This is a genomic window from Metabacillus mangrovi (assembly GCF_009711125.1).
Lineage (GTDB): Bacteria > Bacillota > Bacilli > Bacillales > Bacillaceae > Metabacillus_B > Metabacillus_B mangrovi.
The window spans coordinates 114341-163846 of record NZ_WMIB01000006.1 but is presented as its reverse complement, the minus strand read 5'-3'; the positions used below and the strand labels follow the sequence as shown (position 1 = coordinate 163846).

The 49506-nt window shown below is 44.3% G+C and carries 41 protein-coding genes, 15 tRNA genes, 2 rRNA genes and 1 pseudogene; 52 read left to right on the top strand and 7 right to left on the bottom strand.

What is annotated here, in order from left to right:
- The 24 genes from GKZ89_RS08980 to GKZ89_RS08865 form a co-directional block, all read left to right on the top strand.
- Positions 1-1958: ribosomal RNA gene (locus GKZ89_RS08980) — 23S ribosomal RNA — on the top strand; the annotation flags it as partial.
- 126 nt (positions 1959-2084) lie between these two features.
- Positions 2085-2200 (top strand): 5S ribosomal RNA (gene rrf / locus GKZ89_RS08975).
- 6 nt (positions 2201-2206) lie between these two features.
- Positions 2207-2281: transfer RNA gene (locus tag GKZ89_RS08970), tRNA-Asn, on the top strand.
- Between the two features lie 6 nt (positions 2282-2287).
- Positions 2288-2378, top strand: a tRNA-Ser gene (locus GKZ89_RS08965).
- 11 nt (positions 2379-2389) lie between these two features.
- Positions 2390-2464 (top strand) — tRNA-Glu (locus GKZ89_RS08960).
- Between the two features lie 366 nt (positions 2465-2830).
- Positions 2831-2906 (top strand) — tRNA-Val (locus GKZ89_RS08955).
- Between the two features lie 24 nt (positions 2907-2930).
- Positions 2931-3007, top strand: a tRNA-Met gene (locus GKZ89_RS08950).
- 4 nt (positions 3008-3011) lie between these two features.
- Positions 3012-3088: transfer RNA gene (locus tag GKZ89_RS08945), tRNA-Asp, on the top strand.
- A 161-nt stretch (positions 3089-3249) separates the two neighbouring features.
- Positions 3250-3325, top strand: a tRNA-Phe gene (locus GKZ89_RS08940).
- Positions 3326-3494: 169 nt separating this feature from the next.
- Positions 3495-3567 (top strand) — tRNA-Thr (locus GKZ89_RS08935).
- A gap of 17 nt (positions 3568-3584) precedes the next feature.
- A tRNA-Tyr gene (locus GKZ89_RS08930) sits at positions 3585-3668 on the top strand.
- Between the two features lie 6 nt (positions 3669-3674).
- A tRNA-Trp gene (locus GKZ89_RS08925) sits at positions 3675-3748 on the top strand.
- An 18-nt stretch (positions 3749-3766) separates the two neighbouring features.
- Positions 3767-3842, top strand: a tRNA-His gene (locus tag GKZ89_RS08920).
- A gap of 62 nt (positions 3843-3904) precedes the next feature.
- A tRNA-Gln gene (locus tag GKZ89_RS08915) sits at positions 3905-3979 on the top strand.
- 60 nt (positions 3980-4039) lie between these two features.
- A tRNA-Gly gene (locus GKZ89_RS08910) sits at positions 4040-4114 on the top strand.
- A gap of 7 nt (positions 4115-4121) precedes the next feature.
- Positions 4122-4195 (top strand) — tRNA-Cys (locus tag GKZ89_RS08905).
- 5 nt (positions 4196-4200) lie between these two features.
- Positions 4201-4281: transfer RNA gene (locus GKZ89_RS08900), tRNA-Leu, on the top strand.
- 185 nt (positions 4282-4466) lie between these two features.
- The gene (locus GKZ89_RS08895) at positions 4467-5471 is read left to right on the top strand and encodes a tyrosine-type recombinase/integrase (protein WP_155112054.1); all 1005 of its coding nucleotides are present in this window, start codon (positions 4467-4469) and stop codon (positions 5469-5471) included.
- A gap of 1 nt (position 5472) precedes the next feature.
- Positions 5473-5667 (top strand): hypothetical protein, encoded by a 195-nt coding sequence (locus GKZ89_RS08890; RefSeq protein ID WP_155112053.1) that lies wholly within the window; start codon positions 5473-5475, stop codon positions 5665-5667.
- A 659-nt stretch (positions 5668-6326) separates the two neighbouring features.
- Entirely contained in the window at positions 6327-7586 is a 1260-nt protein-coding gene (locus tag GKZ89_RS08885) for a DEAD/DEAH box helicase family protein (RefSeq protein WP_155112052.1), read from the top strand.
- Between the two features lie 279 nt (positions 7587-7865).
- The gene (locus tag GKZ89_RS08880) at positions 7866-8141 is read left to right on the top strand and encodes a hypothetical protein (protein ID WP_155112051.1); all 276 of its coding nucleotides are present in this window, start codon (positions 7866-7868) and stop codon (positions 8139-8141) included.
- A gap of 267 nt (positions 8142-8408) precedes the next feature.
- The gene (locus GKZ89_RS08875; protein WP_155112050.1) at positions 8409-10718 is read left to right on the top strand and encodes a site-specific DNA-methyltransferase; all 2310 of its coding nucleotides are present in this window, start codon (positions 8409-8411) and stop codon (positions 10716-10718) included.
- A gap of 6 nt (positions 10719-10724) precedes the next feature.
- Complete coding sequence (locus tag GKZ89_RS08870) at positions 10725-13241, top strand: DEAD/DEAH box helicase (RefSeq protein ID WP_155112049.1); 2517 nt, start codon at positions 10725-10727, stop codon at positions 13239-13241.
- 829 nt (positions 13242-14070) lie between these two features.
- A complete protein-coding gene (locus GKZ89_RS08865) occupies positions 14071-14739 on the top strand; it encodes a hypothetical protein (RefSeq protein ID WP_155112048.1) in 669 nt (222 codons plus the stop codon).
- Between the two features lie 252 nt (positions 14740-14991).
- Here the strand turns inward: GKZ89_RS08865 and GKZ89_RS08860 are convergent, their stop codons facing one another.
- The 4 genes from GKZ89_RS08860 to GKZ89_RS08845 all read right to left on the bottom strand — a co-directional run bounded on the left by GKZ89_RS08860 (position 14992) and on the right by GKZ89_RS08845 (position 18075).
- Complete coding sequence (locus GKZ89_RS08860; RefSeq protein ID WP_155112047.1) at positions 14992-15558, bottom strand: recombinase family protein; 567 nt, start codon at positions 15556-15558, stop codon at positions 14992-14994.
- Positions 15559-16392: 834 nt separating this feature from the next.
- On the bottom strand, positions 16393-16872 hold the full coding sequence (locus GKZ89_RS08855; RefSeq protein ID WP_155112046.1) for a hypothetical protein: 480 nt from the start codon (positions 16870-16872) through the stop codon (positions 16393-16395).
- 106 nt (positions 16873-16978) lie between these two features.
- On the bottom strand, positions 16979-17365 hold the full coding sequence (locus tag GKZ89_RS08850; RefSeq protein WP_155112045.1) for a cysteine-rich VLP protein: 387 nt from the start codon (positions 17363-17365) through the stop codon (positions 16979-16981).
- Positions 17366-17445: 80 nt separating this feature from the next.
- Positions 17446-18075, bottom strand: a complete 630-nt coding sequence (locus tag GKZ89_RS08845; protein ID WP_155112044.1) for a hypothetical protein — start codon at positions 18073-18075, stop codon at positions 17446-17448.
- Positions 18076-19772: 1697 nt separating this feature from the next.
- Here GKZ89_RS08845 and GKZ89_RS08840 point away from each other — a divergent pair.
- The 6 genes from GKZ89_RS08840 to GKZ89_RS08815 all read left to right on the top strand — a co-directional run bounded on the left by GKZ89_RS08840 (position 19773) and on the right by GKZ89_RS08815 (position 24496).
- A complete protein-coding gene (locus GKZ89_RS08840; RefSeq protein WP_155112043.1) occupies positions 19773-20576 on the top strand; it encodes a class I SAM-dependent methyltransferase in 804 nt (267 codons plus the stop codon).
- Positions 20577-20657: 81 nt separating this feature from the next.
- Complete coding sequence (locus GKZ89_RS08835; RefSeq protein ID WP_155112042.1) at positions 20658-21233, top strand: MEDS domain-containing protein; 576 nt, start codon at positions 20658-20660, stop codon at positions 21231-21233.
- An 88-nt stretch (positions 21234-21321) separates the two neighbouring features.
- A complete protein-coding gene (locus GKZ89_RS08830; RefSeq protein ID WP_241680179.1) occupies positions 21322-21762 on the top strand; it encodes a MerR family transcriptional regulator in 441 nt (146 codons plus the stop codon).
- Positions 21763-21782: 20 nt separating this feature from the next.
- Positions 21783-22469, top strand: a complete 687-nt coding sequence (locus GKZ89_RS08825) for a zinc metallopeptidase (RefSeq protein WP_155112041.1) — start codon at positions 21783-21785, stop codon at positions 22467-22469.
- 43 nt (positions 22470-22512) lie between these two features.
- A complete protein-coding gene (locus tag GKZ89_RS08820) occupies positions 22513-23805 on the top strand; it encodes a hemolysin family protein (protein ID WP_155112040.1) in 1293 nt (430 codons plus the stop codon).
- 100 nt (positions 23806-23905) lie between these two features.
- Entirely contained in the window at positions 23906-24496 is a 591-nt protein-coding gene (locus GKZ89_RS08815) for a peptidoglycan-binding domain-containing protein (protein WP_155112039.1), read from the top strand.
- Between the two features lie 33 nt (positions 24497-24529).
- Here GKZ89_RS08815 and GKZ89_RS08810 read toward each other — a convergent pair whose 3' ends face one another.
- Positions 24530-25378, bottom strand: a complete 849-nt coding sequence (locus tag GKZ89_RS08810) for a DUF1206 domain-containing protein (RefSeq protein ID WP_155112038.1) — start codon at positions 25376-25378, stop codon at positions 24530-24532.
- 179 nt (positions 25379-25557) lie between these two features.
- Between GKZ89_RS08810 and GKZ89_RS08805 the strand changes: the two genes are divergently transcribed.
- From GKZ89_RS08805 to GKZ89_RS08735, 15 genes are all read left to right on the top strand, one after another.
- On the top strand, positions 25558-26409 hold the full coding sequence (locus GKZ89_RS08805) for a PHP domain-containing protein (protein ID WP_155112037.1): 852 nt from the start codon (positions 25558-25560) through the stop codon (positions 26407-26409).
- Positions 26406-27035, top strand: coding sequence for a DapH/DapD/GlmU-related protein (locus GKZ89_RS08800; protein WP_155112036.1), 630 nt, complete (start codon positions 26406-26408; stop codon positions 27033-27035). Before GKZ89_RS08805 ends, GKZ89_RS08800 begins: the two co-directional genes overlap by 4 nt.
- Positions 27036-27560: 525 nt before the next feature.
- Positions 27561-28262, top strand: a complete 702-nt coding sequence (locus tag GKZ89_RS08795) for a GntR family transcriptional regulator (protein WP_155112035.1) — start codon at positions 27561-27563, stop codon at positions 28260-28262.
- Between the two features lie 107 nt (positions 28263-28369).
- Complete coding sequence (gene phnG, locus GKZ89_RS08790; protein ID WP_155112034.1) at positions 28370-28795, top strand: phosphonate C-P lyase system protein PhnG; 426 nt, start codon at positions 28370-28372, stop codon at positions 28793-28795.
- 14 nt (positions 28796-28809) lie between these two features.
- Entirely contained in the window at positions 28810-29403 is a 594-nt protein-coding gene (gene phnH, locus GKZ89_RS08785; RefSeq protein WP_155112033.1) for a phosphonate C-P lyase system protein PhnH, read from the top strand.
- Positions 29404-30507 carry a carbon-phosphorus lyase complex subunit PhnI gene (locus GKZ89_RS08780; RefSeq protein ID WP_155112032.1) on the top strand — a complete coding sequence of 368 codons (1104 nt, stop codon included), beginning with the start codon at positions 29404-29406 and terminating at the stop codon, positions 30505-30507.
- Positions 30504-31358: an alpha-D-ribose 1-methylphosphonate 5-phosphate C-P-lyase PhnJ gene (locus GKZ89_RS08775; protein ID WP_155112031.1), complete on the top strand. Its 855-nt coding sequence runs from the start codon at positions 30504-30506 to the stop codon at positions 31356-31358. The genes GKZ89_RS08780 and GKZ89_RS08775 overlap by 4 nt, the downstream gene beginning before the upstream one ends.
- Complete coding sequence (locus GKZ89_RS08770) at positions 31355-32197, top strand: ATP-binding cassette domain-containing protein (protein ID WP_155112030.1); 843 nt, start codon at positions 31355-31357, stop codon at positions 32195-32197. The genes GKZ89_RS08775 and GKZ89_RS08770 overlap by 4 nt, the downstream gene beginning before the upstream one ends.
- 26 nt (positions 32198-32223) lie before the next feature.
- The gene (gene phnM / locus GKZ89_RS08765; RefSeq protein ID WP_155112029.1) at positions 32224-33396 is read left to right on the top strand and encodes a phosphonate metabolism protein PhnM; all 1173 of its coding nucleotides are present in this window, start codon (positions 32224-32226) and stop codon (positions 33394-33396) included.
- Between the two features lie 5 nt (positions 33397-33401).
- Positions 33402-34109 carry a phosphonate C-P lyase system protein PhnL gene (gene phnL, locus GKZ89_RS08760; RefSeq protein WP_155112028.1) on the top strand — a complete coding sequence of 236 codons (708 nt, stop codon included), beginning with the start codon at positions 33402-33404 and terminating at the stop codon, positions 34107-34109.
- Positions 34110-34128: 19 nt separating this feature from the next.
- Positions 34129-35160, top strand: a complete 1032-nt coding sequence (phnD, locus tag GKZ89_RS08755; protein WP_155112027.1) for a phosphate/phosphite/phosphonate ABC transporter substrate-binding protein — start codon at positions 34129-34131, stop codon at positions 35158-35160.
- 56 nt (positions 35161-35216) lie between these two features.
- Positions 35217-36005, top strand: coding sequence for a phosphonate ABC transporter ATP-binding protein (gene phnC, locus GKZ89_RS08750; RefSeq protein ID WP_155112026.1), 789 nt, complete (start codon positions 35217-35219; stop codon positions 36003-36005).
- Entirely contained in the window at positions 35995-36780 is a 786-nt protein-coding gene (locus GKZ89_RS08745) for a PhnE/PtxC family ABC transporter permease (RefSeq protein WP_155112025.1), read from the top strand. Before phnC ends, GKZ89_RS08745 begins: the two co-directional genes overlap by 11 nt.
- Positions 36780-37613, top strand: coding sequence for a PhnE/PtxC family ABC transporter permease (locus GKZ89_RS08740; protein WP_155112024.1), 834 nt, complete (start codon positions 36780-36782; stop codon positions 37611-37613). The genes GKZ89_RS08745 and GKZ89_RS08740 overlap by 1 nt, the downstream gene beginning before the upstream one ends.
- Before the next feature lie 416 nt (positions 37614-38029).
- Positions 38030-38407 (top strand): FAS1-like dehydratase domain-containing protein, encoded by a 378-nt coding sequence (locus GKZ89_RS08735; protein ID WP_155112023.1) that lies wholly within the window; start codon positions 38030-38032, stop codon positions 38405-38407.
- An 85-nt stretch (positions 38408-38492) separates the two neighbouring features.
- On the opposite strand, the gene GKZ89_RS08730 is transcribed toward GKZ89_RS08735, so the two are convergent.
- Entirely contained in the window at positions 38493-39254 is a 762-nt protein-coding gene (locus tag GKZ89_RS08730) for a DeoR/GlpR family DNA-binding transcription regulator (protein WP_155112022.1), read from the bottom strand.
- A gap of 247 nt (positions 39255-39501) precedes the next feature.
- On the opposite strand from GKZ89_RS08730, the gene GKZ89_RS08725 reads away from it, so the two are divergent.
- From GKZ89_RS08725 to GKZ89_RS21195, 5 genes and pseudogenes are all read left to right on the top strand, one after another.
- On the top strand, positions 39502-40485 hold the full coding sequence (locus tag GKZ89_RS08725) for an ABC transporter substrate-binding protein (RefSeq protein WP_155112021.1): 984 nt from the start codon (positions 39502-39504) through the stop codon (positions 40483-40485).
- Between the two features lie 63 nt (positions 40486-40548).
- A complete protein-coding gene (locus tag GKZ89_RS08720; protein WP_338324908.1) occupies positions 40549-42093 on the top strand; it encodes a sugar ABC transporter ATP-binding protein in 1545 nt (514 codons plus the stop codon).
- Positions 42090-43076 carry an ABC transporter permease gene (locus GKZ89_RS08715; RefSeq protein WP_155112020.1) on the top strand — a complete coding sequence of 329 codons (987 nt, stop codon included), beginning with the start codon at positions 42090-42092 and terminating at the stop codon, positions 43074-43076. The genes GKZ89_RS08720 and GKZ89_RS08715 overlap by 4 nt, the downstream gene beginning before the upstream one ends.
- Before the next feature lie 20 nt (positions 43077-43096).
- Positions 43097-43744: pseudogene (locus GKZ89_RS21200) on the top strand (glycoside hydrolase family 32 protein); the annotation flags it as partial.
- A 258-nt stretch (positions 43745-44002) separates the two neighbouring features.
- The gene (locus GKZ89_RS21195) at positions 44003-46618 is read left to right on the top strand and encodes a glycoside hydrolase family 32 protein (RefSeq protein ID WP_338324911.1); all 2616 of its coding nucleotides are present in this window, start codon (positions 44003-44005) and stop codon (positions 46616-46618) included.
- A 90-nt stretch (positions 46619-46708) separates the two neighbouring features.
- On the opposite strand, the gene GKZ89_RS08705 is transcribed toward GKZ89_RS21195, so the two are convergent.
- Positions 46709-47530 carry a hypothetical protein gene (locus GKZ89_RS08705; protein ID WP_155112018.1) on the bottom strand — a complete coding sequence of 274 codons (822 nt, stop codon included), beginning with the start codon at positions 47528-47530 and terminating at the stop codon, positions 46709-46711.
- A 120-nt stretch (positions 47531-47650) separates the two neighbouring features.
- On the opposite strand from GKZ89_RS08705, the gene GKZ89_RS08700 reads away from it, so the two are divergent.
- Both GKZ89_RS08700 and GKZ89_RS08695 read left to right on the top strand, forming a co-directional pair.
- Positions 47651-48502 carry an ABC transporter permease subunit gene (locus GKZ89_RS08700; RefSeq protein WP_155112017.1) on the top strand — a complete coding sequence of 284 codons (852 nt, stop codon included), beginning with the start codon at positions 47651-47653 and terminating at the stop codon, positions 48500-48502.
- Positions 48499-49470: a peptide ABC transporter permease gene (locus tag GKZ89_RS08695; RefSeq protein ID WP_155112016.1), complete on the top strand. Its 972-nt coding sequence runs from the start codon at positions 48499-48501 to the stop codon at positions 49468-49470. Before GKZ89_RS08700 ends, GKZ89_RS08695 begins: the two co-directional genes overlap by 4 nt.
- The last annotated feature ends 36 nt before the right edge of the window (positions 49471-49506 follow it).

Here is a 49506-nt window from a genome sequence, read left to right as displayed (position 1 = left end):
CCAAAGACTTATCCATGGGAGTCAGACTGCGAGTGATAAGATCCGTAGTCGAAAGGGAAACAGCCCAGACCACCAGCTAAGGTCCCCAAGTATCCGTTAAGTGGAAAAGGATGTGGGGTTGCTTAGACAACCAGGATGTTGGCTTAGAAGCAGCCACCATTTAAAGAGTGCGTAATAGCTCACTGGTCGAGTGACCCTGCGCCGAAAATGTACCGGGGCTAAACGGATCACCGAAGCTGTGGACTGTCCTTCGGACAGTGGTAGGAGAGCGTTCTAAGGGCTGAGAAGCCAGACCGGAAGGACTGGTGGAGCGCTTAGAAGTGAGAATGCCGGTATGAGTAGCGAAAGAGGGGTGAGAATCCCCTCCACCGTATGCCTAAGGTTTCCTGAGGAAGGCTCGTCCGCTCAGGGTTAGTCGGGACCTAAGCCGAGGCCGAAAGGCGTAGGCGATGGACAACAGGTTGAGATTCCTGTACCACCTCTTTTCCGTTTGAGCAATGGAGGGACGCAGGAGGATAGGGTAAGCGCGCTGTTGGATATGCGCGTCCAAGCAGGTAGGCTGGCAAGCAGGCAAATCCGCTTGTCATAAGGCTGAGCTGTGATGGCGAGGGAAATTAAGTACCGAAGTTCCTGATTCCACACTGCCTAGAAAAGCTTCTAGCGAGGAAAATGGTGCCCGTACCGCAAACCGACACAGGTAGGCGAGGAGAGAATCCTAAGGTGATCGAGAGAACTCTCGTTAAGGAACTCGGCAAAATGACCCCGTAACTTCGGGAGAAGGGGTGCTCTGGTAGGGTGCAAGCCCGAGAGAGCCGCAGTGAATAGGCCCAGGCGACTGTTTAGCAAAAACACAGGTCTCTGCGAAGCCGCAAGGCGAAGTATAGGGGCTGACGCCTGCCCGGTGCTGGAAGGTTAAGAGGAGAGGTTAGCGCAAGCGAAGCTTTGAATTGAAGCCCCAGTAAACGGCGGCCGTAACTATAACGGTCCTAAGGTAGCGAAATTCCTTGTCGGGTAAGTTCCGACCCGCACGAAAGGCGTAACGATCTGGGCACTGTCTCAACGAGAGACTCGGTGAAATTATAGTACCTGTGAAGATGCAGGTTACCCGCGACAGGACGGAAAGACCCCGTGGAGCTTTACTGCAGCCTGATATTGAATTTTGGCACAGCTTGTACAGGATAGGTAGGAGCCTTGGAAACCGGAGCGCCAGCTTCGGTGGAGGCATCGGTGGGATACTACCCTGGCTGTGTTGAACTTCTAACCCGCGGCCCTGATCGGGCCGGGAGACAGTGTCAGGCGGGCAGTTTGACTGGGGCGGTCGCCTCCTAAAATGTAACGGAGGCGCCCAAAGGTTCCCTCAGAATGGTTGGAAATCATTCGCAGAGTGTAAAGGCACAAGGGAGCTTGACTGCGAGACCTACAAGTCGAGCAGGGACGAAAGTCGGGCTTAGTGATCCGGTGGTTCCGCATGGAAGGGCCATCGCTCAACGGATAAAAGCTACCCCGGGGATAACAGGCTTATCTCCCCCAAGAGTCCACATCGACGGGGAGGTTTGGCACCTCGATGTCGGCTCATCGCATCCTGGGGCTGTAGTCGGTCCCAAGGGTTGGGCTGTTCGCCCATTAAAGCGGTACGCGAGCTGGGTTCAGAACGTCGTGAGACAGTTCGGTCCCTATCCGTCGCGGGCGCAGGAAATTTGAGAGGAGCTGTCCTTAGTACGAGAGGACCGGGATGGACGCACCGCTGGTGTACCAGTTGTCTTGCCAAAGGCATCGCTGGGTAGCTATGTGCGGACGGGATAAGTGCTGAAAGCATCTAAGCATGAAGCCCCCCTCAAGATGAGATTTCCCATTCTTTGAAGTAAGACCCCTGAAAGATGATCAGGTTGATAGGTTCGAGGTGGAAGCGTGGCGACACGTGCAGCTGACGAATACTAATCGGTCGAGGACTTAACCTAATGACAACGTAAGGCATGACACTCGTGAACATTCGTTATCCAGTTTTGAAAGAACAAAAAAAGATCAAAAAAGGTCTTGATTTTTTCTCTCCACATTATATAATAAGTCTTGTCACTTTTAATTTGTCTGGCAGCTATGGCGAAGAGGCCACACCCGTTCCCATACCGAACACGGAAGTTAAGCTCTTCAGCGCCGATGGTAGTTGGGGGTTTCCCCCTGTGAGAGTAGGACGCCGCCAGGCAAGCATTCCGCAGTAGCTCAGTGGTAGAGCTATCGGCTGTTAACCGATCGGTCGCAGGTTCGAGTCCTGCCTGCGGAGCCATATTATGGAGAGCTGTCCGAGTGGCCGAAGGAGCACGATTGGAAATCGTGTATACGTCATAAGCGTATCGGGGGTTCGAATCCCCCGCTCTCCGCCATAATTTTAACTGGCCCGTTGGTCAAGCGGTTAAGACACCGCCCTTTCACGGCGGTAACACGGGTTCGAATCCCGTACGGGTCACCATCTCAACTCGACACATGAACAGGTAAGCGAAGCAGCATTTAGAGCGCCGCTATCGCAAGCCAAAACCAACACCCAACAAAGTAAACCCAAGAGGGTTGGGAGGAGCAAACAGTGCTGGGAACCGAAGGAGAGAGCACCGGAGCGCACATGTGTGCGTGAGGATGCGAACGACTGAAGGTGACAACGCAATGCGCCGCTCATCGCAAGCCGAAACTTTCACCCAATAAAGTAAACGTAAGAGGGTTGGGAGGAGCAAGCAGTGCTAGGAGCCGAGTGAGCGAACACCGGAGTGCACATAAGTGCATGAGGATGTGAGTGAATGAAAGCGACAACGCAATGCGCCGCTCATCACAAGCCGAAACCAATGGAGGATTAGCTCAGCTGGGAGAGCATCTGCCTTACAAGCAGAGGGTCGGCGGTTCGATCCCGTCATCCTCCACCATAAAAATTTAATCACTTTTATTGTCGCGGGGTGGAGCAGTCTGGTAGCTCGTCGGGCTCATAACCCGAAGGTCGCAGGTTCAAATCCTGTCCCCGCAACCAAAATGGTCCGGTAGTTCAGTTGGTTAGAATGCCTGCCTGTCACGCAGGAGGTCGCGGGTTCGAGTCCCGTCCGGACCGCCATTGATTTTTATCAATGTACTCAGTAAAATGTAAGAGGGTTTCAATAAGCAAGAAGGTCGAGGAAGCGACTGAATGAGCACCGGAGCGTATATGCATACGCGAGGATGTGAATGAGGGAGCTGAGGAAGAGATTCGAAGCTTAGTGGAAGCCGAAACATAATGGCTTGGTAGCTCAGTCGGTAGAGCAATGGACTGAAAATCCATGTGTCGGCGGTTCGATTCCGTCCCAAGCCACCATTTATTATTTTTAAATTAGATATGCCGGTGCAGCTCAATTGGTAGAGCACGATCGAATAAGCTTCCTGAAATTACTTCAGCGCACAGATCGAACTGCTGCTTGACTAAACATCCTGAGATCTGGGCGACCTTATCGAGCAGGAACGGCTTACTATCACAAACATTATTTGCCGGTGTAGCTCAATTGGTAGAGCAACTGACTTGTAATCAGTAGGTTGGGGGTTCAAGTCCTCTTGCCGGCACTGTCTTCACTTAATATGGAGGGGTAGCGAAGTGGCTAAACGCGGCGGACTGTAAATCCGCTCCTTAGGGTTCGGCAGTTCGAATCTGCCCCCCTCCACCATCTTACAGGGGCATAGTTTAACGGTAGAACAGAGGTCTCCAAAACCTCCGGTGTGGGTTCGATTCCTACTGCCCCTGCCAATATAAATTCATAAAGTGGCGGTTGTGGCGAAGTGGTTAACGCATCGGATTGTGGTTCCGACATTCGTGGGTTCGATTCCCATCAGTCGCCCCATTTTTGTTTTATAAAATCAGCTGCAGTATAATGGATCCATACATAATAGAAATCTACATAGATGGGCTATAGCCAAGCGGTAAGGCAACGGACTTTGACTCCGTCATGCGTTGGTTCGAATCCAGCTAGCCCAGCCATTTTTACTTTACAGGAAACATTTCCTTTTCCTTGCATAGAATGACTTACAGGCAAAATAGGCGGAAGTAGTTCAGTGGTAGAACACCACCTTGCCAAGGTGGGGGTCGCGGGTTCGAATCCCGTCTTCCGCTCCAGATGTTTGGCGGCATAGCCAAGAGGAAAGGCAGAGGACTGCAACTCCTTTACCCCCGGTTCGAATCCGGGTGCCGCCTCCAAACATGCCGGTGTGGCGGAATTGGCAGACGCGCACGACTCAAAATCGTGTTCCTCTGGAGTGCCGGTTCGACCCCGGCCACCGGTATCATTTTGTTGTTTATTTAAAAAACGTTAATTACAAGTGAATTAAGTAATATCAACGTTTTTAACGTCTCTACAGGAATTGTAGAGGCGTTTTTTTGTGTTCTTTTTTAGTTGTTTTTTTCCACGACTTTAATACATCTAATCGTGCGTAACAATCGTGTTCATTATGTAAGGGGTGAAGTTGATTTGGCTAGACGGAAGAACACTTTAGATCAAAGTGAACTAGCTATTATGACAAAGGACACTAAATCGTATGTAAGTACTTTCGAAGAGGCAATTGAATTGTTCGTAAAGGACTGTGAATTAAGAAACCTTAGGCCATTCACAATTCAGTATTATTTGAATGAGTTTAAAGCATTTTTAAACTTACTTTCAAGTCAGGGTATAGACATATCTAATTTAAAGCCCTTCAATGTAACAGAAGAACATATTAAAGAAAATGTGATACTTTTTATGAAAAACTACAAAGGTAACAGAGTGGTTTCAATAAATACCCGATTACGGGCTTTACGTTCACTTTTTAATTTTTTGTACAAGCACAAACACATATCACAGAATCCAATGCAAAATACAAAGCTTCTAAAAGATAGGAAAAGGATTATTCCCACATTCAATAAGGAACAGTTGAACAAGCTATTCCGCCAGCCTGATCTGACTACCTTTACTGGAGTTAGGGATTATACAATTATGTTACTAATGCTAGAGACGGGGATAAGAGTAAATGAACTTGCAGGACTTTCTTTAAACGATATTCGTTGGGAAGATCATTTAGTTTGTATTAGAAATGCAAAAAGCTACCGTGAAAGGTTAGTTCCAATTCAGAACGAAATGAAGAAGCAATTAAAAAAATACATTGCTATTCGTGGTTATGTTGAAAGTGAGGCATTATTTGTAACTGTAGATGGCACAAGGCTTACGAGGAGAGGCATTCAACAGAGAATAATTAAATATGGGCGAATGTCTCAGATAGAGGGTGTTCGCTGCAGTTGCCATACATTCAGGCATACCTTTGCAAAGTTGAGTGTGCAGCAAGGGGCAAACATCTTTGAACTTCAAGCTATTCTTGGCCATACCAGTATGGAAATCGTAAAAACATACGTAAATCTTTTTGGAACAGACGTAAGGGAAAGCCATAAGAAATTCTCACCACTAAAGGTACTGGATCAACATACTAAGAAAAGGATGTTTTAACATGGATCTTGATTTCCCCAACATAAATAAAGTAACAACCATAGAAGCAATCAGTTGGTATACCGGTAAGGTTGCTGAAGTAACACAAAAAAAGCATAGAATTGCAGGAACCTTTTCTGAAGGCTATATAAATGCCCTATTGGCTTGGAAACAGGGTTTGAATTCCAAGATAGCAGAAGCAAGAAGAAGCCTTTAAAACATAGAAAAAGCCACCTATTCGCAGTAGGTGACCAAGTAATTCAAACAAATAAAACTGAATACTGAACAGCACCAGCTTTAATTCATCTTATCGAAAAAAATAAGAGGATGCAAGGTCTATTAAATTATGCCTTTTTAGCTGCTGGTCTGTTCACTTGCTGGAATGCCTAGTAACAGCAAGTAAATCAAACCTTGACCGGTTAGCGAAGCCAACGCACAAAATTTAGCGTTTCCACTCATAACAGTTCCTAATTTCTGTTGTGGAAAGTCTATGTGGAGAACGCACATAATCGGTTCGGCAGGCTGCTTGGCGTATACGGTACGGGTAGCAATGGACAAACACCAGCATACAGGACAAGCTTTGTATGGAAAGTCTATTGATGAAGGAATTCATACGTTCAAATTAGGTGACACATGGATACCTCATACAACTCAGTTCAATTCAGTGATTGGAACGGCTGCTTTTTCAGCAATTATATTGCTGTTAAGGTAGCCATTCTTATGTCCAACGTTTCCTAAAACAATCTAGTTAATTCAGTTGAAGGGCAAAATAAAAATCAAGAAAAAAAAGTCTGCATGTCCTATCTCATTCCATATCTGCAAGTAATCCTTTGTAAAAGAAATCTTGCAAAATGAAATGAGAGAGGAAGATAGAAAATGTTGTGCGAGAAATCGAAACAAACGAAGATAAACATAATTGATTCTATTATGGGAAGTGGTAAGACAAGCTGGGCTATCCAGTATATGAATGAGGCACCGATATCCAAAAGGTTCATATATATTACTCCGTTTATGAGTGAAATTGCAAGAGTAATAGACTCTATTGAACGTGAATTTGCCCAACCTGAAGCTTTAAAAGGAGAGACAAAGTTAGAGTCTTTGCAAAAACTAATTGGTGAAGGTAAAGACATAGTGTCAACCCATGCACTTTTCAAAAGGATAAACAAAGAGTTAATTGAGTTGATAGAGATTCAAGGATATACCTTAATAATTGATGAAGTGATAGATATATTAGAGGATCAAAAAATACCACAGGACGATCTTAAAGTTTTGTTATCGGCTAGAAATAGCAACGGTGATCCAATCATATCCGTTGATTCAAAAGGATTCGTTAAATGGAATGATGATGAGTATGAAGAAGGTAATTTTAAGAAAATACGTAATCTTGCTAATGCTGGGAATTTAATCATGTATAACAATACTGCATTGTATTGGTTATTTCCAGTGGCAGCTTTTAAGGGTTTTGAGGAAGTTTTTGTAATGACATATTTGTTTCAAGGACAACTTCAAAGATACTATTTTGATATGTTTGACTTGCAGTATAGTTATCATTCTGTGGCCTATTCTAATGGCAGATATGATCTAGTGAATTACATTCCATTGGGGGAAGAAAATAGAGATCATTTAAAAAATCTGATCCGAATTCATTACTCTAAAGTTTCTGACAAGAGAGATTTGAACAAGATAGGATCGAAACGCAATTCATTTAGTAACTCAGATCTAAGAAGAAAAATGGGGGTTAAAGAGTATAGGAAGATGATCAAAGATAATGCATATAATTTTTACAGACATAAGATAGGAGTATCTACTGAATATGTCATGTGGACGACTTTTAAAGATTTTAAACAGAAGATTCAACCTACAGGATTAAGGGATCAATTTGTGGAAGTCACTGCAAGGGCAACTAATAATTACGCAGATAAATCTGTGTGTATCTATTTAGCTAATCGTTACATGAATCCTGTTACAAAACAATTTTTTATATCACATGATGTAAGTGTGGATGAGGATATATTTGCATTATCTGATTTACTGCAATGGATATTCAGAAGCAGGATAAGAAAAGGTCAGCCAATTGACATTTATATCCCCTCTATAAGAATGAGGAATTTGCTTGAATTATATTTAAATGATTGAATCCCTTGCTAACTTAAACTTAGCAAAGAATGCTTGAAAGCCTTGATAATAAAGGGATTATGGGTTTTTTTCTTAAAAAGAAATAAATATAAATTAAAGAGATCTCCCAACTACATTTCAAGGGATAGCCAAAAAGCGGCTACCCCTATCCATGTAGTTTGGTTTTCGGGATTGTAAATATTCTATTGAATGCAGGGTGAGGGTGGGTTGTTACCCGAACACGAGGCCTAAGCCGAGTTAAGCAGTTTAAGTTCATACTAATTAAAGGAGGTAAGGAAATTGAAAAGGAAACAAAATGTAACTATAGGATTGGATGAACAGGAATTAAATATTTTAATAGAACTAAACAACGAATTATCTCGGAGGTCTTTTAAGAAGCCCAATAGAACAGAGACAGTGAAATTTGCTATTGAATTCACAAGATATAACTTGGATGTAAAAGATTTATTTGAAGAGTTAAAACATGAATTTGAGATGATTAGTGAACAAAATGGATTATTAAAAAAGGCGTTTATAGAATACCATAATAAGATCAATATGATCCATAATCCGTAACTTTTTAATAAAAATAGATTATTACTTATTTTAGCCCAATGAATTGATGGGCTTTTTATTATGTTCTTTAGTCAGCAAGGAAATTGAAGGCGGTTGGTCAAATTTACAAGAGAAACTTACGGATATATTGACCTAATTAAAAAAAGTATATAAACATAAAAAATTCAAAAAAAAACCTTTTTCGACATGAAATTACAAAAAAATAACTTTAAATAGCCGATAATAGAAATAACGTAATTATTTCCAAATGAAATCGGAGAGAAAAATATGGCACTCTTAGAAGATAAGATTGATCAAATACCAATACCAGAACTTAGAAATATAATTAAAAATGAGGTTAAGAATCTAAAAAGAAGGAAACGGTTTGGAGTAGTATTTGAACAACATATACCGGAAGTTGTTCCAATTTTCAGTGCACCAATTACGATTAGATCAACTGTAGCAAAAAAAAATGATAACTTAAGTGAAACTTACAGAGTTAAAGAAATTTCAGACAATACTGCCGTAATAGTTAAAGATTCAGATGGTAGTATTGAAGTAGCTTCTATAGAAAGCATAGTTATTATAAAACAGTTCGGAGATCCTATTTATCCTGCTTTAGTGAAAGTTGATGAAGTTAGAAATGTTTATGGAAGTTCATTAAATCATGTACTAATTGAAGCAGACAATTATCATGCACTTCAATTATTAGAATATATGTACCCAAATAAAGTGGATTGTATATACATAGATCCTCCCTATAATACGGGTGCAAAAGATTGGAAGTACAATAACCATTATATAGACGTCAATGATACTTATAGGCATAGCAAATGGCTATCTATGATGCAAAAACGATTAGTGCTTGCTAAGCACCTATTAAAGAGTGATGGTGTACTGATTCTAACAATTGATGACTATGAACTATATCATATTGGAATTCTTCTTGAGGAGATTTTCTCTGAATACGACGATTATATCGTAACAATAGAACATAACAAAAGAGGAAGAAGAGGGAAGAACTTTGCAAAAACAAATGAATTTGCAATATTCCTAGTACCTAAAGGAAAAGAAGTTATTCAAGAAGAAATACTCGAAGAAATTATCGGTGGAGAAACTAGGAATTTAAGACGAACAGGAAGTGGTTCTCTTAGAACTCAACGGTGGAGAAAGTTCTTCCCGATTTATGTAAATAAACACACTTTAGAAATTGTTGGTGTAGGTGATCCGATCCCCTTAGGTCAACCCATGAGAGACAGTGATGATGAAAATATTATAACAGTCTGGCCGCTGGATGAAGAAGGTGTCGAGAAAAACTGGCATTATGGATTTGAAAGAACAAGAGATGCCGTTAATGAAGGTAAGCTACAAGCTAGAGAACAATCTTACGGAGTGCAAATTTATTACACTCTAAGAGAAAAGCAGTCAAAGAAGCATAAAACTGTTTGGAGTAAGTCAACTCTTGATGCGAGTACGTACGGAACTGAGTTACTTTCAAAAATTATGGGGGGTTCTTCTAATTTTGATTTCCCAAAATCCGTATATGCAGTTGCTAATTGTATCAATGCGGTTGTTAGTAATCGTGAGAATGCTTTAATTCTTGATTTCTTTGCGGGTAGTGGAACTACCCTTCATTCTGTAATGATGCTTAATCAAGCCTACAATAAGAATCATCAATGCATTTTAGTCACTAATAATGAAGTTTCTGGTGATGTAGCTGAAAAATTAGAAGAACAAGGGTATTACCCTGGGCAAGAAAACTGGGAGAAACATGGAGTGTGTAGATCAGTTACTTTTCCAAGGCTAAAATACACTATTAGTGGAAAACGGGAAGATAATTCAATTATAGAAGGAGAATACCTTACTGGTCGACTAATAGATAAGGAAAAATTAAGGAACATTAAACAAATTAGTTTTGTAGACGGGAAAACCCTAAACACCTCAATGAAGAAGCAGCTAGTTTCCTTGATAGAAGGGATTCCACAATCAAAAGTTAGAGGGGATATGCCATTCTTCTTAAATGAAGAATATTCAGCCAGTATTTTGTTTGATGATACTGAGATAGAAACATATATAGAGAGTTTGCAAGAAAGTTTGCATATTACAGATATATATATAATGACACCTAGGCTGAGTCAATTTAATAAATATAAAGAAGAGATCATTAGGAAAATGGGCAATCTTATTGTTAAAGAGGAAGAAAAGCGTGCTTATTCTGATGGCTTTTCTGCGAACCTAGATTATTTCAAACTGGATTTTTTAGAACCTGATGAAGTTGCACTAGGAATACAATTTAAATCTATCCTACCAGTGCTATGGATGATAGCTGGATCAAAGGGAAATATTCCTATTGTTGATGATTCTTTAAGATATTTAATACCTGAAGATAGTACCTACGCTATATTGCTTAAGGAACAATATTTTAATGAATTTCAAAAAAAAGTTGTTGAAAGGGAAGAGATTACTCACATATTTATAGTGACTAATTCAGAAGACTCTTACTTTGATATGAAAGCTGAACTTAATGTTCCTAATGTAGTAATGCTTTACAAAAACTACTTAAAGAATTTTGAATTAAAAAGACAATGGAAGGAATAATGATAAATGAAAATTGCCCTAAAAAGCTTTCAGGAAGATTCTGTTGAAGAATTATTAAAAGAATTATCAAATGCCAAACGTGAAGTAAGGGAGGAGGGTTTGCAGGCAGTGGTACTTTCCTCCCCAACGGGATCTGGAAAAACAGTTATTACAGCCTCTCTATTGGAATCTATTTTGGAAGGAACGGACGAAATTCCTGCAGAAAGAGATGCAGTTTTTCTTTGGTTCTCTGATCAACCAGAGTTGAATGAACAATCTCGGATGAAAATAATGGATTGTTCAGATAGGTTACGTGAGAATGATATTGTAATGATTGGTCCTGATTTTGATCAAGAAACTTTTGACGGTGGAAAATTATATTTTATAAATGCCCAAAAGTTGGGTAGAGATAAATTGTTAACCACTAAAGGAGACCATAGAAATTATACAATTTGGGAAACGATTCAAAACTCTTCAGAATTCTTTAAAGATAAACTTTATCTTATTATTGACGAGGCACATAGAGGAATGAATCGAACCTCTCATGATGAGAATTTCTCAAGAACTATAGTTCAAAAATTGATCCTCGGAGATCAAGAATTAGGGGTAAAGCCAATTGGTATGGTAATTGGTGTTTCAGCTACACCTGATAGATTTTTAAGATTATTACATGGAACGCAGCAGAGGCCAAATCGTCGTATTCCTAGGGTTGTTGAGATTGATCCTGAATATGTACGAACTTCTGGTCTTTTGAAAGACAAAATAGTATTATTTCATCCAGAGAATGATCAGTATTCTGATTGGACATTATTGTCTGCTGCAACAAGGCAATTGGTTATGATGCGTAATGAATGGAACAAGTATACTTCAACACAGGGATTTAATGAAATTCATCCAGCAATGGTAATTCAGGTTGAGGATAGGAGTGATTCAAGTATAACTAAAACAAATTTAGAATTGGTTATAAGTACAATTGAAAGTGAGTACGGCACTATTCAAGAAGAAGAAATTGCACACTGTTTTGAAGAGGATGTAGATGTAATTGTTTCAAATAAAAGAATAAGAAAGATTGAACCTTCAAAAATTCAAGAACAAAAAAATATAAAATTTATACTTTTTAAAATGAGTCTAACAACTGGTTGGGACTGCCCTCGTGCAGAAGTAATGATGTCCTTCCGAAAAGCACAAGATCATACATTGATAGCACAATTGATTGGTAGAATGGTAAGAACACCGTTAGCCAGAAGGATTGAAGCCCATGAACTTCTTAATTCCGTATCGTTATATTTACCTTATTATGATACTGATGGATTAAGGAAGGTAATAGAATATCTAAAAAATGATCCTGATTTTGTACCTCCAACAAATGTGGAAAATGGAAATTATCAAGTTATCTTGCATCGTCGTAATGAATTAGAACATGTATTTAAGGTTCTTGAAGAATTACCAAATTATACAATTGAAAAAAATAGAAAAACTTCAAATGTTAGACGGTTAATAAAATTATCTCGTTTATTAACATCGTTTCATCAAATAGATATAGAAGCATTAGACGAGTCTAAGAAATTGATAATCAATACACTATTTAATGAGAAAGAAAAATTAAAAGCAACTGACAAAGAATTTGCTGTAAAAGTAAGTGAAGCTGATGAAATAGTAATTAACCCCATTACCGTAGAACAAGGAATATGGAGAGAATTACCTGGTGAACCACTTAGAATAAAACTTAGTGAACCTAATATTGGTGAATTATTTAATAGGTGCGGTAAAAGACTTGGAGAAGGGCTGCATTTAGACTATTGGGCAACTTATTATGATAAGCAAAATCCCAATGTATCAAAACTAGAGTTGTTTTTAACCTTGCAACAAAAAGAAGTATATGAAGTATTAGAAAATGTTTGTAAAGTAAGAATAGATCATTTATTCGACACTCATAAACTGGCTATAAAAGGTCTACCTACATCGGAGTTAGAAAAGTATAATGCAATACGAGGACAATCAAAGTTACCAGAACAGGAAGCATTTATAGCACCAACTCAAATACTGTTCTTTGGTGACATTAAACAGTCTGAATTTGAGTCCTTTGATAAGCATCTATATATAACAGAGAGTGGCGACTTCCCAGCTAAATTAAACGGATGGGAGAAGCCTACAATAGAAACAGAAATTTCTCGAGAAGAAGTTGTCGGATGGCTACGGAACTTTGATAGAAAGACATGGTCATTTTCTATTCCTTACGAAGACTCAGGCCAAATTAAACCGATGTATCCTGACTTTTTAGTAATTAGGCAATTAGGAGAAGAATTTATAGTAGATATTCTGGAACCTCATAGAGACGATTTGGACGATAATTGGAGAAAAGCAGCAGGTCTGGCAAAATTCGCAGACAAACATTGGAATAGCTTTGGCAGAATTGAGTTAATAAGAAAAACTGGAACTAGGTTGAAAAGATTAAATTTTAACGATGATAATACAAGAGATAGGGTTGCCGGGGTAACAAGTAACGACCAATTAGATACATTATTTGATATTTTATCGACTTAATTTTTGAAATCATAATTAAGCTGTTGGGACATTGATTCCTGACAGTTTTTTTATAAAAAGAAAAACCCCCTAACAGCTACAGGAAGCCATTAGGGGAGGGGGAATCAGAAATATTATCAACAGAACTTTTATGTGAATAAGTGCTTAATTAAGTTGACTGAAGACTTGCTTACGCCACTCATTCAGCTTACGTTTCATTAGTGATCTACAAACGCTATCTATCTTGTCACTAGAATAGCTGTTCTTGTGAAGTTAATTAGCTGGTTTCAGTTTACGGCGGAAGTGGTCTTCTTTCGCAATCTCTTGAACTTATGTTTGTTACTGTTATGTTATGTGTAGTTATCTTTAAGGTTCTTCTCTTACTAGTTTGCCAAACAGCACCCAATTACAGGGGTTTTTAAAAATAAATTTATCTGCTTTTGATGAATCGTCGAAACCCTTGTGGCTGTAAGGTTCAATACGTTCACATTTTGGACGCATTTAAAAATAAGTTTGCCGAAAGAACCTGAGTTTGTGCAGGGTGCTTTAATATCCTTGTTTGTTAATCCCTCTAATAGGGACTTTGTTGTGATTATTAAGTTACAAGAAGCCCATGAAATAAGGCTTTTCACAGAGGGTTAATCACAAGGCACAAGGTGACGGGATTTATAAAAAGCTTCATCGCTGCTATGACTGGGTCTCTGCAATTTGTTAATCACACCGTATTGTGACTAACCTTTAGTAGGAAACGTATTAAATACAAATTGTCAACTTGTAGGAAAAATTTCACAGATAAGCAGGGAAATGACTTTTATGGTCGAAAAATAACTTAAAAAGGAGAGGTGTTAAAATGAGGTTTAACTTAAAAGCAAATGGTGCTGATTCTTTAAAATCTGCTTTCGAGAATATAGAAAAGTTAAATGATATAATGGAGGGGGGAGAACACAGACTAAAAGACGCAGTAATATTCTTAAATCATGGGGTTGAACTCCTTTTGAAGTACATATTGAGATTACGTAGTAATGCTTTAATTTTTGAAAATATTGATCAATACTTAAAAGCTAAAGAAGCCTTAAAAAAGCGAAATGATAGCAGTAAAACAGTTTTTGATATGGATCAAAAATTAAGGACAGTGGGCTTACTGGAAGCCATAAAGAGAATAGAATATCTATGTGATATTGACATACCTAAGGAATTTAATGATACTATTTTGTATGTCAACAAAATAAGGAACAATATCATGCATTATCAAGTGGATTTAACTGACGAGGAAACAATACTCTTAGTATCGAAGCTACAAGTCTGTTATGAAGAAGCAGTAAAATTCCTTGAAACACAAATAGATGATCTAGAAGATTACATACAGGATTCTCGTTTTGAACTTACCTATGAAGAATATCAAGAACAGCACGCAGAAATGTGGGCTGAAATGCATATGGAAGATATGATAGAAGAAGCTATGCGAGAAGAGTATGAGGAAGAGTTAGAGAAGATGGAAAGAGGTACTTGGTATACATAAAAGGGAATCCTGCAAATGGATTCTTTTTAATTTAGTCATTTTATGATTAACAAACCTATTAAATAAAGGTTTCAATATGTTATTAGTATCACCGTCTTGTGACTAACGCACACATAAGTTGAAATGGTTAAGCCTTGAGAATACTGTATTTGATGGCATTATAGGGTGTTCAAAGTTGGGCAGAAGTCGCTTCCATGCCTTTTATACTCATCCGTTCAGAGAAACTTATTTAGCACAAAAAAGGCGATCACCTTAAAGTATCGCCTGACGTTCTTTCAACTCCTTATAGAGTTTAGCTTTAGAAACACTTGTCTTCTCTGTAATGTCTTTAATGCTGTATTTCTTAGTTTCATAAAGATCAATAGCATGGTCAAGTTGTTCTTTACTCATCTTAGGACGCCCACCTTTACGCCCTCGTGCCCTTGCAGATTCCAAACCAGCTTTAGTACGTTCTGAAATAATGTCACGTTCCATCTCACTAAGAACAGCTAACATACGAAATATAGCGTTACCCATAGCGGTTGTTGTATCAATTTTATCTTGAATACTAATCAACTCTATTCCCTTTGTTTCTAATTCCTCAGACAGTTCTATAAGGTGCTTTGTAGAACGAGATAGCCGATCAAGTTTATAGACAACAATCTGATCCCCTTTTCTAGCATAGGAAAGCAATTCAGCCAGCTTAGGACGGTCTGTTTTAGTACCTGAAACCTTTTCCTCGTATATGTATTCCAGTTCCACGCCCTCTTTTAACAGTGCGTCTTTTTGAAGTTCTAAAGATTGATCTAAAGTTGATACCCTTGCATAGCCCAGCTTCATTATTTGTAGTCTCCTTGTCTATAAAACGGTTAATTTGATTATTTAATATACTTTGAATTATAGACAAGTTTATATACTATGTACAGCCCTGAATAGCACTTTTTTTAGGTGATTCTAAAAAGCACATAATACGACCGTTTAAAAGACAACAACCCCAAGGACTGTATAGTGCCTACCCTATAGGGCAATTAGGCATGGCGTATAACATTAGTTCCACATTAGTCCCGCCTCAGCACTACAACACAGTAAGGCAAGGCAGAAGCCCCTCATAGTCCAGCACTGCCCCTCAGTACGCTGAGTGATAGTTATGACAGTAAACGCCGCACGTCACAGCACAGAAGGACAATGAGAAGGCATGATGGACAGATCACGTCCCGTCAATAATGAACACATATGATGGAAGCAACGAAGCCCAGAAGGAATCAGCGTTCGAAGCCAATCAAAAGTAACAATCAAAAAGAAACAATCAAAAGAACAGAATAACGCACTGACTTAGTACCCTTGTGACGTATCACCACATTGATACTTTAACGCTTAACCATGATAAAGGGGTACACCACGGGGGGCGGGGGGTCTGTGCCCCGGGGGTCTGCTGTATGCAAAATATACGCACCAAATTTGAAACCTTTTGATGGAAGTTACTTCCAGTACGAGGGGGTGGTTAAGGGAAATTCACTTTTCTAATATGTAATTACCGTTAAAGAATTTTCGGCAGGTTCTTGGAAAGTATTCGGGGTAACTAGTGTTGCTACAGGCGTCTACAAGCCAATTACCTTTAGTCAGTAAGGTGCTGATCCACTTAACTTCGCTGTAGACGTTAAAAAAGGGTCACTATTAGAGTAACCCCTCTTCTTCAAAGTAACTTTTCACGATCTTTGGATTGATCCCTAACTCTTGGGCAATCTTTCTCCAGCTATAGTCGTTCCAAACCATAAAGTTAAACCGTCCTATGAACTCATCGGGCTTAATACTTTTCTTGACCACCTTATGCTTATTTGAACCCGCACCGTTAATGGTATAACATACATGTTCCTTGTGGGGGTTCAAGAGGTACTTACCAGCGGCATAGAACTCTGAATCACATTCACTACAGTAGTGCAGGATATTGGCGTTAAGGTTAATGAACCGTTCTACAGGCTGTACAGTGCCCTGATATACCTGATCCAGTTGGGCTTGATACCCTTTGTTAGCCTCAGTATATTTACCATGATACAAAGCCGGTGAAGGGCGTCTAATCGGTGTAAGCATACTTTGTGACAGCTTTGATATTTGTGCCTTCTTCTCATTCTTCTTCCTTTGCCTCTTGTTTGCCATTTTATGAATGCCCCTTTTCTAGTGATAGATGAGATATTAGAACGGTGTTTTAGCAATTTGAATACTAACCTACCTGAACTGTTTATGGACGCTTAGAATCGTTGATTTACCAGCCTTGTTTGATAGCTGATTTCTCATTCTCTGCGTACTTACGTTGACTGATTCTATTGCTGTTCTTTCTGGATATACTCTTACATACATCCCCACAATACTTAACTCTATAGTTATCAGTTTTGAATATCTTGCCACAGCCTTTACACTTCTTGGATGAATATTTAGCCCCTTGTCTAAGTACCTGAACTGAATAAGCCTCCTGTAACTCACTGTCAGCAGGTAAAACGGATTCCTCAAAGTAAGGACAGCGTAAGCCCTTATTAACTGTAGAAGTGAAAACAGGGCAGCTTCTTTCTCCCTGACACTTTCCATTGATGAAGTTTGAACAGTTGCTTTCAGCTAGTCTCGAACACTGAATGGCAGTTTCTCTCATTGTCATTGTTTTGATCTCCTTTAGGTAAATAGAAAAAGACCACCGTTAGCCAGTGATCTCTGTTCCTTCCTTTATTTGGTTTGTTGTTATTCCACGTCCTTAGGTGCTTTTAAGTGTGCGGGTAGGACACCACGAGTAGCTGAATTTACGTCATTCTTAGAAACTACAGAAGGTTCAAACCAGCCAAAGAACGGTCTGTACTGATCTTGATGAAAGCTGTATTCGATTCGTGGAAACTCTTCCTTGACAGCCTGATCTTCAAAAACTTCATATATGTCTGGTGCGACAGCAGAGAATTGACTTTGACACTGCTTACCCGTTTCAGCTATCTCCTTTAGCATTAGATAACGGTATTTCTCAGCGACCTTTGTAGCTTCATATTCATTTATGACTTTTCTATCTTCCCTTAATGTTTGCTGTAACAGTGGAACGAATGACAGTTTTAGGGCTGTACGATCTTCTGACAGTTCTTCTAAGAGAGTTCCAATGATTTCAGCCTTAGAAACGATCTCCTTATTCTTAATCTTCAAGTATATGCATTCTGAAATTGGGGCGATTTCCTGTTCCAAAATATTACCCGTCATTTCTAGCTGTAATTCTTCAAGATCAGCTTTCAATTCTTGTTCTTGCTTATCCAGTTCTTCCACCTGTGCTTTATAAGCCACAATGACCGTTTTAGTTTCTGTGAATAAGTCCTTTACCTCTGATTGTTCCATCTCTTCAAATCCCCCTATTGTCATCGTATCCTACGACATTACTTCCTTTTCTTTTAACACCATAATTCCCTTGATAATTAACAGTAGCACTATAGTTCCCATCACTTGTAGTAGCCCCGCTTCTCCTTCTGTTCAATAATTGTTCTTATGGAGACTAGTTCCACATTACTGATTCGCAATCGGTCAATAGCGTCCTTTAGCTTTGCCTCATAGTAGGGCGTGAAGTCTAGCTGACCCTTTTCTAATCTGCAAATAGTTGCAGGGTCAACTTTTATATAGTGACTGAAAGCCTCTAACGTTAAGTTCCTCGCGTGTCGAATAAACTTGATATATCTGTGATCGTATTCCATATTGTAGGGTAATCGAGTGTTTACTGTGTACATTGCTTTTCCACCTCACTTAGTTGTAGTTCAAATAAATTGTATTGAATAGCCAAAAAGAAAAGGCATGGCATAAAAGCCATACCTTAACTATGTAAGAAAACTATGTTGTCTTTAACCAAAATGAATAATAAAACTGATATTTAAACTATTGCTTCCTATTATAATAGTTTATTAAACATACCCCCGTTACAGGTAGCTAGAGAATCTTATTTAAATAATCAATAAATAACAAAAATAAACCATTGAAACAATTCTAAAATTTATATATAATGATGTTAATAATTTAATCGTGTGAACTGATTTGATATGAGATTAAATCAATTACCTGTAGAATTACATAATATCACTGTAATTTATGACTATTTAAAATAAACAAATGGAACATTCAGACTCAAAATCGTGTTCCTCTGGAGTGCCGGTTCGACCCCGGCCACCGGTATCACAAATCCTTTAGAATCAAGACCTCAACGTTCATGTTGGGGTCTTTTTTCATGACCAGGAGAGTACGTATTCTTTGTCCATTGTGAAGTCGTTTTCTTCCTGCATTTAAAACCAATTTAAAATCCTATTAATCAAATGAGGTGTAGAGGTCTTGTAAAGTTACTCCTCGGATTACAAAAAGATGGATTAAGAATAAGCTTATAAAGAAGAACAAGTTTTGAGAGAAGTAAAGCTTTTTTCTGATGTTGGTCTTTTTAAACAACAGTCTATTTAAAAAATAAACGACCGGAAATAATATCAAAGTGAACATAAGCAAAATTATCCCTGAAAATGCAACGTCGAAAGGAGCTTCAACACTAGATAATGCCTGACATCCACCTGATAAAAGACATTTAGTGTTCCAAATAAAAAAGAGTGTCCATAAAAAATAGTAGCAAAAAACGTATCCAACAATTGAATTAAAAATAAAACTCAGAAAAAGAAACATCTTTGACATACGATCATTCTCCTAACCATTTTAAAGCCACTTAGATAATTTTACCATCTGTTAATTGCCTATAAAATTAATATTTTATGTTTTACATAAAAGTATTCTTTCCGTTAAAACTTAGCTCGTTCAAAAGGGACTCAAGAAAGCAGAAAAATGCATTGAGATAGAGAAGTTATATATGCAGGAAGTGGCTTATGGTATCGCTGCAGAAAAGCATGTAATAGGCGGAACCTACAGTATAGATTACTGGTCGACCCCGCTCAATCTTAAAAAGACCTCAACTTTACATTGGGTCTTTTTTAAAACTCTTTTATAAGGAAAAAAGGAAATACGCAAGTGCAAGTGGAATGAGAGAGAAAATGATTTTGAGGAGGGCACGAAAGTTGAGCAAGGTTATCAGCTATTACAATCAGTTCGATGAATGGGGAAGGCTTGAACGGGAGCCTGTGGAATTTTTAATAAACTGGCATTACATACAAAACTATCTTCCTGAGAATGGCACCGTTTTAGACAATGGCGCAGGTCCGGGAAAGTATTCGATGGAGCTGGCGAGGGCTGGATTTCGGGTGACGTTGGCTGATCTTACGCCTAAGTTTGCAGATCTTGCGAAGGAGAAAGCTCAGGAGTTTGGGTTAACGAGCCAATTTGATGACTTCCTGGCTGCGGATGCGCGGAATCTTTCGATGCTTAAGGATAACCAGTTTGACGTTTCGCTTATGCTTGGCCCGCTGTACCATTTGCAGGAGGAACAGGACCGGATCCAGGCGGTCAGAGAGCTTAGACGGGTAACAAAAAAGGGAGGAGTGGTTTTTGCGGCATTTATGCCCAGGGCGCGTCATATGTTAACAGCGCTGCAGCATCCTGAAAATTGGCAGCCTCTTGATAAAGTGAACAGCATCGAACAATTTTCTGAAACGGGCTGTTTTCATCATGCAAATGACGGCCGCTTTACGAACGCGTATTATTTTAACATTGAAGAGATTACCCCTTTTATGGAGTCACAGGGATTTGAGAGCCTTCAGCTGATCGGTTCGAATCCTGGTGCAATTTTGACCGGGGACAGCTGGAGTTACTGGAGGGGAAGAGGAGAAGAAGAACAGGTGATCCAAATGCTGATCGATCAAGCAGCCGATCCGTATCTTCTTGGAATTTCACCGCACCTTCTTTATATAGGAAGGAAAAGGTAATGATGCCGTTGCACAGCTTTTCCATGCAGACTGTGTTAAGATAGGTGCAGTACGCCAAAGCGTATAAAGGAGCATTCACATATGAAGGAACAAGTTTTAAAGATTAAAAATGAATTTGATTTGCTGCGCGGCGGGCATCTTCTTTACCTTACCGAGAATGTTAAGATGTATATTGAGAATGCAGCGGCTTATGTGCTATCCGGGGTAGAGCAGGGAGACCGCGTAATTTTCATAGATAATGAGAAGATGAATGGTTTATTGTATATTGAACTGCAGCGTATTATGTCCCCAGCTCAGCTCACAAAGGTGCACTATGTGAATAACTTTGATTTCTTCTTTTCACAGGGCAGTTTTCATACGGATATGATTAATGATTACTTTATGAAATACATTAATCCTCTCATAGAAGAAAATGAGTCCTGCCGGACGTGGGCCCATATTGAATGGGGCCATCACAGCGAGATTGAGCGCCAGATCATTGATCACGAACGTAATTCAGGAGAAAAAGTTCTGGATCTGAATTTGCTGTCTGTGTGTGCGTATGATACGGAAAGGCTTTCTGCACTGGTGAAGGACAAAATTATTCATCTGCATGAAACGCTCTTTTACGATTATGGCTTCGCTGACGGTTCTCCCAAAAGTGTGATAAACGAATAAGAGGGACCTATAAGGGTCTTTTTTTATTTTGAATTTTTTATTACAATCCTGGCGTTTTCCTTGCAACCAATGAAACCTGTCTGTACAATTGAAACATAACCATCACGTGATAGTTGGAGGTGTTTCCGTTGGGGCTGAGAAACTAAAGATTGGTGAATTGGCGGAAATGTGCAATGTTACGAAGCGGACGATTGATCATTATACGAATATCGGGCTTCTAAAAGCAGAACGTTCATCTTCTAATTACCGCTATTATGATGCATCCTCGATCGAGCGCATTCATGATATAGAGAGATACAAAACCGCGGGGATGAATCTGTCAGACATAAAAAAGAGACTTCTAGAAAAAGATGCTGAGGAAATCGACTTGCATGAGCTGCGGTTGAAGATCAGCGGATTAGATAAAGATGTTTCAGACCTTTTGGCAACCTTGGATAAAAGTGATATAAAAAATCTCGAACATTTAAAGAAAAATGTTTCACACGAAAGTCTTTCTTTGATTCAAACTTTGCTTTTGCTTTTAAGCTGAATTTGGAGGTGCATGATTGGATGCTGTTTCATCCAATGGACTTTTTGATTTTTGCAGCGTTTGGCTTGGCCATGTGGGCACAGGTAAGAGTGAGCAAGAATTTTAACAAGTGGTCGAATGTTCCGGCCAGGACAGGGCTAAGCGGGGCAGAAGCAGCTCGCATGCTGCTTGACCGCAACGGTCTGCACCATGTTCCGGTAGAGCCTGTGCGCGGGAAGTTATCCGACCATTACGATCCCATCAGTAAGACCGTGAGGCTGTCAGAGGCTGTTTATTACGGCCGTTCGATCGCCTCTGTTTCGGTTGCTTCACATGAGATTGGGCATGCCATCCAGGATAAACAGGCGTATCGTGCGCTTGTCCTGCGCCATAAACTGTTTCCGGTGGCGAATTTCGCTTCAGGTACGGCTCCATTTTTGCTTATTGGAGGTTTTTTGCTTCAGCAAATGTCGCTGATTGGCATTGGGATTATCATTTTTGCAGCTGCAGTGGCCTTTCAGCTGATCACGCTTCCGGTTGAATTTAACGCCAGCAGCCGGGCAAAAGATATGATGATTGCGGAAGGCATTCTCTACAGCGATGAGGAGCATGGCGTTAAAAAGGTGCTGAATGCAGCTGCTTTGACTTACGTAGCCGGTGCTCTGATCGCACTGTTTGAATTACTGAAATTCGTCATGATTTTCTTTCAGGGAAATCAGGAAGATTAACCATACTCGGGAGGTGAAGATCTTACACTCGTAAGATCATTCTTTGACAGCTATCAACCTGTTTTTGTTCGTACTATTAATTGCATTAACCGCTTTTTTCGTCGCAACAGAGTTTGCGATTGTTAAGGTCCGTACTTCCAGAATCGATCAGCTGATTGAAGAGGGAAGAAAAGGGGCCGTCTCTGCGAAAAAAGTCGTTACGCATCTGGATGAATACCTGTCTGCCTGCCAGCTCGGGATTACTGTAACGGCTCTTGGACTCGGGTGGATCGGGGAACCGACATTTGAGATCCTCCTTCACCCGCTGTTTGAATATTTTAATATCGATGAATCCATGTCCCACATTGTTACCATTATCATTGCTTTTGCTCTTGTTACTTTCCTGCATGTTGTTGTCGGGGAGCTCGCTCCAAAGACGGTAGCGATTCAAAAGGCGGAGGCTGTAACGCTCGCGTTCGCGGTACCGATTATCTGGTTCTACCGCATCATGTTCCCGCTCATCTGGTTCCTGAACGGATCTGCCCGCTTTCTTGTCGGCCTGTTCGGTCTCAAGCCAGCTTCTGAGCATGAGCTTGCCCACTCTGAAGAAGAACTGCGTCTTCTTATGTCCGAAAGCTATAAAAGCGGTGAAATTAATAAAAACGAATTAAAATATGTGAACAATATTTTTGAATTTGACGAGCGTGTGGCTAAAGAGATCATGGTGCCCCGCACGGAAATGATCAGCATATCCATTGATGACCGTTTTGACGAAATTATGGATACCCTTATAGAAGAAAATTACACACGCTATCCAGTAGCGGATGGGGATAAAGATAACATCCTCGGGTTTATTAACATTAAAGAGCTGCTGACTGCGAAGGTTATGAACAAAGAAATGGATATGAAACTGGAATCTTTCATTAATCCGGTCATCCGCGTGATTGAAACCATTCCAATCCATGATCTTCTCGTGAAGATGCAGAAAGAGCGTACCCATGTGGCGATTTTGATGGATGAATATGGCGGAACATCCGGTATGGTAACCGCTGAAGACATCCTGGAGGAAATCGTTGGTGAGATCCGCGATGAGTTTGACGAAGATGAAGTGGCAGAAATCCGCAAGGTCGGCGAGGACCACTATATCCTGGATGCCAAGCTTTTAATCGAAGACGTTAATGATCTTCTCGGAACCGCTCTTGAAGATGAAGAAGTAGATACAATTGGCGGTTGGTTCTTAACTCGGAATATTGATGCACAGTCTGGATCTGAGATTGAAGACGAAGGCCATCTGTTCCGTGTCCATGAAATTGATGGCCATCAGATATATTACCTTGAAGTTCAAAAACTTTCCTGATAAGGGTCCGGCTCATGCCGGGCCTTTTTCGTATAGACCAAGAAAGCGTTTAATGCGTAATGAAAAGTGGGAATGGTAAGAATGTCAGGAGGAGATAGGAATGAAAAAGAAATGGTTCGCTTTACTGCCCGCGATCGCGCTTGTGACTGCACCGGTTTCTTTTCAAACTGCCGCCGCCTATGATGAACAATCTGCTCTCACCTCAGAGCTGCCGCCGGATCTCGAGCCAGTTTTACAAATAGCCCCCGAGCATCAGCCGGTGCTTCGTACAGGAGAGGCTGGATTAGAAGTTGCCTTTGTTCAGGCAACACTGACTCAAACCGGTTTTGAAACGGTGTCAGACGGTTTTTTCGGACCTCATACAGAACAGAAGGTGCGTGAGTTTCAAGCCGAAAATGGCTTGGCTGCTGATGGAGTAGTCGGAATTGAGACATGGACAAAGCTGTTTAGTGTACACGAGCAGAATGAATTCACACCTGAACAGGCCATCTCTTTTGCAGAGAAGAAACTAAACAATGATGACCTTGTTTTCAGCAGTAATGGAGTGGAGTATAAGGACCTGGAAGGAACAGCCTATTATTCTCTGAAAGCGCAGAGTAAAAAATGGATGGAAGACGGCGGGACTGGTACCGTCGGATTCTATAATGTGTACGAAGATGGAACGGTCATGGAGGCAGAGTCTCTAAAATAAAAGCACAAAAAAGTCCGGTTTCCCGGACTTTTTTTAATAGCTCATATGCTCATATCTTCCGCGGATGATTCCGTAAATTCCGTACAGAATTAATCCAAATGCGACGATTCCGAGCAGCCATTGTCCATACGGCTGATTGGAAAGCTCGGACAGGGCTCCATCAAGACCTTTAGACTGGCTTGGGTCGGCTGTTACGGCAGTCTGGATGAAAAAGGCTCCAATCATGCCCAGAACGATTCCGCGCGCCATCAGCCCCATCTTACCGGATCTTCTTGCAAGCTTTCTTTCATGCATGCTCATTTCTCCAGCCTTGAATTTGGACATGAATTTTTCCTTATAACCGGAGGCAAACTCATAAATTCCATAACCGATAATGATTGCACCAATAGCTCCGATGATCCACTGTCCGTATGGCTGGGAAAGCAGCTGCGCTGAAATCGTCTGCTCAGAGCCGCCGCCTCCAGAAGAAGCTCCGCCTGCAGCGGTTTTTATGGCAGTAAAGGCAATACCTCCATAAATGATTGCGCTGACAAGATAACCAATCCGTGTGATGATGCCTTTTGCATCTGAACCCTTTCCTTCAGCATCCGCTATGGATTTTACAATGCTCCAGATGCTGTAGCCGATCAGCCCGATTCCGATGATCCAGAGCAGAATTTCGCCAAATGGCATTCCTGCAAGTGTTTGGAGCATCCCGCTCGTACCTGTCGTCTGTCCTCCGGCGCCGATCGCTGCCATGAATGCCAACACACCGATCAGACCGTAAACGAGCCCCTGAGCCATATAGCCTGAACGGCCCAGTCTGCGAATCCACGGTTTGGAATCCTGCTTGGCTTTATCTGCTGTCTGTCTTGCTTCTGTTTTTGATCTTGAAATTTCCATTGTGTCCCTCCGCCTTTTTACTTATCCGTACTGACTGAATTCCCCGTGCAGGTTGCAAAGAAACCTTTTGAGAGAAAGTCTTTGATGGAAATACTTGTTTACATATCTTTTACATGCATTTAACCAATGTAACCTGGCACCAAGTTAAGCTAAAGGCAAAAGAAGCTGGAGGGATACTAATGAAAACGGAATTGCACTGCCATACAACAGTTTCTGACGGATCACTGACCTTTGAAGAAGTGCTTTTGCAGGCAGAAGCGGAGGGGATTACATCGCTTGCTGTAACGAATCATGATACAACGAAGGATCTAATTGAAATGATGGAGGCGGGAAAAGCAAAAGGAGTTGAAATCATCCCAGGAATTGAAATTTCAGCCTATGATTTTCAGAGAGAGAGACGTGTCCATATTCTCGGCTACTGGGTAGAACCAGGGAATGAGACGATTGAGCAGCTATGCGGCCCGCTTGTGGTCCAAAGGCATGAGGCCTCAAGATTAATGGCAGAAAAACTGGTCCAGGCAGGCTACGAAATCAGCTGGGAGGAAGCAGAGGCACTTGCCGAAGGAGGAACTGGTGTATATAAGCAGCATTTGATGCACTTGCTGATAGAAAAAGGATATACGTCAGAAATGTACGGGCCGTTATATAAAGAGCTTTTCTCAAGGGATGGAGGAAGTGCTTATATTCCGTTGAAGTATGTCAGTGCGGATGAAGCGGTAAAAGCAATATTGGCTGCAGGCGGGGTTCCGGTACTTGCCCATCCGGGACAGTATGGCAATTTTGCTGCAGTACCGGAGCTTGTTGAAGCGGGACTTCAGGGAATCGAGGTCTGGCATCCTTTGCATGAGGAAGAGGATGAAGAGCGGGCGATGGTGCTTGCCGAGCAATACGGCCTTGTGATGACAGGAGGGTCTGATTTTCACGGAGCTTATGGTGAAAAAGAAACCGTTCTCGGAAGCAAAGATCCGGGCCGGGAGCATTTTCAGCTTTTAAAAGATCGGCACACAAGCCTCAGAGAGGTGAAAAAATGAAGATTCATCAAACGGAAGCAGCGCAAATGCTGACCTCTGAACCGCTCATTCATCCATCTGCAAGCATCATCCATAGCAGAGCCGGAAGCTTTACTTCCATTGGAGCTGCAAACAAAATCATTGAGTCGGACATAGGGGATTACAGCTACACGATGGATGATGTCACCATGAATTACACAGAAGCAGGCAAGTATGTATCGATTGCTTCACACGTCTGCATTAATCCTGTAGATCACCCGATGGACCGCGTCACACAGCATCATATGACCTACCGCTGCAAATCCTATGGCTTGGCTGAAGAAGACGATGATTCCATTTTTGACTGGCGGAGGGGCCGCCGTGTAAAAATAGGCCACGACGTCTGGATCGGCCATGGGGCCATCATTATGAAAGGCGTCGAGATTGGAATCGGTGCCGTTGTAGGGGCAGGTGCGATCGTCACGAAACCTGTTGAGCCCTACACGATTGTCGCAGGAGTCCCTGCCCGGCCCATCCGCAAGCGTTTCTCAGAGGACATCATTGAAAAACTGCTCGCTTCTGCCTGGTGGGACTGGCCGCGCGACGTGCTGGAAGAAAGGTTTAAAGATTTGAATGATGTAGAAGGGTTTTTGAAGAAGTATGGGTGAAGCCTCCTTTGGAAGGGGGTTTTTTTGTTGGCCGGGTTGAAAGCTGGAGGCCGAGTGTATGGAGTGTCTGGGAGTGTCTGACCCGCACTTCGCTAAAGCACTAAAGCTCTGGCACCGTCTGTCCAAGCCCTTGCGGCACAAGGGCTTGGACGGAGGGGTCTCTGTCCCCCGCTGCGGTGAAGCAGCAGGGGACTGGCACGGTGCCAGTCCCCACATTCTCTGCCGTACTAAAGCTCCGGCACCAACTCTGCAATCCCTTGCTGCGCAAAGGCTAGCAGCTGCAAGTCTCTGTCCCCGCTTGCTTTAAAGCGAAGCGGGACTGACCCCGTCCCACCCCATCACAACCCAACACCCCATCCTTCCCCTTATCCCCCTCCACCCACAATGCAGCAGCCGGCCAATGTCTGCCCCACAATGTCCCCAGTACCTTCCACCTTTCCTTTTTGCATCTTTACACCCCCGTAACGCCAGCTTCAAACTCATTTTCTACACTGGTCATATTGATACATAAAGGAGAGATGACGGATGGCGGATGAAATGGTGCTGGTGGATCAGATCATGCTGGATATAAAGAACGGGGTGTACAGGGCGGAGGATAAGCTGCCTTCGGAAAACGAGATGGCGGACCGATTCAGAGTGCCGCGGATGGTTGTGCGGAAGAGCTATGAGCGGCTGCAGGAGCTCGGGTACATTTATGCCCGGCAAGGAAAAGGGAGTTATGTGAAGGACCGCCGCAGACAGATTCCTCTCCTTCTGTCAGGGGATGTGAGCTTTAGTGAAAAGATGAGGGAGCTGAATTTCGATTTTCAATCCCGAAACATTTTTTGCATCCGGATCGGCTTTGATGAAAAGATTTATGGCGCACTGCAGGCTGGTATAGAGGAGGAAATTTATAAGATCGGCCGGCTGAGGATTGTCGAGGGTCTTCCAATCGCGCTCCATATTTCTTATGTGAAGGCGTCATCTTTTCCGGATATTCAGCAGGCCGGAGAGAAGATTACGTCGATGTTTGAGTATTACCGCAGCAAGGGATACCGGGCATTTGAATCCGGAGGCAGCATCCTCAGTGTGATTTTTCCGACAGAATTTGAACGGGAGCTGCTGGAGTGCTCGAGTCTTGTGCCGCTGCTTCAGCTGGAGTCAGGCTGCGTGGACCGGGAGTCGGGGCAGGTGCTCGAGTGCAGCCGGATTTTGTACCGGAGTGATTGTTTTACATATGAGATTTAACCTTTACATACGTTAACGCTGTTTTTACAAACCTTTAACCTTCACACACTTGGCAACAAGATAAATTGATAACCAGGTAGGAAAAACAAGTGATGGGAGGAATGCAGATGAAACGGAAGCGCAGAACAGAGATCCTGATCAGCGGGTCCAAGGAACTGGCCGCTTCTATGGCTGCCCTGGCTGAGGAACGGCATCAAGTGGAGTTCATGACGGAGCCTGAGAACGGACTTGTGATGGTCAAGATGCGTGAAACGGCGCAAAACAGTCTCTTTTACTTAGGGGAAGTGTTTGTGACGGAGTGCAAGGCGAGGGTGAACGGCACGGTCGGAATCGGCATTGTTAAAGGCCACGAGCCGGAGCTTGCATGCCATCTCGCTGTCATTGATGCAGCATTCGGGGCAACGGTGCCGGAAACAGAGGAATGGACGGAGCTTCTACTAAAAGAGGAAGAAGCAATTTTTGAAAGAAGACGCGCTGAAGGACGTTCCATTCTGAAAACAAAGGTTCGTTTTGAAACGATGGATACGGAGTAAGGGAGGACGAATAGATGCAGCTGGACAAGGTGCACGACATCCAGAAGACTTACCGGAAGCTGATCGATACGATGGCAAGGCCGGGAACGATGACATCCATAAGAGAACAGGCTCAGCTGGCAGAAGGGTATGACGGGAAAAACGGAGCACTGGTTTTACTGGCTTTAACCCTTTTAGATCCAGAGGTTACCTTTTACGTTGAAGGTGATCCGGACGGCTCGCTGTCAGGGCTGATGAATGAGCTGACATATGCGAAGGCCGCTCCGCCTGAGGAAGCAGATTTCATTTTTGTCCTGATGCAAGCAGGCGCTGCCGGACTGGAACGGATGATCCAGTCGGCGAAGACCGGGACACACCGGAACCCCGATCAGTCCGCAACGATTCTAGCGGAGGCCGAGGCTCTAGGCACGGGGGAGGAGCTTCTTTTAAGAGGCCCGGGGATTGACCGGAGCAGGCTGATTGCGATGAAGCTGCCCGGCAGCTGGATTCAGCACAGAGCGGAGAAGAACGCGGAGTATCCGCTGGGCGTTGATTTTATCATCACAGATTCTGAAAATCTGCTTTGCCTTCCGAGAACTGCGCAGATCACGGCAGGGGAGGAACAGTAAATGGGATATGTAGCTGTAAAAGGCGGGACAAAAGCGATTGAAGAAAGCATTAAAAGATTAAAGTACGAACGGCTTAAGCAAAAGCGTGTCTTGCAGACGGAGGACATTGAAGCCGGGATGCGGGGCCTGATCGATCAGGTCATGAGTGAAAGCAGTCTGTACAGTGAAACACTGGCGGCCCTCGCCATTAAGCAGGCGGAAGGCAATCCGGAAGAAGCGGTGTTCCTGTTGAGAGCTTACCGTTCTACTCTGCCAAGAAAGCACTATTCCAGAACCGCTCTTACTGAAAACATGAGAGTGGAGCGGCGGATTTCTGCAAGCTTCAAGGATATTCCGGGAGGCCAGATTCTAGGGGCGACCACGGATTATTCCCACCGCCTGCTCGATTTTGGATTGATGGAGGAATCGGAAGCCGATATTGAGGAGTGGCTGTCTGCTTATGGCGCTGAGCCTTCTGCTGATGAAGAACTGGACAAACTTCCGAAGGTCGTCGATTATCTCCGCAAGGAAGGCTTAATGAAGCCGTTCCCGCTCAATGATGAAGAGCCGGATGATGTGACAAGAAGGAGCCTTGAATTCCCTTCAAGCCGCAGTGAACGGCTCCAGATTCTTTCACGGGGCCAAACCGGGACACTGACCTCTCTTGGATACGCGGTTATCCGGGGCTATGGTTCCCTTCATCCAACAGTCGGTGAGCTGAGAGTGGGAGGTGTTCCCATCTACACGGACCATCCGACAGACGGGGGCAGCGAGGAAGATGCCTATTACATAGGGGATGTCACGGTGACAGAAGCGGAAATGCTCATTCCTGTAACGGTCGAAAAGGAGCATGGCAAGAAGGAAATTGAGTTTGAGATCGGTTACGGGATCTGCTATGGACAGAACGAAACGAAAGCTATCGCGATGGGAATCCTTGATAACAGTCTGGAAACGAAACATCCGCAATATCCGACGCAGGATGAGGAGTTTGTGCTGTACCATATCGACTCCGTTGAATCGACCGGGTTTATCTCGCATTTGAAAATGCCTCATTATGTGACCTTCCAGTCGAAGCTCGACAGCATGAGAAAGACGAAAGCCGGCAGGAAGGAGAAGGAAGAATGAAAATTGCCTACAATTTTGCTTTTTTTGATGAGGGTTCGAAGCGGGAAATCCGCAGAGCTGCTTTAAAAGCCATTGCGATTCCAGGCTATCAGGTACCTTTCGCATCACGTGAGATGCCGATCGCCCGCGGATGGGGGACGGGGGGCCTTCAGCTGACACTGTCCCTTGCCGGAAGAGATGACATATTGAAAGTGATTGACCAGGGATCAGATGAGTCCGTCAATGCAGTCAATATTAAAAAGCTGGTGTCCGGGACAACCGGAATTCCGCAAACCGATTCAACCGCAGAGGCAACATTGATTCAATCAAGGCACCGTATACCGGAAGTGCCGTTGAAGCCGGGCCAGATCCTCGTCCTTCAAGTGCCGATTCCGGAGCCGCTCCGTCCTTACGAGCCGAGCGAGCATGAGACAAAAACCCTCCATGCGGAGAAGGAATACAGCGGAGCGTGGCTGATGCTGTTTGAGCAGATTATGAAATACGGCACAATGACGACAAACGCGGACCATCCCGTGCTCGTAAACGGACGGTACGTCATGGCTCCGAGTCCGATTCCGAGGTTTGATAACCCGAAAATGGACCATTCTGAAGCACTCATCCTCCTTGGGGCAGGACGGGAGAAGAAAGTCTATGCTGTGCCGCCTTATACGAAGGTGACATCTCTCGATTTTGAAGACTTTCCGTTCCAGAAGGAATCCTTTGAAGGAAAAAGCTGCAGACAATGCGGGGCGGCGGATGTGTTTTTGGATGAACTGATTGATGAGAAAACCGGTGAAACGTACCACCAGTGCAACGATACGAGTTTTTGCCTGGAGACGCTGAACGGGAGAGCGGAGGCGGTTAGAGGATGAACAGCGAAGAACAGCCAATTTTATCCATCCGGAATTTGAACCGGCAATTCGGCAGCGGATGCAGGGAATGCGGCGGCGGATCAGGGCAGCTGATCAAAAACTACTGCCTGTCCTGCGGAACAGTCTATGCGTGCCGGGACTTATCCTTTGATGTGTTCCCGGGTGAGGTGCTTGGGATTGTCGGGGAGAGCGGAAGCGGAAAATCGACGCTGATGAAGTGCCTTTATTTTGACCAGGAAACGACAGGCGGTGAGGGCTACATCAGCACTTATAAGGACGGGAACGCTAACCTGTTCGCCCAGTCCTCGCAGGAGAAGAGGTACATCCGCAATCATTTGATGGGCAAAGTGTACCAAAATCCGATTCTCGGTCTGAAGATGGATTTTTCCTCAATCGGCAATATCGCAGAAAAATTGATTTCAGCAGGAGAGAGAAACGCAGCAGGCATGGAAGAACGCGGAATGGAGCTGCTCACCCACGTATCCATCCCGGTGCACCGGAGAAAAGAAGCACCTAGAAATTTTTCCGGAGGGATGCAGCAGCGTGTGCAGATCGCCAAGGCGCTGTCCAACAACCCGCCCATCCTGCTGCTGGATGAGGTGACCACCGGACTTGATCTGTCCGTGCAGGCAAGTGTTCTCGATTTAATCAAAGGTCTGCAGCGTGAGCTTGGAATCAGCATCATTCTTGTCTCTCATGACCTCGGTGTCATCCGGATGCTTGCTGACCGGACAATGGTGATGCTCGATGGGAAGGTCATCGAAAAAGGGCTGACGGATCAGATCTTAGAGGATCCGCAGGCCGCCTATACGCAGCAGCTTGTACATTCATTACTGTAGGACGACCCAGGAAGGCGGGAAGCACCATGTATATCATAACGAACGGAAAGCTTATCACAGAGGATGCTGTACTCGAAGGGATGGATCTTCTTATAGAAGACGGGAACATTGCGCTGATTTCAGAACGGATTCCCGTTCCGGAAGGCGCAGAAGTACTGGATGCAAACGGAGGCTATGTTTCGCCGGGATTTATCGATCTGCACTCCGATTACATTGAACACATGGCAGCTCCAAGGCCGACATCGCTCATGAACTTTAACCTGGCGCTGAAGGAAACGGAGAAGGAACTGATCTCCCATGGCATCACGACGATGTTTCATTCCCTTTCCCTCTATAAATATACGGAATATGCATACAAGCCGGTCCGCGAGGCGGAGAATGTCAAAAAACTGATGAACCTGATAGAGGAAACTCATGAGAGCAGCCACCTCGTCCGCCACCGGTTCCATGCAAGATTTGAGATTGATAATCTCGGAGAAGTGGAGAATCTGAAAAGCTATATGAACGAGCAGAAGGTCCATCTTCTGTCCTTTATGGACCATACACCGGGCCAGGGGCAGTACCGTCATCTTGAAATCTACCGGAACACGGTGAAGGGCTACAACGATTACAGTGACGACCAAATCGACCAGATCATTGTTAAGCATCAGACGAAGGAGAAACTGACTGCGGAGGCGATTGCAGAGCTTGCTGAACTTGCGGCACAGAATGGAATTGCGGTAGCCTCTCATGATGATGATTCCTTTGAGAAGCTGGAGCTTGTCGACAGCTTTGGAGCAACGATCAGTGAATTTCCGATTACGCTCGATGTGGCGAAGGAAGCGAAGCGGAGAGGGCTTGCTACCATCGCTGGAGCGCCGAATGTTCTTCTTGGAGGCTCCCACAGCGGCAATCTTTGTGCAGCGGAAGCGATCCGGGAAAACAGCATTGATATTCTGTGCAGCGATTATTATCCGGCAGCGATGCTGCATTCTATTTTCAAGCTTGCTCAGGAAGACGGAATGGACCTGGCAGAAATGGTTAAGCTCGTTACCATTAACCCGGCAAAGGCTGTCCGGATGGACGGGGAAATCGGTTCGATTCGCGAAGGGAAGAAAGCAGATCTGCTGATTATTGAAAAGATGGAGTACGATTTTCCTGCGATAACGGCTGTGTTTGTAGACGGCAAGCTTATCCAGAAAACGAACTACAGGAGGTGACTGCAATGGAGTACATTTTGAACATTCAGGGGCTCGACAAGTCCTTTACCCTGCATAATCTCGGCAAAAAAATCCGTGCGGTTTCCGGCATCAGCATCCAGGTCAGAGCTGGAGAGTTCGTCGGGATCACCGGGAAAAGCGGGAGCGGAAAATCAACGGTGCTGAAATGCATGTACAGGACCTATCTTCCGGACCGCGGAGAAATTCTCTATGATTCGAAAAAATTCGGCCTGATTGATCTTGCTGCTGCAACGGAGCGCGAAATGATTTATCTGCGCAAGCATGAGATCGGTTATGTCTCACAGTTTTTAAATGCCATGCCGCGCACAACAGCGAGAGAGCTAGTCAAGCAGGCGATTGAAGAAATGGGTACCGATGAAGCATCGGCTGCCATTCAAACGGAAGAGATCCTGGCCCATTTTGAACTGGACCGTGAGCTGTGGGACAGCTATCCGGCAACCTTTTCAGGCGGGGAAAAACTGCGTCTGAATATCGCCCGCGCCATGGTTAAACGGCCGAGGCTCCTGCTGCTGGACGAGCCGACTGCAAGCCTCGACCAGGCTTCCAAAATGAAGGTCAAAGAGCTGATACAGCAGCTGATGAATGAAGGAACAACGATGATTGGGATCTTCCATGATCTTGAATTTATGCAGGACCTGTGTGACCGGGAGTACAGCATACATGAAGGAAGCTTTTTGGCATCAGTCAACTAATCCGGAGGAGGAATTGAAAATGAAAAAAGCATGGATTCTCATTCTGTCCCTTTGTTTTGCCTTAGTAATTGCAGGCTGTTCCAGCGGTGCTTCAGGAAAAGATGACGGAGAGCTGACGATTGCCTGGCTGCCAAATGAATCCGGTGCGGATATGGGCGAAGCGCGCGAAGAAATCGGCAAGGCGATTGAAGAAGCAACCGGCCAAAAGGTAAAGCATCAGACAACAACTGACTACATCGTAGCGATCGAAGCGATTGCCAATGGAAAAGCCGATCTTGCTTTCCTTGGTGCACAAGGCTATATCGAAGCTAATGAAAAAAATAAAAAGGTTGAACCGCTTGTCGTATCAAGCGGCGAGTCCGGAACGCTTGAGGATGCCATTTACCACAGCTGGCTCACTGTTAAAAAAGGAAACGAGCAGGAATATGAAAAAGGCGGGGAGTACACCATCGACGGCATAAAAGGAAAACGGTTCTCGTTCGTTTCAAATAGCTCCACATCCGGGTTCCAGGTGCCTTCCACTGAAATTGGAAAGCATTTCAGTGAAAAAGGAGAGGATCTCGCTCCGGAAGATCTAATGGAAGGCGGAGAGGGAAAATTCTTCAGTGAAGTGCTGTTCGGAGGTTCGCACCAAGGATCAGCAGTGAACCTTTTAACAGAAAAGGCAGACGCAGCAGCATTCTGTGATACGTGTGTAGCGAACTATGTGGAACTCGAAGAAGGCAAGGCAAATGAGGCCGGCTCTGTCTACAAGGTAAAGGAAGGGGCAGCTGAACCGTTCCAAAACCTTGCAGGAGAACAATTCACGCTGTTCTCCGTGACTCCTGTTCTAAACGCACCGATTGTCATCAATTCCGAGAATGTAGACGAAGAGGCGAAGCAAAAAATTCTCGACACCCTGACGTCTGAGGAAACGAAGAACAATGAAAAGATTTTCGTACCGGAAGGCTCTGAAACATCCGGCCTGTTTGAAAAGGCGTCCGGAAAAGAGCAATTTGTCAAAGTGGAAGACAAGTGGTTCAACCCGATCAGGGAACTGCAGAAAAAATAAGGGAAGAAGGCTGCGCATGATGGATGCGCAGCCCTTCCGGATATAGGAGGCTGCCTATGACAGCGCTGCTGGAACTGAAAGAGGTGTCCAAGCAATTTGGAAAAGATACCAAAGCGTTATCGGATATAAGCTTTACCATTGAAAAGGGAGAATTCGTCTCCATTATCGGCCCTTCCGGAGCAGGGAAATCCACCCTTCTCCGCTGCATCAACCGGATGGTTGAGCCGACAGGCGGCGATATTATCTTTGACGGAATCAGCGTCCCGGGACTTGGAAAAAAAGCGCTGATGAAAACAAGAACGCAGATCGGCATGATCTTTCAGCATTACAACCTGGTGAACCGGCTGACCGCTATCGAAAACACCCTCCACGGAAGGCTCGGCAGCAAATCTGTCCTAGCCGGAATGCTTGGATTATACAGCGAGGAAGAGAAGCAGCAGGCAGTGAAGCTGCTTGATACGCTCGGACTGAAGGAGCAAATGTATAAGCGGAGTGACCGCCTGAGCGGCGGGCAAAAGCAGCGGGTCGGCATCGCCAGAGCGTTAATCCAAAATCCGAAGATGCTCCTGTGCGATGAACCGATTGCGTCGCTTGATCCGAATTCATCAAAGGTGATCATGAAGCATCTGCGCACCATTTCAACAGAGCTTGGCATCACGGTTCTCGTTAATCTGCATCAGGTCGAAACGGCGCTGAAGTATTCAGACCGGATTATCGGGGTGAATAGCGGAAAAATTGTCTACGACGGACCGCCGGCAGGGATGTCATCTGAAGAGATAGCCAACATTTATGGAGCGGAAGCAAAAGATCTCTCCATCACCCTTGGTGGCGGCCATGCAGGCTAATGTTCTTACGAAGCGCCGCCTGAACTCAGGATTATTTGCTGCCGCTGTTATCCTGCTTGCCCTCGGAGCGATGGTGCTTACAGAATTCGATCCAGCCGAAGGACTGGCCTCCATACCAGCCGCTCTTTTATGGGGGATCACAAACTTTTATCCGGATGCCGCTTCCTTTGAAAAACTGCCTGATATCCTGCCAAAGCTTGCAGAAACGCTGCTGATGTCCATTGCCGCAGCAGTGTCCGGAGGGGTTTTCGCACTCGCTTTTGCCGTGGCAGGCTCTAAAACAACAGGCATCAATCCGTTCTTTCAGGCCATCTGCCGGGCGATTGCCACCGTGTTCCGGAACATTGACGTTGCCGTCTGGACGATGATCCTGCTCTTTTCATTCGGACAGACACCGATAACAGGTTACTTTGCTTTATTTTTCGGAGCATTCGGTTTCCTGACCAGAGCGTTTATGGAGACGATTGATGAAGTGAGCAGCAGTTCGGTGGAAGCACTGCGTGCGACCGGAGCCGGGTACTTGCCAATTGTCTTTCAATCGGTGCTGCCGGCCTGCATTGCCCAGATGATCAGCTGGCTGCTGTTTATGATCGAAACGTCAATCCGGAGCGCCACCCTTGTCGGAATCCTGACAGGTTCAGGCATTGGCTATGCCTTTAACCTCTATTACAAGAGCTTGAATTACGGGGCAGCGAGTCTTGTCGTCCTCACCATTGCCGCAGCTATTTTGCTGATCGAGGCTTTGTCCAACTATGTAAGAAGGGCGGTGATCTGATGGGTCTTGAAAATTTGGCGCAAGCCGGCAAAGCGGTGCCAGCCAAAATTAAAGTCCGAAAGAGAACAAAATCCTCAATTGTAATCACCTGCACACTGGTTACACTCCTGCTGCTGACCGTTTATACGTTTACAACATTCGGCTCAAAGGAGATCGACTTGGCAAAAGGCATGACTGAAACATTTGCTAATATCAAAACCATGTTCCTCGAACCCCGTCTTCAGCACTTTACACTGGCCGATGCCTTTATACAGGTAACGGTTACGATGGGTCTCGCTTTTCTGACCACCCTAATCGGTGCCATCATCGCCCTGTTCTTTGGACTCTTGGCAGCCGAAAATTTATCATCCGGAAGGTGGCCGGCAGTGATCAAAGGGGCAGTAGCCTTTATCCGGGCAGTTCCCACCGTACTATGGGTCCTTATTTTCGCTGTGTCAGCCGGACTAGGGAGTGTTGCAGCTGTAGTGGGGATGACCTTTCATACCGTCGGTTATTTAATAAAAGCCTATTCGGAGAGCTTCGAAGAAATGGACAACGGAGTGATAGAAGCCATGAAGGCAAGCGGAGCAAGCTGGTGGCAGACTGTATTCCAAGCCGTGCTCCCATCCTCAGCCGCCTATATCATCTCATGGACCTTCCTCCGGTTCGAAGTCAACTTCGCCGTCGCCGTTGCCATGGGAGCCGCCGCCGGAGCAGGCGGCATCGGCTACGACATGTTCATGGCTTCCAACTTCTATTATGATCTGAGAGAAGTTGGCGTCATCACCTTCTTCATCCTTGGATTTGCCATCCTGCTCGAGCTCGCAGCAGGACGGATTAAGAAAATGACATAAGTGGATGGGCCGGTACCTGGGTGGGTGCCGGTTTTTTTGTGTGAGGAGTGGGGTCAGAGATGATGTGATCTGGCAGAAGCGGGGTCAGTCCCTCACTCTGCTAAAGGACTAAAGCTCCGGCACCGAATCTGCACACCCTTGCGGCGCAAGGGATTGAAGTGATGGGTCTCTGTCCCCCAATACGGTGAAGCAAGTGGGGACAGACCCGGTGCCAGTCCCCACATTCTATGCCGTACTAAAGCTTCGGCACCGGCTCCGCAAACTGTTGGGACGCAAGGGGTCGCAGAGGTGCGCCTCAGTCCCCCGCTGCGGTGAAGCAGTGCGGGACTGACCCCTCACAAAATTAAACTGAATGAATAGCCATTCATTTACCCTCCGTTCTATGCTATATTCACAGTAAAGGAAGGGGAGATAAAATGGCCATTCAAAAAGGGAATGTTTTTACTTGGGAGCGGACCTTTACCGAAGAAGAGGTCCTGCAATTCGCAGAGTTTTCAGGAGATAAGGGCCGTCACCATCTTGAGAAGGATGAGCAAGGACGGCTGGTTGTGCACGGACTCCTGACTGCAAGCATCGGTACAAAAATTGGCGGCGATCTGCATTATATTGCGAGTGAGATGGTAAGTGAATTTAAACGGCCGGTATTTACCGGAGATGCGATTTTGTGCGAAGTCACTGTTACCGAAGCCGAGCAAAAGGAAGGCTATCAAAAGGTTTCCATGAGCAGCGTGTATACGAATCAGCACGGAAAAGCTGTCATGACCGGATCTGTTAAGGGAATTATCAGAGATTAAAAAGGGCCGCTTTTGGGCCCTTTTTGCATTTATGCTGGAAAAGAACACTCAGCCTTATGTGTTTATCCAATCAGTGCTTCCCGCGTTAAACAAGCTGCACTTTTATGCCTCTTCTTTCTATGTCTTCTTTAATTGCGGGATCCAGTCCTGCATCGGATATAAGTACATCGATTTCTTCAAGATCAGCCACTTTTGAAAAACAAATTTTACCCGCTTTGCTTGAGTCGCTGAGCAATATGACACTTTGTGCATTCTGAATCATCATCTTTTTAATTCTGGCTTCGGTAAGGTTTGGAGTAGTAAGCCCTTCTGATAAATGAATTCCATTTATGGCTACAAACGCTTTATCAACTCTGATCATGGACAGATTTTGCTCGGCAAAGGGACCTACTGCTGCAAGTGTTTCCTGGCGAAGACTCCCCCCGAGAAAAATTAAATGAACTCCTGGTATAGGGGAATAATCCCTTAGGAGTAATACAGAATTCGTAACGATCGTTAAATTTTTAAATTCCTTAAGTTCGTTCATCATCGGCAGAGTTGTAGTGCCTGAGTCCAGTAAGATGGTATCTCCATCCTGAATCCATTGTACTGCCTTTTTGGCTATGGCTACTTTTTCCTGAACGTATTCGATCTCTTTTGCACGAATGGTAGGCTCATAGTTTACGTTATCTAAAGAGACGGCACCCCCATGGGTTCTATGTATTTGGTTGTTTTTTTGAAGTTCTTTCAAATCCCGCCTGATTGTTGATTCGGATACTTGAAGAAAATTGCTTAAATCTTGGACCGAAGCGCGAGAGTGGCTGGTTATGAAGTCAATAATTTTTAACTGGCGTTCTTCACTAAACATTGGTTACCTCCTTATCTAGCCTATTTTTACCATAAAGAGAACCGGAAATCATTAATTTTAAATTATTAGAATTTATTGACAATGACAGGATATGGATTTAAAATGAAGCTGAATCGTCACATATGAGCGCGAATGGTCAGATTCAGTCATTTGATGTTATATGTAAGCGATTTCAAACACGAAGAAAGCAGGTTGGATTTTAACTATTACCAGTTTTAATCAAAAACAGTCAAAAGGGGAGAAGAAAATGAAAGCGGTTACCAGATCTTTATTCGCGTTATTGTTGTTGGTCTTTATGTTGGTGGCAGCGGGCTGCAATGCGATTGACACAGGTTCAAATACAGAGCCTGCTTCTGGAGGAGATACAACGGAAAAAAAGGATGGGAAAATTAAGATTGGTTTGACTGTAGGGACACTGGCCAATCCTTTCTTTGTATCCATGTCAAAAGGGGCTGAGGAAGCTGCTAAGGAAATGGGCGCAGAATTGATCACCGTTAGTGCGGATTATGATCTGGCAAAACAGACCTCTCAGATTGAGGATTTTGTAACAAAAAAAGTGGATCTGATTTTGTTGAATGCGGTTGATTCAAAAGGGATTGCAGCAGCTGTTCAGCAAGCAAAGTCAGCGGGAATTCCAGTTGTTGCGGTCGATGTCGGAGCTGAGGGTGGAGTGGATAGTGTCGTTACGTCTGATAACTATCAAGCTGGCAAGCTCGCAGGAGAATACGTAATCGAGAAACTGGGCGGCAAGGGAAACATAGCGGTCATTGACGGACCTCCTGTATCCGCAGTTACGGATCGTATTCAAGGGTTTGAGGATGCCATTAAGAATTCAGAGATTAAAGTCGTTGCAAAGCAAAATGGTGAGGGGAACCGGGAGAAAGCTCTTTCTGTTACGGAAAATATCCTTCAAGCTCAGCCTAAAGGATCGATCCAGGCGATTTTCGCCATAAATGATCCTGAAGGTCTCGGAGTGAAAATTGCACAGGAACAGGCAAATCGCGGTGAGGAGTTCTTCATTGTCGGTGTGGACGGGGCTCCTGAAGCGGTAGAAGCGTTAAAGGAAAACAAAAGCTTTGCAGCAACTTCTGCCCAGGCACCAGATGAAATGATGAAAACGGCAGTGAAAATCGGGAAAGACATCCTCGATGGAAAAGAAGTGGAAAAGCTCGTTAAAGTGCCGGTTGAACTGATTACTCAAGACAATGTAGACAGCTACAAAGGATGGTAAAACGAAAAAGAGTGAGATCTTCTGCAAGGAGGATCTTATTCTTTTTAAGGGAGGCGGCAGTTTGTGAACGCAACGATCTTGAAAACAGCTTCTCCTATCCTGTCCATGAATGGAGTAAGCAAGACATTTTCCGGAGTGACAGTTCTTAAAGGAGTAAGCCTTGATGTTTATAAGGGAGAGGTCCATGCATTAATGGGTGAGAATGGAGCGGGCAAATCCACGCTCATCAAAATCCTTTCAGGTATATACCAGCCGGATGAGGATGAGGGAAGCATTGAATATAAAGGGCAAAAGCTCGCATGGAGCGGTCCTGTAGAAGCAAAGCAAAATGGAATCAGTGTGATCCATCAGGAGCTTAAGCTTTCTCCAAATCTATCAATAGGAGAAAACATCTTGATGGGAACCAAATTCCCTAAAAACCGTTTTGGGCTTGTGAACTGGCGTGAAGTACATGAGAGAGCGGGTTCGGTGCTGTCTTCAATGGGGTCAGACCTTGACCCGCGCAGAATCGTTGCTGATCTGAGTGTCGCCCAGCAGCAGGTTGTCGAAATCGCCAGGGCACTTTCCTATGATGCCGAGGTCCTTATCATGGATGAACCGACCGCTTCTCTGACGGATAAAGAAATAGATAAATTGTTTGCCATTATTGAAGACTTGAAGAGCAAGGAAGTTGGCATTATTTACATCTCTCATCGAATGGAAGAGATTTTCCGGATATCTGACCGGTATACTGTGATTCGAGATGGTGAATGGATACAAAGCGGGCCAATCACAGAAACGAGCCCGGATCACCTTGTGAAATTAATGGTTGGCAGAGAATTGAACACCTTGTTTAAAAGGGAGGTAAGCGCTGCATCGGAACGGGTAGACCATCATAAGCCTGCGCTTGAACTCCGGGAGGTATCCGATCGGAAAGTCGTTAACCAAGTTTCATTAAAGGTCTATCCAGGAGAAATTGTCGGTCTTGCCGGACTGGTTGGCGCGGGGCGTACAGAGCTGATCCGGACCATATTCGGTGCAGCCCCTCTTAAAAGCGGAGAGGTTTATATAGACGGAAACCGCGTAAGAATCAGCAATCCGTCAGAAGCTGTTCTCTATGGGCTTGCCCATGTACCGGAGAGCAGGAAAGAACAGGGGTTATTTCTGAACATGAGTGTGAAGGAAAACATTGTGATGGGCGAGTTGAAGAAGTTTCAGAAAAGCGGATGGTTGAGCTGGAAACGGATTGGAGACCGGGCAGATCATTTGATTGAAGAGCTTGGGGTAAAAGTCGCCTCATCTGAACAATATGTTTCAGAGCTTAGCGGAGGCAATCAGCAGAAGGTAGTTATTGCACGCTGGCTCGCGACCAACCCGAAGGTGCTGCTGCTTGATGAGCCGACCAGGGGTGTCGACATCGGAGCAAAAACGGAAATTCATAAGATTATCTCGGCCCTTGCTGAGAAAGGCCTTGCTGTTCTCGTTGTGTCTTCAGAGCTTCCTGAAGTACTGGGAATCAGTGACCGGATTCTGGTGATGCATGAAGGGAGAATTAAAGGAGAACTTCTGAGAAGCGAAGCAAGTCAGGAAAAAATTATGCATTTTGCTACTGGAGGGCAGGAATCATGAAGGGGAATTTAGCAGAAGTACCTACTATTCAAACGAAATACGGGAATGGAGCCATTCAGCTTTGGAACCGGCTTGGGATGCTCATTATCCTCTTGCTGCTATGCGTTATTTTATCGTTTTCAGCTCCTAACTTTCTGGACGTCTCAAATTTACTGAATGTGCTGAAACAGGTTTCCATTAACGGGATTTTAGCTGCAGGCATGACAGTCGTGATCTTAACAGGGGGAATTGATTTATCTGTAGGAGCAATCGTCGCTCTGTCCGGAGTCATATCCGTTATGATCTCCCAGGCAGGTGTTCACCCGCTTGCAGCCATTGCAGCCGGAATAGCGGTGGGAGCTTTCTTCGGACTGGTCAACGGTTTCTTTACTGCTAAAACCAAGCTTCCGGCATTTATCGTCACTCTTGGCAGCTTTACCTATGTCAGGGGGCTTGCTTATGTAATCAGCGGGGGATACCCAATCGTCGTTGCAAGTGATCTGTTCAAATTCCTCGGAGCGGGCAGGCTGTTTATGATTCCGACTCCCATCTACATTATGGTCATCGTTTATGCGGCGATGTTCTTCGTTTTGAAATACACCATGTTTGGCCGTCATGTCTATGCGATTGGAGGGAGCGAAGAAGCGGCACGCCTGACAGGAATTAAAGTCGAGAATACTCTGATGAAGGTGTATACGCTGTCCGGAATGCTTGCAGGACTTGCTGGAGTGGTGCTTGCCGGAAGGCTGTTCTCCGGTCAGCCGACAGCTGGTCTTGGCTATGAGCTTGATGCGATTGCGGCTGTCATTCTGGGCGGAACAAGCCTGGTCGGAGGAGCAGGCAGGATTCAGGGAACCATTATTGGGGTTTTGATCATGGGTGTGATTACGAACGGATTGACCCTTATGGATGTCAGCTATTACTGGCAGCTCGTTGTAAAAGGCGGAGTAATCGTTGCAGCTGTTTTGATTGACCGTCTGCGCAGCAAAGGGGCGGCACTATAAAAAAATGGGGTGAGGAAAACGTGAAAAAACTTTTCCGAAAAATCATTATTTGCGGGGCAGCTCTGGGAGTCGGATTTGCTCCTCCTTCTTCTTCCGCAGCAGCAGAACAGGGGTACTATATGGAAAACCACCGAAACCAATTTCATTTTTCGCCTGAAGCAAGCTGGATGAATGATCCGAATGGAATGGTGTACTACGAAGGAGAATACCATCTTTTTTATCAAAATAATCCTTTTGATACGAGATGGGGTCCGATGCATTGGGGCCATGCTGTCAGTAAGGATTTAGTGCACTGGGAACACTATCCGATTGCTTTGAGCCCGGATGAAAACGGGGCGATCTTCTCGGGAAGTGCGGTAATCGATTACAACAACACAGCTGGATTCGGGAAGGAAGCAATGGTTGCCATTTTTACACACGAGGGCAATAAACAGGTTCAAAGTCTCGCTTACAGTAATGATAGGGGGAGGACTTGGAAGAAATACGAAGGCAATCCGGTCATGCCTGATCCCCCAATCCGTGACTGGCGAGACCCGAAAGTGTTTTGGCATGAGGAGTCCGGCAAATGGGTGATGGCCCTTGCTGCAAAAAACAGCGTGATGATCTATTCCTCACCTGATCTGAAAAAATGGACGTATGAGAGCACCTTCGGACCGGACGAAGGCTCTGTACAGGCGACAAGCCTGGGCCAGCGCACACTTGCCCTTTCTCCTCAGACAGGCAGTGATTTTGAGTATAAAGGGACGATCAGTGTAAGAGAGAAAAATACAAGGGTCGGCGCAGGCGGTCTACTGTTCCGTTTTGATGCGGAGGGGAAGAACGGCTATACGGCAGAAGCTGATCTAAGGAACGGACAGCTGCTGCTTAAACGGATAAACGATGGAAAAGAAGAAGTGCTGAAGCAAGTGCGCTTAAGTGATTCCTTGATGAAGGCAGATGCCATTGAACTAAAGGTGAGAGCGGAAAAAGAGAATATCCGGGTATATGCGGATGGCGTCCTTCTTTTAGAAGCGTCCGATCCCAGTTTTGAGAACGGTTACTTTGGATTGGTGAATGATAGTGCACTCTCCGTTTTCCGGGATGTATCCTTTAAGAATCAATCAAATTTCCAGACCAATCTTACTCGCTGGCAGGAAGTATCCGGTGCCTGGAAAAAAACACTCTTTGGCATGAAGCCTAAGAATAAGGGGACGAATGTTTATTTATCAAGTGCATCCGAAAGTCAATTCAGCTACTCTGCAAAGCTTGCATTTAATACAAAGGGAATTGGCGGGTTACTGTTTCGTGCAGACGAAGCAGGGAAAAATGGATACCTTGCAGAGCTGGATGGAGGAAGGCGGATCATCAAACTTATAAGAATAGAAGGAGGAAAACAGCAGGTTTTAGGGATTAAAGCTATTTCTGTTCAAAATGGAACAGCTGACCTGAATGTAGAGGCAGATGGGGCGGAATTATCCGTCATGGTAAACGGAGAAAAAGTTTTGGCACACCGGGACAGCCGTTTTACAGCCGGAGCCTTGGGAATTGTGAGTCAAGGTGAAAACATGACGTTCCAAAATGTAAGGAAACAGTCTTTTGTCGGTGAAGTACCTGAATACATTGAAAATCCTGATTTTGAGAAGGGGACTCTTGAAGGCTGGACTCCGCTGGAAGGGACCGCGTTTACGGACAAGCAGGTATCGCCGGCGGATACTTACTGGGGAGGACCATTTGACCATCAGGGCCGCTATCATTTATGGGGGGCTGCCGAGACAGGAGACGATCCGACGGGTTCTGTCCGCTCTTCCTATTTTAAGCTTAGCGGCAGCGGGGAAATCAATTTTCTGATCGGAGGAGGAAATGACCGCGAGAACTTACATGTGTCCCTTGTGAGGGCTTCTGATAACAGGGAACTGATCCGTTCTCATAATTACCGCTTCAATGATGATGAAAAATACCGCAGGGTGGTTTGGGATGCTTCCAGCTATTTAGGTGAGAAAGTATACATCAAGATCACAGATCGTAAGTCAGGCGGATGGGGACACATAAACGCAGATGATTTTCATGTATATAATGAAGGACCGGTCCCGGAGAAGCCTGAAAATGACCCGAACGCCGGTCCCGGTCCGCTCTATGAACAAAAGTCCTCTGGAGCATTGACAGTATGGAACCCCTTGGGCGGGGAATGGACCACTGCAACAGAAGGATCATATGGAGGGATTTGGGAATGTCCGGAGCTTATTCAAATCCCTGTTGAAGGGGAGCCCGGTAAAAAGAAATGGGTCATGATGGTGAGCATCAATGACGGGGCACCGGCAGGCGGTTCAGGCATGCAGTACTTTACAGGGGACTTTGATGGAAAAACCTTTACAAATGACCATCCTCCTGAAAAAATCCTTTGGGCGGATTACGGAGCGGATTTTTATGCGGCCGTTACATGGAACAATACACCTGGTGAAAAACCGATTTGGCTCGGATGGATGAGCAACTGGCAATATGCGAACGATACACCTACTTCTCCATGGAAAAGTTCCATGACCGTTCCCCGGGAGCTTGTTATGTCGAAGGAGTCTGATGGATACCGCCTCAAACAGGCACCGGTGGCACAGCTTCAGAATCTTCGTGAAAACAAGGTTGAATACATCAATAAAGAAATTGCCCCGGGTGAAAACTTGCTTGAAAATGTAACAGGAGATACAGCGGAAATTGAAACGGAATTTGCTGCTGCCGGAGCAGAAGAAGCTGGTATAAAAGTTAGAACGGGAGGCGGACAATACACAAAAATCGGTTATAATCCCGAGAAACAGACTGTTTTTATAGACCGAACCCACTCCGGCTTTGATTTTGGACCAAATGTCAGGAAGGTGCATGAAGCTCCTGTAAAAGCTGAAAATGAAAAAATAAAACTGAAGATCCTCCTTGACCGTTCTTCAATAGAAGTATTTGTTAACGATGGGGAGAAAGTGTTGACGGACCAGCTGTTCGCGAATCCAGAAAGTCAGGGAATGGAGTTTTATACGGTCAACGGCAAAGCCCAGATTGATTATCTCCGTGTCTTTGATGTAAAAGGAATTTGGGGAGAGAGTCCGTTCCGGACAAATTTGACAGACTTTAAACCCTTAGATGGCCAATGGGGAGATACGATAGCCGGAAAGCTTGGAAGGAGCAGCGCAGACAGCTTCAACATCTCGGGAACCAAAGCAAAGGACTTTACGTATTCTGCAAAAATAAGAGTGCTAAATGAAGGAGCGGGAGCACTTGTCTTCCGTGCAGACCGCAGTGCAAACAATGGCTATTTCGTAAATATTGACACTAAGCATAATGTGATGAAACTAATGAAACGGTCAAATGGCTCGATTCAGATTCTGAAAGAAGAGCCGCATCCATTTGAGTCAAACAAAGAATATGAGGTAAAGGTAACAGCGCGCGGGGATGAAATTCAGGCTTTTGTAAATGGATCAGCGATTATAAAAGCCTTTGACAGTGAGTTTGCGGAAGGATATGCAGGTCTCAATGTCTGGAACGCAACAGCTGTATTCCAGGACGTGAGACTGGAACAGTAAAGCGGGCACAAAACTTGAAAGACGAAGACAAAAAAGCAGAATCAAATGTGATTCTGCTTTTTTGATTTATATGAATGGAGGTGGCCATTATCACTTTGCTGATTCCTTGTAAAACCCAGCCGCAATCTGCAAACCCTTCACAATTCCGTCCGGCTGTTCGATCTCATATAAAACATTTCCTTTGCTCCATTTGATCGTGTGGTTCCTGCTTTCCGGTTCATCTCCATCCAGGTGAACAGAGCCTTGGTCAGGAGGCGGGAGCATCGTTTTTTCAAGGTAGCTCACGAATTTTTTTCCGGTCTCAGCATTGGCGCCGCTGTCTGGATTGGCTGCTTTTGAGGCAAAGAGCCAGCGGCCTTCGTTCCATTGAAGATACGTGCTGCCTGCACCGGCGTCCGTGTAGCCGGCTATTCCATGTCCAAGGTCAACCGGAGGGTTCGCGCCAGGTGTGGCCTTTTGGTAACCGGTTTGTTCTGCCGCTTCTTCGGCAGATGGATATTCTTTTGCTTTTACGGTTGCTATTTTGCTTTCTTCCTTAAGATTTTTAAGCTTGCTGTTGTTGATTGGAATCGGTTCTCTCGTTTCAAAAAAGGTAATTTCATAGGACTTGGCGTCTGATTTCGTAAGGGCCGTCAGGTGCATTCCTTCGGTCACCGGCAACGTATTCGGCCTGGTAAAGGGGACACGTGTATTCAGCTGCATATAGGTTTCTTGAATGATTTGTTCAGTCGTAAGGGGCTGATTCGCATCTCCAGGGTTCGTTCCAGGTGCAGGTTCACCTTTGGCAAATCCAGCAGCTTTCGGGCTTTCTTCCTGTTTTTCCGTGCGTTCAACAGGTTCGGCTGCATCGCTTTGGCTGCAGCCAGCGGCAAGTGACAGTATGAGAATCGATCCCAGCACTTGAATCTTCATCCTGATTCCTCCTTTGCTGCTATGGATTTTTTTCCCTTTCTGGATAGGGGTAAACCTATTCAGAAAAAACTGAATTCTTTAGTTTATAGTGGTATAATTAGGAAAAAAGAGGTCTGATACATGAAAAAAATACTGCTGCTAGCGGTTCAGGTGATTTATGCCTTTCTCCTGATCCTGCTTATTAGCGGCCTGCCAATCCTTTTTCAAAATATGAAGCCGGACTTTGCAGGTTATTTCGAGTACATACAGCAGGTGGTCTTGAAACTCATTTATTTTAATAATGATACGTTCTGGGGGATGAGCCCGATCTTTCCGACCGTAGTGGAAAGAACAGCAGACAGCCTGATTCTTCTGATCCTGGCGATTCTGATCGGCTTTGTTCTTTCATTTTTCGCTTCATCAGCGGCCGTTCTCTTTATGAAAGATAAAGGAGTGTGGCTAAAGAGGCTGATCTTTGGAGCGGAAGCAATCCCTGATATTTTTATTATTACAGTCTTACAGGCCGTGGTCATTATGATTTATAAAAAGACCGATGTTCTAATCGTGAGGGTCGCTTCGCTTGGGGATGATAAAAGCTATTTCCTTCCGCTCGTCTGCCTAGTCATTCCCGCTTCTGTTTTCCTAATGAAAATAATGATTCATGCTTTTGAAGAGGAATATGGCAAAAGGTATGTAGAACTTGCCCGATCGATTGGGACAGCCCCCCTGCGGCTTTTGTGGCTTCATATCGTGCGGAATACCGTGCACCGGTTTATGATTGCCTCCAAGACACTGATCTGGTCATTGCTTGCATCCCTGCTCATCATAGAGTACGTCTTCAACTATCCCGGTGTTCTCTCGTTTCTCCTGACTTACCGCTCACCCGAAGTATTTCTTGTCTCTGTCAGTTTGCTGTTTTTGCCATTCTTTCTGCTTTATCAATCGTATTTCATGTTTGCACCTTCACTTATTAAAGGAGAAAAAGACGGATGATTTTAGGGCTTTTAAAAGACAAAATGTTTATGACCGGATTTTTATTTCTGCTGCTGCTCATTTTGTTGAGCGTCGGGAATTCCATTTTTAACAGCGGGGAAATCCGCCAGACAGTTCTGACCTATGATGAAACAGGAGAGCTTGAGGGGGTGCCGCCTTATCCGCCATCGCTTAATCATCCCCTTGGAACAGACCGGGATGGGTATGATATGCTGCACATCATCGTCCAGGGTTCAAAATATACGATTGGAATTGCGCTCGTGATCGCTGTTGGCAGGGTTGGAGCTGCCTATCTGATCGGAAGTTTCATAGCGGCCTATTTTCCGCGGGCTATTGGGTTTCTCAGAGGAATGACAGAACCTTTTGCCTACATCCCCCAAGTCCTTATCGCTGTTTTTTTGTTAAGTCCGGTCTTGATCATGCCGATGGAAGGCTTCCAGCATCCGCTCTGGCAAAGGGTCCTTTTTGAAGTCGCTGTATTAACGGTTTTGGCCTGGCCAACGCTGACCCAGCATGTTGCAGAGGTGATGAGAGGGTTATGGAATCAGGAATTTATCTCGGCAGCGAGAACGCTTGGGGGAAGCCGGTATCATATTTTCAGATCCCATATCCGGATCTGGTTCAGGCAGGAAGGGCTGCTGCTGTTTTTTCAGCAATTTATTCAAGTCCTGATTATTTTGGCGCATCTGGGCCTGCTGGAACTGTTTTTCGGAGGAACCTTTATTGACTATGGCGGTGACTCGCCTCCTAAGACGGTCACGTACGAATGGTCAGGTCTGATCGGAGACTACTATCCGCTCCGTGGGCATTATCCGTGGCTCTCTTTCTCAGTGCTTCTGTTTTTTGCACTTGTGATCTTTGCATTGAATAGGATGATGAGAGCAGCCGAGAGGATTGGGAAAGAAGAACGTGTAAGACCGAAACGGAAAGTGATAAAAATGAAAAAGACTATTGACGAAGCAATGTAATATGAATATAATAAAATACATCGTCATCAAGAAACG

Coding starts and splice junctions, on each gene's coding strand:
- GKZ89_RS08730 (WP_155112022.1), bottom strand. CDS start 39,254: ATGTTTAGTGAAGAACGCCAGTTAAAAATTATTGACTTCATAACCAGC.
- GKZ89_RS08855 (WP_155112046.1), bottom strand. CDS start 16,872: ATGGCAAACAAGAGGCAAAGGAAGAAGAATGAGAAGAAGGCACAAATA.
- phnM (WP_155112029.1), top strand. CDS start 32,224: ATGTATATCATAACGAACGGAAAGCTTATCACAGAGGATGCTGTACTC.
- GKZ89_RS08745 (WP_155112025.1), top strand. CDS start 35,995: ATGCAGGCTAATGTTCTTACGAAGCGCCGCCTGAACTCAGGATTATTT.
- GKZ89_RS08805 (WP_155112037.1), top strand. CDS start 25,558: ATGAAAACGGAATTGCACTGCCATACAACAGTTTCTGACGGATCACTG.
- GKZ89_RS08795 (WP_155112035.1), top strand. CDS start 27,561: ATGGCGGATGAAATGGTGCTGGTGGATCAGATCATGCTGGATATAAAG.
- GKZ89_RS08835 (WP_155112042.1), top strand. CDS start 20,658: ATGAAGGAACAAGTTTTAAAGATTAAAAATGAATTTGATTTGCTGCGC.
- GKZ89_RS08890 (WP_155112053.1), top strand. CDS start 5,473: ATGGATCTTGATTTCCCCAACATAAATAAAGTAACAACCATAGAAGCA.
- GKZ89_RS08815 (WP_155112039.1), top strand. CDS start 23,906: ATGAAAAAGAAATGGTTCGCTTTACTGCCCGCGATCGCGCTTGTGACT.
- GKZ89_RS08875 (WP_155112050.1), top strand. CDS start 8,409: ATGGCACTCTTAGAAGATAAGATTGATCAAATACCAATACCAGAACTT.
- GKZ89_RS08825 (WP_155112041.1), top strand. CDS start 21,783: ATGCTGTTTCATCCAATGGACTTTTTGATTTTTGCAGCGTTTGGCTTG.
- GKZ89_RS08860 (WP_155112047.1), bottom strand. CDS start 15,558: ATGAAGCTGGGCTATGCAAGGGTATCAACTTTAGATCAATCTTTAGAA.
- GKZ89_RS21195 (WP_338324911.1), top strand. CDS start 44,003: ATGAAGGCAGATGCCATTGAACTAAAGGTGAGAGCGGAAAAAGAGAAT.
- GKZ89_RS08850 (WP_155112045.1), bottom strand. CDS start 17,365: ATGACAATGAGAGAAACTGCCATTCAGTGTTCGAGACTAGCTGAAAGC.
- GKZ89_RS08740 (WP_155112024.1), top strand. CDS start 36,780: ATGGGTCTTGAAAATTTGGCGCAAGCCGGCAAAGCGGTGCCAGCCAAA.
- GKZ89_RS08885 (WP_155112052.1), top strand. CDS start 6,327: ATGTTGTGCGAGAAATCGAAACAAACGAAGATAAACATAATTGATTCT.
- GKZ89_RS08810 (WP_155112038.1), bottom strand. CDS start 25,378: ATGGAAATTTCAAGATCAAAAACAGAAGCAAGACAGACAGCAGATAAA.
- phnC (WP_155112026.1), top strand. CDS start 35,217: ATGACAGCGCTGCTGGAACTGAAAGAGGTGTCCAAGCAATTTGGAAAA.
- GKZ89_RS08705 (WP_155112018.1), bottom strand. CDS start 47,530: ATGAAGATTCAAGTGCTGGGATCGATTCTCATACTGTCACTTGCCGCT.
- GKZ89_RS08695 (WP_155112016.1), top strand. CDS start 48,499: ATGATTTTAGGGCTTTTAAAAGACAAAATGTTTATGACCGGATTTTTA.
- GKZ89_RS08775 (WP_155112031.1), top strand. CDS start 30,504: ATGAAAATTGCCTACAATTTTGCTTTTTTTGATGAGGGTTCGAAGCGG.
- phnL (WP_155112028.1), top strand. CDS start 33,402: ATGGAGTACATTTTGAACATTCAGGGGCTCGACAAGTCCTTTACCCTG.
- phnD (WP_155112027.1), top strand. CDS start 34,129: ATGAAAAAAGCATGGATTCTCATTCTGTCCCTTTGTTTTGCCTTAGTA.
- GKZ89_RS08865 (WP_155112048.1), top strand. CDS start 14,071: ATGAGGTTTAACTTAAAAGCAAATGGTGCTGATTCTTTAAAATCTGCT.
- GKZ89_RS08800 (WP_155112036.1), top strand. CDS start 26,406: ATGAAGATTCATCAAACGGAAGCAGCGCAAATGCTGACCTCTGAACCG.
- GKZ89_RS08770 (WP_155112030.1), top strand. CDS start 31,355: ATGAACAGCGAAGAACAGCCAATTTTATCCATCCGGAATTTGAACCGG.
- GKZ89_RS08735 (WP_155112023.1), top strand. CDS start 38,030: ATGGCCATTCAAAAAGGGAATGTTTTTACTTGGGAGCGGACCTTTACC.
- GKZ89_RS08845 (WP_155112044.1), bottom strand. CDS start 18,075: ATGGAACAATCAGAGGTAAAGGACTTATTCACAGAAACTAAAACGGTC.
- phnH (WP_155112033.1), top strand. CDS start 28,810: ATGCAGCTGGACAAGGTGCACGACATCCAGAAGACTTACCGGAAGCTG.
- GKZ89_RS08780 (WP_155112032.1), top strand. CDS start 29,404: ATGGGATATGTAGCTGTAAAAGGCGGGACAAAAGCGATTGAAGAAAGC.
- GKZ89_RS08715 (WP_155112020.1), top strand. CDS start 42,090: ATGAAGGGGAATTTAGCAGAAGTACCTACTATTCAAACGAAATACGGG.
- phnG (WP_155112034.1), top strand. CDS start 28,370: ATGAAACGGAAGCGCAGAACAGAGATCCTGATCAGCGGGTCCAAGGAA.
- GKZ89_RS08700 (WP_155112017.1), top strand. CDS start 47,651: ATGAAAAAAATACTGCTGCTAGCGGTTCAGGTGATTTATGCCTTTCTC.
- GKZ89_RS08725 (WP_155112021.1), top strand. CDS start 39,502: ATGAAAGCGGTTACCAGATCTTTATTCGCGTTATTGTTGTTGGTCTTT.
- GKZ89_RS08870 (WP_155112049.1), top strand. CDS start 10,725: ATGAAAATTGCCCTAAAAAGCTTTCAGGAAGATTCTGTTGAAGAATTA.